At 63.1% G+C, this 50,184-nt stretch carries 50 protein-coding genes; 24 read left to right on the top strand and 26 right to left on the bottom strand.

The window, feature by feature from the left end:
• Nucleotides 1-178: 178 nt before the first annotated feature.
• Nucleotides 179-1,066, bottom strand: coding sequence for a LysR substrate-binding domain-containing protein (locus tag NKI97_RS28995; RefSeq protein ID WP_023677271.1), 888 nt, complete (start codon nucleotides 1,064-1,066; stop codon nucleotides 179-181).
• 75 nt (nucleotides 1,067-1,141) lie between these two features.
• Between NKI97_RS28995 and NKI97_RS28990 the strand changes: the two genes are divergently transcribed.
• Together NKI97_RS28990 and NKI97_RS28985 are read left to right on the top strand one after the other, a co-directional pair.
• A complete protein-coding gene (locus tag NKI97_RS28990; RefSeq protein WP_352837877.1) occupies nucleotides 1,142-2,731 on the top strand; it encodes a zinc-binding metallopeptidase family protein in 1,590 nt (529 codons plus the stop codon).
• 33 nt (nucleotides 2,732-2,764) lie between these two features.
• Nucleotides 2,765-3,697 (top strand): dimethylarginine dimethylaminohydrolase family protein, encoded by a 933-nt coding sequence (locus tag NKI97_RS28985; protein ID WP_352837872.1) that lies wholly within the window; start codon nucleotides 2,765-2,767, stop codon nucleotides 3,695-3,697.
• A gap of 78 nt (nucleotides 3,698-3,775) precedes the next feature.
• On the opposite strand, the gene NKI97_RS28980 is transcribed toward NKI97_RS28985, so the two are convergent.
• Entirely contained in the window at nucleotides 3,776-4,783 is a 1,008-nt protein-coding gene (locus NKI97_RS28980; protein ID WP_352837870.1) for an ornithine cyclodeaminase family protein, read from the bottom strand.
• A 160-nt stretch (nucleotides 4,784-4,943) separates the two neighbouring features.
• On the opposite strand from NKI97_RS28980, the gene NKI97_RS28975 reads away from it, so the two are divergent.
• Complete coding sequence (locus NKI97_RS28975; RefSeq protein WP_352837868.1) at nucleotides 4,944-5,405, top strand: Lrp/AsnC family transcriptional regulator; 462 nt, start codon at nucleotides 4,944-4,946, stop codon at nucleotides 5,403-5,405.
• A 69-nt stretch (nucleotides 5,406-5,474) separates the two neighbouring features.
• Here the strand turns inward: NKI97_RS28975 and NKI97_RS28970 are convergent, their stop codons facing one another.
• Nucleotides 5,475-5,858, bottom strand: coding sequence for a YybH family protein (locus tag NKI97_RS28970; RefSeq protein ID WP_352451475.1), 384 nt, complete (start codon nucleotides 5,856-5,858; stop codon nucleotides 5,475-5,477).
• 160 nt (nucleotides 5,859-6,018) lie between these two features.
• Nucleotides 6,019-6,768 (bottom strand): SDR family NAD(P)-dependent oxidoreductase, encoded by a 750-nt coding sequence (locus NKI97_RS28965; RefSeq protein ID WP_352451474.1) that lies wholly within the window; start codon nucleotides 6,766-6,768, stop codon nucleotides 6,019-6,021.
• Between the two features lie 97 nt (nucleotides 6,769-6,865).
• Between NKI97_RS28965 and NKI97_RS28960 the strand changes: the two genes are divergently transcribed.
• Nucleotides 6,866-7,759, top strand: coding sequence for a LysR family transcriptional regulator (locus tag NKI97_RS28960; protein ID WP_352451473.1), 894 nt, complete (start codon nucleotides 6,866-6,868; stop codon nucleotides 7,757-7,759).
• A 92-nt stretch (nucleotides 7,760-7,851) separates the two neighbouring features.
• On the opposite strand, the gene NKI97_RS28955 is transcribed toward NKI97_RS28960, so the two are convergent.
• Nucleotides 7,852-8,280, bottom strand: a complete 429-nt coding sequence (locus NKI97_RS28955) for a VOC family protein (protein ID WP_352679044.1) — start codon at nucleotides 8,278-8,280, stop codon at nucleotides 7,852-7,854.
• Between the two features lie 216 nt (nucleotides 8,281-8,496).
• On the opposite strand from NKI97_RS28955, the gene NKI97_RS28950 reads away from it, so the two are divergent.
• A complete protein-coding gene (locus NKI97_RS28950; RefSeq protein ID WP_352451471.1) occupies nucleotides 8,497-9,699 on the top strand; it encodes an MFS transporter in 1,203 nt (400 codons plus the stop codon).
• A 97-nt stretch (nucleotides 9,700-9,796) separates the two neighbouring features.
• On the opposite strand, the gene NKI97_RS28945 is transcribed toward NKI97_RS28950, so the two are convergent.
• Nucleotides 9,797-10,699 (bottom strand): sigma-70 family RNA polymerase sigma factor, encoded by a 903-nt coding sequence (locus NKI97_RS28945; RefSeq protein WP_352837866.1) that lies wholly within the window; start codon nucleotides 10,697-10,699, stop codon nucleotides 9,797-9,799.
• Nucleotides 10,700-10,900: 201 nt separating this feature from the next.
• Between NKI97_RS28945 and NKI97_RS28940 the strand changes: the two genes are divergently transcribed.
• The 7 genes from NKI97_RS28940 (at nucleotide 10,901) to NKI97_RS28910 (ending at nucleotide 19,971) form a co-directional block, all read left to right on the top strand.
• Nucleotides 10,901-12,307 (top strand): MFS transporter, encoded by a 1,407-nt coding sequence (locus NKI97_RS28940; protein WP_352837864.1) that lies wholly within the window; start codon nucleotides 10,901-10,903, stop codon nucleotides 12,305-12,307.
• A gap of 432 nt (nucleotides 12,308-12,739) precedes the next feature.
• Nucleotides 12,740-13,936 (top strand): acyltransferase family protein, encoded by a 1,197-nt coding sequence (locus NKI97_RS28935; RefSeq protein ID WP_352837862.1) that lies wholly within the window; start codon nucleotides 12,740-12,742, stop codon nucleotides 13,934-13,936.
• Nucleotides 13,937-13,938: 2 nt separating this feature from the next.
• A complete protein-coding gene (locus NKI97_RS28930; protein ID WP_352837860.1) occupies nucleotides 13,939-15,045 on the top strand; it encodes a glycosyltransferase family 2 protein in 1,107 nt (368 codons plus the stop codon).
• A gap of 6 nt (nucleotides 15,046-15,051) precedes the next feature.
• On the top strand, nucleotides 15,052-16,080 hold the full coding sequence (locus NKI97_RS28925; RefSeq protein WP_502901433.1) for a glycosyltransferase family 2 protein: 1,029 nt from the start codon (nucleotides 15,052-15,054) through the stop codon (nucleotides 16,078-16,080).
• 9 nt (nucleotides 16,081-16,089) lie between these two features.
• Complete coding sequence (locus tag NKI97_RS28920; protein WP_502907131.1) at nucleotides 16,090-17,874, top strand: ABC transporter ATP-binding protein; 1,785 nt, start codon at nucleotides 16,090-16,092, stop codon at nucleotides 17,872-17,874.
• 1,062 nt (nucleotides 17,875-18,936) lie between these two features.
• Nucleotides 18,937-19,155: a hypothetical protein gene (locus NKI97_RS28915; protein ID WP_292659780.1), complete on the top strand. Its 219-nt coding sequence runs from the start codon at nucleotides 18,937-18,939 to the stop codon at nucleotides 19,153-19,155.
• Nucleotides 19,156-19,266: 111 nt separating this feature from the next.
• Nucleotides 19,267-19,971 (top strand): SOS response-associated peptidase, encoded by a 705-nt coding sequence (locus NKI97_RS28910; protein WP_352837858.1) that lies wholly within the window; start codon nucleotides 19,267-19,269, stop codon nucleotides 19,969-19,971.
• Here NKI97_RS28910 and NKI97_RS28905 read toward each other — a convergent pair.
• The 11 genes from NKI97_RS28905 to NKI97_RS28855 form a co-directional block, all read right to left on the bottom strand.
• Nucleotides 19,968-20,228 carry a hypothetical protein gene (locus tag NKI97_RS28905; protein ID WP_352541208.1) on the bottom strand — a complete coding sequence of 87 codons (261 nt, stop codon included), beginning with the start codon at nucleotides 20,226-20,228 and terminating at the stop codon, nucleotides 19,968-19,970. The genes NKI97_RS28910 and NKI97_RS28905 overlap by 4 nt on opposite strands.
• Before the next feature lie 3 nt (nucleotides 20,229-20,231).
• A complete protein-coding gene (locus tag NKI97_RS28900) occupies nucleotides 20,232-20,492 on the bottom strand; it encodes a hypothetical protein (protein WP_352587141.1) in 261 nt (86 codons plus the stop codon).
• A 214-nt stretch (nucleotides 20,493-20,706) separates the two neighbouring features.
• The gene (locus tag NKI97_RS28895; protein WP_023677295.1) at nucleotides 20,707-20,856 is read right to left on the bottom strand and encodes a hypothetical protein; all 150 of its coding nucleotides are present in this window, start codon (nucleotides 20,854-20,856) and stop codon (nucleotides 20,707-20,709) included.
• A gap of 3 nt (nucleotides 20,857-20,859) precedes the next feature.
• On the bottom strand, nucleotides 20,860-21,189 hold the full coding sequence (locus NKI97_RS28890; protein ID WP_023677296.1) for a DUF2934 domain-containing protein: 330 nt from the start codon (nucleotides 21,187-21,189) through the stop codon (nucleotides 20,860-20,862).
• 129 nt (nucleotides 21,190-21,318) lie between these two features.
• The gene (locus NKI97_RS28885; protein WP_352837856.1) at nucleotides 21,319-21,954 is read right to left on the bottom strand and encodes a BA14K family protein; all 636 of its coding nucleotides are present in this window, start codon (nucleotides 21,952-21,954) and stop codon (nucleotides 21,319-21,321) included.
• Nucleotides 21,955-22,043: 89 nt separating this feature from the next.
• Nucleotides 22,044-22,805, bottom strand: coding sequence for an ABC transporter ATP-binding protein (locus NKI97_RS28880; RefSeq protein WP_352472198.1), 762 nt, complete (start codon nucleotides 22,803-22,805; stop codon nucleotides 22,044-22,046).
• Nucleotides 22,806-22,842: 37 nt separating this feature from the next.
• Nucleotides 22,843-23,841, bottom strand: coding sequence for an ABC transporter substrate-binding protein (locus NKI97_RS28875; protein WP_352837854.1), 999 nt, complete (start codon nucleotides 23,839-23,841; stop codon nucleotides 22,843-22,845).
• Nucleotides 23,842-23,899: 58 nt separating this feature from the next.
• A complete protein-coding gene (locus NKI97_RS28870) occupies nucleotides 23,900-24,748 on the bottom strand; it encodes an ABC transporter permease (protein WP_352472196.1) in 849 nt (282 codons plus the stop codon).
• Between the two features lie 40 nt (nucleotides 24,749-24,788).
• Entirely contained in the window at nucleotides 24,789-26,153 is a 1,365-nt protein-coding gene (locus tag NKI97_RS28865; protein WP_352587123.1) for an LLM class flavin-dependent oxidoreductase, read from the bottom strand.
• Between the two features lie 52 nt (nucleotides 26,154-26,205).
• A complete protein-coding gene (msuE, locus tag NKI97_RS28860; RefSeq protein ID WP_352685266.1) occupies nucleotides 26,206-26,763 on the bottom strand; it encodes an FMN reductase in 558 nt (185 codons plus the stop codon).
• A 732-nt stretch (nucleotides 26,764-27,495) separates the two neighbouring features.
• Nucleotides 27,496-28,788: an Nramp family divalent metal transporter gene (locus NKI97_RS28855; RefSeq protein WP_352685267.1), complete on the bottom strand. Its 1,293-nt coding sequence runs from the start codon at nucleotides 28,786-28,788 to the stop codon at nucleotides 27,496-27,498.
• 236 nt (nucleotides 28,789-29,024) lie between these two features.
• Here NKI97_RS28855 and NKI97_RS28850 point away from each other — a divergent pair, with 236 nt between their 5' ends.
• Nucleotides 29,025-29,330: a hypothetical protein gene (locus tag NKI97_RS28850; RefSeq protein WP_023677305.1), complete on the top strand. Its 306-nt coding sequence runs from the start codon at nucleotides 29,025-29,027 to the stop codon at nucleotides 29,328-29,330.
• A 105-nt stretch (nucleotides 29,331-29,435) separates the two neighbouring features.
• Here NKI97_RS28850 and NKI97_RS28845 read toward each other — a convergent pair whose 3' ends face one another.
• Nucleotides 29,436-30,290 carry an aldo/keto reductase gene (locus NKI97_RS28845; protein WP_352451452.1) on the bottom strand — a complete coding sequence of 285 codons (855 nt, stop codon included), beginning with the start codon at nucleotides 30,288-30,290 and terminating at the stop codon, nucleotides 29,436-29,438.
• A gap of 229 nt (nucleotides 30,291-30,519) precedes the next feature.
• Between NKI97_RS28845 and NKI97_RS28840 the strand changes: the two genes are divergently transcribed.
• From NKI97_RS28840 to NKI97_RS28825, 4 genes are all read left to right on the top strand, one after another.
• Nucleotides 30,520-31,152 carry an ankyrin repeat domain-containing protein gene (locus NKI97_RS28840; protein WP_352837851.1) on the top strand — a complete coding sequence of 211 codons (633 nt, stop codon included), beginning with the start codon at nucleotides 30,520-30,522 and terminating at the stop codon, nucleotides 31,150-31,152.
• Between the two features lie 145 nt (nucleotides 31,153-31,297).
• Nucleotides 31,298-31,687 carry an ArsR/SmtB family transcription factor gene (locus NKI97_RS28835; protein ID WP_352451502.1) on the top strand — a complete coding sequence of 130 codons (390 nt, stop codon included), beginning with the start codon at nucleotides 31,298-31,300 and terminating at the stop codon, nucleotides 31,685-31,687.
• Nucleotides 31,684-32,217, top strand: coding sequence for an SRPBCC family protein (locus NKI97_RS28830; protein WP_352451450.1), 534 nt, complete (start codon nucleotides 31,684-31,686; stop codon nucleotides 32,215-32,217). The genes NKI97_RS28835 and NKI97_RS28830 overlap by 4 nt, the downstream gene beginning before the upstream one ends.
• A gap of 101 nt (nucleotides 32,218-32,318) precedes the next feature.
• Nucleotides 32,319-32,894 (top strand): dihydrofolate reductase family protein, encoded by a 576-nt coding sequence (locus tag NKI97_RS28825; protein WP_352451449.1) that lies wholly within the window; start codon nucleotides 32,319-32,321, stop codon nucleotides 32,892-32,894.
• 64 nt (nucleotides 32,895-32,958) lie between these two features.
• Here the strand turns inward: NKI97_RS28825 and NKI97_RS28820 are convergent, their stop codons facing one another.
• The 6 genes from NKI97_RS28820 to NKI97_RS28795 all read right to left on the bottom strand — a co-directional run bounded on the left by NKI97_RS28820 (nucleotide 32,959) and on the right by NKI97_RS28795 (nucleotide 38,716).
• A complete protein-coding gene (locus tag NKI97_RS28820; RefSeq protein WP_352451448.1) occupies nucleotides 32,959-33,759 on the bottom strand; it encodes a class I SAM-dependent methyltransferase in 801 nt (266 codons plus the stop codon).
• A 152-nt stretch (nucleotides 33,760-33,911) separates the two neighbouring features.
• Nucleotides 33,912-34,820 carry a DUF930 domain-containing protein gene (locus NKI97_RS28815; protein ID WP_352451447.1) on the bottom strand — a complete coding sequence of 303 codons (909 nt, stop codon included), beginning with the start codon at nucleotides 34,818-34,820 and terminating at the stop codon, nucleotides 33,912-33,914.
• A 183-nt stretch (nucleotides 34,821-35,003) separates the two neighbouring features.
• Nucleotides 35,004-35,753, bottom strand: a complete 750-nt coding sequence (locus NKI97_RS28810; RefSeq protein ID WP_352451446.1) for a glucose 1-dehydrogenase — start codon at nucleotides 35,751-35,753, stop codon at nucleotides 35,004-35,006.
• Nucleotides 35,754-35,800: 47 nt separating this feature from the next.
• Nucleotides 35,801-36,805 (bottom strand): sugar-binding protein, encoded by a 1,005-nt coding sequence (locus NKI97_RS28805; RefSeq protein ID WP_023677316.1) that lies wholly within the window; start codon nucleotides 36,803-36,805, stop codon nucleotides 35,801-35,803.
• A 53-nt stretch (nucleotides 36,806-36,858) separates the two neighbouring features.
• Nucleotides 36,859-37,920: an ABC transporter permease gene (locus tag NKI97_RS28800; RefSeq protein ID WP_352451445.1), complete on the bottom strand. Its 1,062-nt coding sequence runs from the start codon at nucleotides 37,918-37,920 to the stop codon at nucleotides 36,859-36,861.
• Nucleotides 37,921-37,975: 55 nt separating this feature from the next.
• Nucleotides 37,976-38,716 carry an ATP-binding cassette domain-containing protein gene (locus NKI97_RS28795; protein ID WP_352451444.1) on the bottom strand — a complete coding sequence of 247 codons (741 nt, stop codon included), beginning with the start codon at nucleotides 38,714-38,716 and terminating at the stop codon, nucleotides 37,976-37,978.
• A 452-nt stretch (nucleotides 38,717-39,168) separates the two neighbouring features.
• Here NKI97_RS28795 and NKI97_RS28790 point away from each other — a divergent pair, with 452 nt between their 5' ends.
• From NKI97_RS28790 to NKI97_RS28780, 3 genes are all read left to right on the top strand, one after another.
• A complete protein-coding gene (locus NKI97_RS28790; protein ID WP_352743714.1) occupies nucleotides 39,169-40,602 on the top strand; it encodes a coiled-coil domain-containing protein in 1,434 nt (477 codons plus the stop codon).
• 132 nt (nucleotides 40,603-40,734) lie between these two features.
• The gene (locus tag NKI97_RS28785) at nucleotides 40,735-42,297 is read left to right on the top strand and encodes a serine hydrolase (RefSeq protein WP_352743716.1); all 1,563 of its coding nucleotides are present in this window, start codon (nucleotides 40,735-40,737) and stop codon (nucleotides 42,295-42,297) included.
• Nucleotides 42,298-42,479: 182 nt separating this feature from the next.
• Nucleotides 42,480-42,917 (top strand): hypothetical protein, encoded by a 438-nt coding sequence (locus tag NKI97_RS28780; RefSeq protein ID WP_352451441.1) that lies wholly within the window; start codon nucleotides 42,480-42,482, stop codon nucleotides 42,915-42,917.
• A 119-nt stretch (nucleotides 42,918-43,036) separates the two neighbouring features.
• Here NKI97_RS28780 and NKI97_RS28775 read toward each other — a convergent pair whose 3' ends face one another.
• Nucleotides 43,037-43,978, bottom strand: a complete 942-nt coding sequence (locus tag NKI97_RS28775; RefSeq protein ID WP_352451440.1) for a hypothetical protein — start codon at nucleotides 43,976-43,978, stop codon at nucleotides 43,037-43,039.
• 292 nt (nucleotides 43,979-44,270) lie between these two features.
• On the opposite strand from NKI97_RS28775, the gene NKI97_RS28770 reads away from it, so the two are divergent.
• Entirely contained in the window at nucleotides 44,271-44,711 is a 441-nt protein-coding gene (locus tag NKI97_RS28770) for a lipid-binding SYLF domain-containing protein (RefSeq protein ID WP_352451439.1), read from the top strand.
• A gap of 18 nt (nucleotides 44,712-44,729) precedes the next feature.
• On the opposite strand, the gene NKI97_RS28765 is transcribed toward NKI97_RS28770, so the two are convergent.
• Complete coding sequence (locus NKI97_RS28765; RefSeq protein WP_352489997.1) at nucleotides 44,730-45,362, bottom strand: TetR/AcrR family transcriptional regulator; 633 nt, start codon at nucleotides 45,360-45,362, stop codon at nucleotides 44,730-44,732.
• 714 nt (nucleotides 45,363-46,076) lie between these two features.
• Between NKI97_RS28765 and NKI97_RS28760 the strand changes: the two genes are divergently transcribed.
• From NKI97_RS28760 to NKI97_RS28750, 3 genes are read left to right on the top strand one after another with little or no spacing between them, the layout of a single operon-like run.
• Nucleotides 46,077-46,562, top strand: a complete 486-nt coding sequence (locus NKI97_RS28760; protein WP_352451438.1) for a (2Fe-2S)-binding protein — start codon at nucleotides 46,077-46,079, stop codon at nucleotides 46,560-46,562.
• Nucleotides 46,559-47,542 carry an FAD binding domain-containing protein gene (locus tag NKI97_RS28755; protein ID WP_352837848.1) on the top strand — a complete coding sequence of 328 codons (984 nt, stop codon included), beginning with the start codon at nucleotides 46,559-46,561 and terminating at the stop codon, nucleotides 47,540-47,542. The genes NKI97_RS28760 and NKI97_RS28755 overlap by 4 nt, the downstream gene beginning before the upstream one ends.
• On the top strand, nucleotides 47,539-49,860 hold the full coding sequence (locus tag NKI97_RS28750) for a xanthine dehydrogenase family protein molybdopterin-binding subunit (RefSeq protein ID WP_352837847.1): 2,322 nt from the start codon (nucleotides 47,539-47,541) through the stop codon (nucleotides 49,858-49,860). The genes NKI97_RS28755 and NKI97_RS28750 overlap by 4 nt, the downstream gene beginning before the upstream one ends.
• Nucleotides 49,861-50,184: the final 324 nt, after the last annotated feature.

The following is a 50,184-nucleotide window of genomic DNA, read 5'->3' as shown; positions in this document are numbered from 1 at the left end:
GCAAGGACAATGCCCCCGCCAACACGGCCCTTCTCAATCGCCTCGCCAGAAACATCCTTCAGGCCGCCGATGCTGCCAAAGTTCCTATCAGCCATCGCATCAAGAAATGCGCCTGGAACGACGACTATCTCATCAATGCCATCACTCATATGCGATAGCCCTGCCCTTGAGGGGGAGATTAACGCTGGTTCTCCGACAGCTTCGACCTCAGCCACCGCCCAAACGCCTCCAGCACCGGATGCGCCGCCTTGGCGTGCTCGGAAACCAGAAAATACGAGCGCGGTGAATTGATCGCTATGTCGAAGGGGCGGACCAGCCGGCCTTCGCTCAGTGCCCGGCCGCTGGTCAGCTCGTCGCCCATGGCGATGCCCTGGCCGGCGATCGCCGCCGAAAAGACCAGGTTCATGTCGGAAAAGAAGATGCCGCCTTCCGGGTCGGGGTTCTCGACCTTGGACAGCGCCAGCCAGCGCGCCCAGTCCTCGGTGTCGCCGAGATGCAGGAGATTGGCGCGCAGCACGTCTGCCGGCTTGGAGAAGCCGCCGATCTTGTTGAGCAGCGTCGGGCTGCACAGCGGCGTAAAGGAGATCCCGCACAACAGCTCGACCGCGCGGTTCGGCCAATTGCCGACGCCGAAGGCGATGAAGGCATCGGCCTCGGCATTGCTGACATCATCGAGACGCCGCGGCGTCAGGATGCGCAGCGCGACATCGGGGTACATCTGCCGGAACTCGCCGATATGGGTGCACAGGAACAGCGAGGCGAAACCCGGCGTACAACTGACGCTGAACGAGCCGCCGATGCCGGTGCCGGCATGGCGTGTCACCGCGTCGCCCAGCACCGTCAGCGCCTTGCGCACGTCGCTGGCATAGCGCTGGCCGCGCGGCGTCAGCGCCACGCCCTTGCCGATGCGCTCGAGCAGGTCGAAGCCGAGATCGCGTTCGAGCAGGCGAAGCTGATGGCTGACTGCGCTGCGGGTCAGATGCAGTTCGTCGGCGGCGCGCCAGACGCTGCCGTGGCGGGCAAAACTGTCGAGGGCGCGCAGCGCCTGCGTCGAGGGAATTCTCAAGAGGTGAACCGAATTTGCATGAGCCGGGAAAACATATCACTTTTTGGCGGGGCGCTTCACTGCTTTCTTTCCGCCATGGAGAAACCGGTGACCTCCGCGCAAGCGACCGCACTTGCCTTTCTGGACGACATCCAGCCGTCGCTATCGGCGTGGACGCGGGCGATCTTCGATTTCGGCGAGACCGCCTGGCGCGAATACCAGTCGGCCGCCTGGTATGTCGAGCATCTGAAGCACGAAGGCTTTTCCGTCGAGGAAGGTTCTAGCGGCATGCCGACCGCCTTCTGCGCCCACTGGACCAATGGCGCGGGGCCGACCATCGGCCTGTATGCCGAGTATGATGCAGTGCCCGGCAATTGCCAGGATGCGGCGACGGTGAAGCGACCGCGCCCGGGGCTGGGCGAACAGGCCGGCGGCCACACCGATCCGCATTCCGGCCTCGGCATTGCCAACCTCGGCGGGCTGCTGGCGACCAAGGCGGCGATGCAGCGCCACGGCATATCAGGCACGCTGCGCTTCACCGGCGAGCCGGCGGAGAAGGTGAGGGGATCGAAGCCGATCCATGCCGCGAAGGGCTATTACGATGGGCTGGCGGGCATGATCTCCTTCCATCCATTTTACATGCTGCCGCTGTGCAACACGGCGCGCTGGGACACACATTGCGGTGCGGCCTATGCGATGATCTACCGCTTTGTGTGCGACGAACCCGAAAATTGGGTTCGCGCAAGCGATGCAGCACCCATCCCGCAGGCGCATTCGGCGGTCAGGGCGCCCGGCGCCAACGACGCGCTGATGATGATGTATATGGCGTCCAAGGCGCTGCGCGATTCCATGCTGCCGCATCAGGGCGGCTGGTCGATCAGCGAGGCGATCCTGACGGCGGGCCAGGCGACCGCCGACAATCTGCCGGCCGGGCTGGCCGAGATCCAGTACATGATCCGTGTGCCGACGCTGGCGATGGCCGAGCAGGTCACCGCCGTGCTCGACCGCAATGCGGAAGCCGCAGCCAGGATGAGCGGCTGCCGCCATGAGCGGCACTGGGTGTCGAAGTCGCGGCCGGGGCTGGCCAATCACGTCATGGCCGGCATTGCCTTCGACGCGCTGGCGGCGGTCGGGCCGCCGCGCTGGGACGAGACGGCCAAGGCGATCGCCCGCGAAGTCCAGGTCAATGCCGGGGGCGAGGCGACCGAGGAACCATTCATCGACGAATTGGACCGGCTGATTGCACCACAGGCGGCCGAGGCGCTCCTGCGCCGCGACCTGCCGCCTTGGCAGCTCAATTCCACCTCTGACGATTACACCGACATGTCGTGGCATACACCGACGGCACGATTCTACGTCGCCCGGCCGGCGCTGCGATCCGAGAACGGCCACGCGTTTCCGTCTTGGGCGATGAATGCGCTGGGCGGCATTTCTGTCACCATCGACCCGATGGTCATCTGCGCCGCAAAGACGGTCGCGCTGGCAGCACTTCGCCTGTTGGAAGACGAGGCTGCGCGCGACGCGGCGATGGATGAATTCGTCACCCGCACCGGCGGCGGCATCGGCGGCTCGAACTGGATCGCGCCGCTCTGCGACTACGATCCGCCAATCGGATTTCGCTGGCCGGAATACATCACCACCCCGCGCGGACGGGATTGGTGGATACCAGGCAACCAAGCCGCATGATCAACCAAGCCGCCCTTCACGAGGAGAAACCCCATGACCGTCCATGACCGCATCGTCGCCGAGCCGTTTTCGCTGCAGCGCCGCAACCCGGCCGGCGGAACCAAGCCGCTGACCGCCTGGGGCTTCGCCAACGAGACCGACGTGCTGACCGACGTGCTGCTCGGCTCGCCGAATTTCCTGCGCCATCTCTCGACCAGCTCGCTGTCGCGCAAGCATCTGCGCGAAGCGCCATGCAACGTCCAGATCGCGCAGGCGCAGCACAAGGACCTGGTCGCCGCCTATGAGCATTTCGGTGTCAACATCCACTGGCACGAGCCGACGCCGGAACTGCCGATGCAGGTCTACTCGCGGGATTCCAGCGTCATGACGCCGTATGGCGCCATCATCACCGCCATGTCGCAATGGTGGCGGCGTGGCGAGAACTACGCGGCGATCCGCACCTATGAGAAGCTCGGCATCCCGATCTATGATATGGTCACCGCCGGCACGTTCGAGGGCGGCGACTTCAACGTCATCGAGGACGGCGCGGTGCTGATCGGCTGCGGCGGCGCCCGCACGCAGGAGGAGGGCGCGCGCCAGGTCCAGGCTTGGTTCGACAAGGAGGGCTGGGAGACCCGCATCGCCTTCATCGACGAGTATTACGTCCATATCGACCTGATGGTGGTGCCGATCGCTGAAAAACTGACCGCCGTCTGCCTTGCCTGTACGGAGCCCGGCATCGTCGACTGGCTGAAGGGCAAGGGCCACGAGATCATCGACGTGCCGTTCCAGGACACGATGGCGCTCGGCTGCAACTTCATGTCGCTGGGCAAGGACAGGGTAATCGCCCCGACCTCGAGCCAGACGCTGATCGGCCAGCTCAAGGCGCGCGGCTTCGAGGTGGCGGCCATCGACATGAGCGAGATCTCGAAGACCGGCGGCGGCATTCACTGCATGGCGCAGGCACTGAAGCGCGAGCCGGCCTGAGGGGCCGGCCTAGCCCGGCCGCTTGCGCGAAAGCGCCATTGTCAGCACCGTCGATCCCGCCTGGCGCGCGGGGCGCGCCTACAGCACGATGAGCTTTCCCTTGCGCAAACGCCGGGCGCAACGATAGACGAGGTCGGCAGCGACCATGTCTTCCATCGCAATGCCCATCGCCTTGTAGGCGGTGATCTGTTGATCCGAAACGCGGCCCGGCGCGCGGTCGAGCAGCATGGCGCCAAGCTCGGTGCCGAAATCCGGGTCGAAGCCGGCAAGCTCGCAAGATCCGACCGGGGTCGGTTTGAACGCATCCCTGGTTTCGACAAAAAGACTGGATCTGCCGATGAGCTCGATCGGCATTTCACCGCCGGGCGGCGCCACCCCGACCGAGGAGACATGCGTGCCCGGGTGGACCCAGCCTGCGTCGATCACCGGCTGGTAGGAGTGGGTCGCCAGGCACACCACGTCGGAACTGCGCACTGCTGCCTCGAGGTCGGCGACCGCCACCACCGACGGATGCAGCCGGGCAAGCGCTGCCGCATCGTCGAAACTCTTTGAAGCGATACGGATTTCGGCAAAGTCGCGCACCAGCGGCAACAGATGCAGGTGCTGGTTGGCCTGCACGCCGGCGCCCACCACGGTCGCTATCCTGGCATCCCGGCGCGCAAGCGCGCGCACCGACAGCACGGCGGAGCCGGAGGTTCGCACTGCGGTTATGAAGGTGCCGTCCATGATGCAGACCGGCAGGCCGGACAGCGGATCGAACAGGCTGATGGTGGCAAGGTGGCTGGGCAGGTTCTTGGCCAGGTTGCCTTCGAAGACGTTGACGATCTTGACGGTCAGGTTCATGCCCTCCATCCAGGCCGGCATGGCGAGGCTGTAGCCGGCCCCGGGGATGTCGAGTTGTGGTCGGGGTGGATTGACGACCTTGCCTTGTGACAGCGCCTTGAAGCCGTCTTCCAGAACATCGAGAAGCTGGCTGAGGTCGACGCACGCCATCACGTCGGCTTCGCTCAGCACCAGGATCTCGGTCGCTCCCTTGCTGATTTCCGCCGCACTCTTGCCGGCTGGGCTGAACGCTTCCTTGGTCATCCTGCACTCCTTTTGTTTCTCGAAATCGGCTCACCACATTTGCTTTGAGTGGGTGAGAGAAGCGCAGGCTATTGCGGGGGTTTATGCGGTGAAATACGTTGATTTCGACATCTTTGCGTGAAATCAGCACATAAATCCCTGAGATAGCGTGGATTGTGAAATGGACGACTTCGACCAGATAGACCGCAGCCTGCTCCGGCTGCTGCAGGAGGACGGGCGCCGGACGACGCTTGATCTGGCCGGGCGTGTCGGGCTGTCGCCGACCGGAACCAGCCAGCGGGTGAAGCGCCTGTTCCGCGACGGGTTCATCACCGCGGTCAGGGCCGTGCTCGATCCGCGCAAGGTCGGCCGGGGAACGCTGGTGTTCATCGAGGTCCGGCTTGACCACACGGCGCCGCATGTCTTTGACCGCTTCGCCGAAGCCGTGGCGAAAGCTCCGGAGGTTCTGGAGTGCCATATGGTGGTTGGCGGTTTCGATTATCTGGTCAAGGCGCGGATCGCCGACATGGCGGTGTTCCAGGATTTCCTGCAGCGGGTCATCCTGCCACTGCCTGGCGTGCGCGAAACGCACACGTTCGCCTCCATCGCCGATGTCAAGCCGAACGCCCTTTTGCCGGTGTGATCAGTGGAGGAGGATCAGAGCGACCTGCATCGCATCTTCGCCCAGGTGCAGAGATGCCGGAGACCGGCTCTAGCCTTGCACGGTCAGCAGGTTTGCGTCGCGCGCGAGCCGCCACTCACCATCCGCCTCCTTGCGCAGGAGCGTCAGCGCATATCCCGATCGATGGACCGGCTCGCCATTCGGCGGGGTCGCGGTCATATTGATGCGGCTGCGGATGAAGGCCCAATTGCCGAGAAGCTGTAGTTCCACGATATCGCTCGTGCCGTCGATATGAACGCCGGCCGTCTCCCGCGCGGCTGCCGCGAAGATCTCCTTGTCGAAGGGTTCCCGGCCGGGAACCATGAAGATCGCGTCGTCCGTCATCAAGCTGAGGACGGTCGCGATGTCTCCACGCTTGCTCGCATCCATCCACGTCTCGACCAGCTTTCGGATTGCCCTTTCGTCGTCCGTCATCCGTTATCTCCCTGGCTTCTCGCCGTCATCGATGGCGCACGGCGCTCCTCCCTCGCTGCTACATAGGGCTTGGATCGCACCCGTCATCGATTGCAGTGTTTTATCGACGTCGCGCTGCGTGGGGCATGGTCCGTGAAACGGCGGTCCGCGCCCTCTATGCCTATCGCCAGCCACCGGAGGCGGTGATGCGCTCGCCGGTCAGCCAGGACGCTTCGTCGGACGCGAGGAACACCGCGACGCGGGCGACGTCGTCGGGCAGGCCGAAGCGACCGAGCGGCGTCATGGCTATAATCTGCTTCTCGAATTCGCTGCCGACGATGCCGATGCGCGCGAGGCCCTCGGTATCGATGCCGCCGGGCGCGATGGCGTTGACGCGGATGTTGCGTTCGCCGAGCTCCCGCGACATCGACAGCGTGATCGTGTCCACCGCACCTTTGGTCGCGGCGTAGACGAGCGAGTTCGGTTGCGGATTGCGGCTGGCGACCGAGCTTATGTTGATGATGCTGCCGCCGCCCGCGCCAAAATGCTTCACTGCTGCTTGCGTGGTCAGAATGATGCCCAACACATTGGTGTCGAACTCGCGGTGAAACTCGGCCTCGGTAACCGCTTCCAGCGGCTCGAATGCGAAGACTCCGGCATTGTTGACCAGTATGTCGAGCCCGCCAAACTCCAATTTCGCCTCCTCGAACAGGCGGCGCACATCAGCCGCTTGCGACACGTCGCCCTGGACGGCGACGGCACGGCCGCCACGGTCCTCTATCTCGGCGACGACGCGGTCGGCGCCTTCCCGTGACGAGGCGTAGTTGACGACCACTGCGGCGCCGGCCGTGGCAAGACTCTTGGCGATGGCGGCACCGATACCCTTGGAGGCGCCGGTGACGATGGCGACCTTGCCGTTCAGCTTGCTCATCAAATCTCTCCTTTGTTGACGATGAGCGGTATTTAATCATGATCGAAACGCGTATTATGGTGCCCACAATCCGTTCTTTCGTGCCTGGAATTCCGGAATGACCACCATCCTCGAAAAGACCGCCGGTCTCGTCGCCTTCGTCCGCACAGTCGATGCCGGCTCGTTCCATGCCGCCAGCCGGCTGGTCGGCTCCAGCCCGTCGGCAGTATCGAAAAGCGTGGCGCGGCTCGAGCGTCGGCTCGGCGTCAGGCTGATCCAGCGCTCGACGCGCCGGCTCGGGCTCACCAGCGAAGGCCTCGCCTACTACGAGCGCGTGGCGCCGCTGCTCAGGGCGCTGGACGATGCCGAAGACATCGTCCAGATGGCCGATACGGCGCGCGGCCTGCTGCGCGTTACAGCGCCGGTCGAGCTTGGGCGTGGCCTGATCGCGCCATGGGCGCAAGCGTTCCTTGCGCAGCACGGCGCAGTCAAACTGGAGCTCAGCGTCACCGACCGTCACGCCGATCTGATCCGCGAAGGCTATGACGTTGCGGTGCGCATGGGGCCGCTCTCAGACACCGGGCTCGTCGCGCGCAAGATCGCCAATCTGCCGATCATGCTGGTGGCCTCACCGGCCTATGTCGAGCGGCGCGGCCGTCCGGCATCGGTCGAGGATTTACGGGACCATGAATTCGTCCGCCACCAGATGGCTGGCCGGCCTTATCCGGTCACGTTTGCCGACGGTACGATGATCGTGCCGGATGGGCGGCTCGATACCGATGACGGCGGCGCCATCCGCAATGCCGCACTTGCCGGCGCCGGCATCGCGCATCTGATGCGGTTTGCCGTGCAGGACGATCTCGACACGGGTCGCCTGGTCCGCATCCTGCCCGAGGTGGCGATGCCGACCATGCCGGTGCACATAGTCCATGCGTACGGGCGACAGCTGCCGGTCCGGGCGCGGCTGTTCGTCGATTTCCTTGCAGGCCAAATGGCTGCGCTGACGCGATAGGGCAGACGCATGGTCTATGACGCAAACACCCAGCTTTTGGCAGAGACCAACCGTGCCGGCCGTTTGCGCAAGCGAACCACCCTTACCCGAAGCTAGAACGTGATCTTCACTGAATCGGCGCTGCGGTTGGCCGCGCCGTGGTGGACGGCCTCGATGTTGTTGCCGTCGGGGTCGAGCAGGAAGGCGGCGTAATAGCCGGGATGGTAGGATCGTTCGCCGGGCGCGCCATTGTCGGTGCCGCCGCCGTCGAGGCCGGCCCTGTAGAATGCGTCGACCATGGCGCGGTCATTTGCCTGGAAGGCCAGGTGATGGCGGCCGGTCAGCTTTCCCAGGGCCGCCGGGCTGTCGGGGCTGGAAATGAACAGCTCGTCGGCCCAGAAATAATCATTGCCGGCGCCACCGATCGGTATGCCGAGCACGTTGAGAACCGCCTCGTAGAAACGACGGCTGGCCGCAATATCCCTGACCACCAGCTGGAGGTGGTCGATGAGACGGCCGCGATGAAGTTCCTGATTTGCCATGCTTGACAGCTCCTGATCGCCGGTTGGAAATCTAGCTTCGAATGGTGCGCGGTCAATCCAGAAAGCCGTGGAATGGCGCCATCGCGCTGACTGGATAAAAAATGCAACCGGATTGTCGGATTCAAGACATGTCCGACGTCCTTCGGACGCAAGCGGCTCGGCGAAGCTCGAAAAAGTCGTGCTGTACCAACGCTTCCGGCATGGGAGAAAAGTGAAATGAGCCTTCCCTATCGTTGGGTTATCGTCGCGGCTGGCGCGCTGATGACCTGTGTCGCCCTCGGGGCGATGTTCTCGCTGGCGATCTTTCTCGAACCGATGGCGCTCGACACACAATGGTCGCGCGCCGGCATATCGAGTGCGATGACGCTGAACTTCCTGGTAATGGGCCTCGGCGGCTTCGCCTGGGGCGCCATTTACGACCGCTTTGGCGCCCGCATCGTCGTCATGACCGGCGCCGTGCTGCTTGGCCTGGCGCTGGTCCTGGCCAGCCGCACCGGTTCGCTGCTCGTTTTCCAGTTGGCCTATGGCGTGCTCGTCGGCCTCGCGGCAAGCGCCTTCTTCGCGCCGATGATCGCGCTCACCTCCGCCTGGTTCGACACGAACCGCAGCCTCGCCGTCTCGCTGGTCTCGGCCGGCATGGGCGTGGCGCCGATGACCATCTCGCCCTTCGCCCGCTGGCTGATTTCGGCCTACGACTGGCGCACCGCGATGTTCGACATCGGCATAACCGCGTGGGTGCTGCTACTGCCGGCCGCGCTTCTGGTGCGCCAGCCGCCCAAGCCAGCTGCCGACGGCGCTGCCCCAAGCGTTGCGGCCGAGGGTGCCGGCATGACGGTTCCGCAGGCGCTGCGCTCGCCGCAATTCATCGTGTTGGGACTGACCTTCTTTGCCTGCTGCGCGGCGCATTCCGGGCCGATCTTCCACATGGTGAGCTATGCGATGCTGTGCGGCATAGCGCCGATGGCGGCGGTCAGCATCTACAGTATCGAGGGCCTGGCAGGGCTGGGTGGCCGGCTGCTTTACGGCGTGCTTGCCGATCGGCTGGGCGTCAAGCCGGTGCTGATCACCGGGCTGGCCATACAGGCCGTGGTCATCGCAGCCTATCTTGCGGTCAGCGAGCTTGGTCAATTCTACACGCTCGCCGTCATCTTCGGCGCCACCTATGGCGGCGTCATGCCGCTCTATGCGGTGCTGGCGCGCGAATATTTCGGCCAGCGCATCCTCGGTACGGTGTTCGGTGCCGTAACCATGCTGTCCAGCCTCGGCATGGCTTTCGGCCCGCTCGCCGGCGGTATGGTGTTCGATGCCTATGCCAGCTATTCTTGGCTGTTCATCGGCTCGGCCCTTGTCGGGCTTGGCGCGATGGCGATTGCGATCGCCTTCCCGCCGCTGCCGCGCAGGGAGTTGCAACCGGCTTAAAGCAGGATCGGCGGAAAAGGGCGGCCGCTTGGATGGCAAGCGGCCGCGATCCAAAAATAGCTGGCAGTGTTTGTTCGGCATTATGAAACGCGAATTGCTACGCCCGCAGAGGCACCACCTCGGCGCCGTCAAGCGTGTAGCGCGCATAGCGGAAATCGCGAATTCTCGCCAATCTGTCGCCGGCCCATTCCAGCAGGATAAAGTATTTTAGCCCTCCGGCCGAGTCGTCCGGATCAATCACAAGAATGGCTGGGTGCCGATCCACCAGGCCTGGAAGCAGCCGCCAATCGTGGATACCCGCGTAATTATGGAAGTACCGGCCCACTTTCGTGCGGCCACTCGCCCGGAGCCGGTTGACGAGGTCAAGCCGGACGTCCTCGGCCAGCATGTCGCGGATCGCATCGAAGTCGCGGGCGTTGAACCGCTCCACGTAGGCTGCCAGACGCGCCCGCTCGGGCTCGGCCAACACCGGCACAGGCCGATCGTCAGGCTCGCCGGAGACTTCGCGCAGGCGCAAACGGCCGCGATGCAGTGCGGCTTTCACCGCCGGAACGCTGCTGTCGATAATGTTGCCGATCTCTTCGATCGTATAGCCGAGCACATCCATGAGGATGACGCTGCTGCGCTGCGCCGCGGGCAGGCGCATGAAGGTCTGCAGGCTTGCGGCTGCAGTGTGCCGACCCTCGGCCGATATGCTGGGGTCAGGTATCGTGTCGATATCCTCGACGGCATGCGCGGCATCCACCCTGGCGCGACGGCGCAGGTGGTCGAGCGCTGCATTGTGCGCGATGCGAAACAGCCAGCCCTCGACATTGGCTATCGGCCCGGTCCCGGGGAACGCCTCAAGGGCCTTGACCGTAGCTTCCTGGACGACATCCTCGGCATCGATCACCGAACCGGTCATGCGGGCACAATAGCGGTGCAGTTTCGGCCGCAATTCGCCGAGCAGCCGATCAAATGGCTCCCGTCCTTCTGGGGTGCCGGTTGCGGATCCGGTCATCGCACAAGGATCAATTTCATGCGTATCTCCCAGGCAGGCGCCCGTCATCGGGCGCAGCGTCTTATAGACGCTCGACGATGGCAAAAGGATTCGGTCGAAAAAACTTTCTCTTGCTGGAATCCTTTGATGGTTCCTACGCGTCTCTGGATCACGGGCCCGTAACCTGGCGGGCCCTTTGTTCAAGCCGGAGGCGCCATAGTCATGAGCAAGCAAAGTGCGGGATCAACGAAGGTCTGGGTTCTCGCCCTCACGTCGATAGGCTCCTTGATGGTCGTTCTCGATGCGATGGTTGTGGCGACGGCATTGAGCACGATGCGGGTCGAGCTCGATGCCTCGCTGGAGACGCTGCAATGGACGATGAACGCCTATAATTTGAGTTTTGCCGTCCTGCTCATGACCGGGGCTGCGCTCGGTGACCGGTTCGGCCGCCGCCGTACGCTCGTTGCCGGGTTGGCGCTGTTCGTCGCAGCGTCGGTTGCCTGCGCGCTCGCTGGCAATGCCGGATTGCTGATTGCGGCCCGTGCGGTCCAGGGCGCAGGTGCCGCAATGGTCATGCCGCTGGCAATGGCGCTGCTGAGCGTCGCTTTTCCTCCGGAGGAACGAGGCAAGGCGCTGGGTATCTTCAGCAGCATCACCGGCCTGGCCCTGATCATCGGCCCGATGGCGGGCGGTGCGATTTCCGAAGGCCTCTCCTGGCACTGGATCTTCTGGCTCAATGTCCCGGTCGGCATCGTTCTCATCCCGCTGGTGCTGCGTCGGATTCCGGAGAGTCACGGGCCGGGCACGGTTATCGATGTCCTCGGCGTCGTGCTGGTAACTGCGGCGGCATTCGGAGTGGTCTGGGGCCTCATGCGCGGCAACATCGTGGGCTGGAGCAGCTCTGAAGTGCTGACGGCGCTGACGGCCGGGCTGCTTTTCGCCATCGTGTTCGTCCTTTGGCAGCTGCGTACCCGTGAGCCCATGCTGCCTTTGCGGTTCTTTCGGGCGCACGCGTTCTCCTCGGGCGTAGGGGCGAACTTCCTGCTTTGCGCCGCCATGTACGGCCTCGTATTCCTGTTGCCGCAGTTTCTGCAGTTTGCCCAGAGCCGTGGGCCGTTCGGCGCCGGCATGGGATTGCTGCCCTGGACCGCGACGCTTTTCGTGGTCGCACCGATCTCCGGCAGCCTGATCAACCGCGTCGGCGAGCGCTGGCTTGTGGTGGCCGGACTGATTGTGCAAGCGGCTGGAATGGCCTGGCTGGCGCAGATCGCCGCACCTGATCTGCCCTATATCCAGCTAGTCGCCCCACTGATCATTACCGGTGCCGGCGTGTCGATGGCCATGCCTGCCGCGCAGAACGCGGTTCTCAATGCGGTCGCCCGGCCGGAGGTCGGCAAGGCTGCCGGCACGTTCAACACATTCCGCTTTCTCGGTGGCGTATCCGGGATCGCGATCGCCGGTGCGGTGTTCGCCGGCACTGGAAGCTTCTCGTCCACCGACGCGTTCAGCGATGGCTTCACCTCGGCAATCGACGTCTCCGCTCTGCTCTCGCTCGCCGGTGCGCTCGTCGGAATGGGGCTCCCGGAGCGTCGCACAGTGGCGCTCGCGAATGCCAACAAGGAGGCGTAACTCGGGAGTGGGAAGCTCGCGCTTGCTCCCACTGTTGTCGCGCTAACAGCAGCCGCGCCAGCGCAGAAAAAAGGTCGCGGAGCGTCGGTCGCCGGCCGGTCCTGTGGGGTTAATCTGTGTCCAGACCCCGATTTTGCGTCCGTGATGGCGGCGAACATGCTGCACCGCAGCACCCTGCCGCCGATATCGGCGGGCCAAGGCAGCGCGAGAAAATCGTCAAAAGTGGACAATTCAGGCTGCTTTCTGCTGTTCTTTAGCCTTTATTAGCTGCGCCTCACGTTCCTGTTTCAAATGTGTCAACTTTTTGTGTTGCGTTGCACAATGGTGGCCCTATTCTGCCTGAGGGGGGCGCTTCCGATTGGAATGCGCCGTGAACGACGCCGCTATATTGACCGATTGGCAGTTTCGCCGTCCCGCCGGCGTATGCCGCTAATGGGAAATGCGCGCGACACCCAATTGGACGCGCTGAGGGCCATCGCCGTGACGATGGTGCTGTACTCCCATTTCTTCGCGGCCGGTGGGTCTTCGTTCTGGGGCCATATCGGCGTGCGCCTGTTCTTCGTGCTGAGCGGCTTTCTGATCACCCGCCTGCTGCTCGAAGCCCGCTCGGCCGCCGAATTCGAAACCGGACCGGCGCTGAAATCCTTCTATATCAGGCGGGCGCTGCGAATATTCCCGCCCTATTTCGCCGTGCTGGGTTTCGTCTGGCTGGTGGACCTGGAGCAGTCCAGAGGATCGCTGGCCTGGCATGCCCTCTATCTGTCGAATTTCTGGTACGCGGCGCAGAATGAATGGACGCCCTGGCTGCTCTGCCATTTCTGGAGCCTGAGCATCGAGGAGCAGTTCTACATCGCCTGGCCGCTGATCGTCCTGCTGGCGCCGCGCCGGCGCCTCGAAGCGATCTGCGTCGGCGTTATCGTGCTGTCGCTGGCCTATCGCTTTTACTGGCCGATCGCTGGAACGCCTAGCCTGGCGCGCGACCTGCTGCCGCCGGCGTCGATGGATGCATTGGCGTCAGGCGCGCTGCTTGCCGCTTACCGGTCAAGAGTTGCTGGCTTGCCGCAATGGCTTCGAGGTAGCTGGCCGGGGCTCGCCGCGGCGTTTTTCGTTCTGCAGTGGTTTGCGCCGGCGCCGGCAAATCCGGTGCAGGAATGGGGCCTCTGGCTGCTGTTGCAGATCCTGCCTGTCGCCCCTCTGGTGGTCATCGTTGCAAGCTGTTCGACGGGCATTGGCGGTCGCGTCGGAAAACTTCTCGAACTGCCGCCGCTGCTTGGCCTTGGCCGCATAAGCTACGGCGTCTATCTCTACCATCCCATAGTGCTGGCTCTGGTTGTCAAGTCGCAGCCCTGGATCCCGCTCAACGTCTCGGAGCAAGGGCCGGGGCGGTTCCTGGTCGCGGGAACTGCGACGCTCATGCTGGCTTCGGTTTCGTGGCTGCTTTTCGAAAAGCCGCTCAACAGCCTCAAGCGCCACTTCCCCTATGTTGCTGGAAAAGGCCGCGGCGCCATCTCGGCAGGCATGGACGTGGGCAATGCCGGATGGATCGCGGCCGGAGCATATCCGGGCAGGCCGCTTGATGGTGGCACGTCACCCTTGCCGCGCAAGCTGCACCGAACCGATCGGAGCTGATCATGGCTGCTGCTCCCTTGGTTTCCGTTCTGCTGCCGATCTACAATGCGGGACCTTATCTCGCCGCTGCGCTGGGCAGCGTCCTGCGCCAGGATTACGAGCGTCTGGAGGTCATCGCCATCGATGACGGCTCGACCGACAACTCGCTGCAGATCCTGCAGAAATACCGCCAGGCCGACAATCGCATCTCGATCATCTCACGCGAAAACCGTGGCCTGATCGCAACTTTGAACGAAGGCCTGGCCGTGGCGCGCGGCGATCTGGTCGCCAGGATGGACGCCGACGACATCGCCTATCCCCAGCGCCTGTCGCGGCAGGTCGCGCTGTTCAACCAGCAGCCTGACCTGGCTCTATGCGGCGCGGGTTTCGATACCTTGCTCGGCAACCGCATCGTCAGGGGTTCGCCCGATCCGATATTCCAGGACAATATCCTGCGAATACTGTCGATGTTCTTCACGATCTTCATGCATTCCACGGTCGTCTACAACAGGAAGGTCATAGAAGAAGATGTTCTATATTACGATACCAGATACAAGCATGCCGAGGATTTCGACCTGTTCAGGCGGCTGACCGACCGCTACCCGGCGGCCATGATCCCCGAAAGCCTGATCGCCTATCGTATCCATGACGACAGCGTGACCAACAGGCACAAGCGCGAAATGCGCAGGACCCATTTGAAGATCGTCGCCGAGAACCTCGAGCGCGAAGGGCTCGCACAAGAGACGCAGGGCCTCCGCGACATCGGTGAGGTCCTGTCGATGGACACGGTTCGCCGTGCCGCCGAATGGATCCTTGCGCTGGAAGAAAGGATTTCCGCACTGCCGGCCGAGACGAGGCCGAGCTACCAGGCCGGCACGCTGAACCTGTTCTATTTCCTCTACCAGCTGATATCGGGGGAAAGGCAGCCGCTGCTGATGCACGAATTCCTGACGCGGACGGCGAAATGGAAACTCATCCGGCGGCGCGAGCAGTACGTGTTTCGCACCGGTGCCTTCGCGCCGCGCTTCAGTCTCGCCTCGATGTCGGTCACCAGGCAGGTGGATGCCTTGTCGCGGTATCTGCAGTCCGTGCCGGCCGCGGCGGTTTTGCCTTCGAACCAGTTGAGCTAGCAGCGCATGTTCGTCAAATCCCATCAGCTCCAGCAGCGCGGCCGCTCGACGGTGCCGGCGGCCATGTCGCCCCGGCCGCAGCACGGGCCGGCACCGGAGGTCAGCTTCATTGTCTGCACACGCGACCGCGTCAACGTGCTCGAGCCTTGCATAAAGTCGATCCAGGCCGCGTGCCGCGCCTACGCCGCCTTCTCTGCCGAACTGGTGGTTGTCGACAATGGCTCGACCGACTGCACAGCAGAGCGGCTGGCCGGCATAGCCGAACTTTCTGACATTCCGTTCACGGCCATTCGCGAGCCGCGACCCGGATTGGCGGCCGCGCGCAACGCCGGGCTGGAGCGCGCGCGGGGCCGCGTGCTGGTCTTCGTCGACGATGATTGCGCTGTCCACAAGGATTATTTGCGCGATCTGCAGCGGCACTATGCGGCCGGCGAACGGGTCATCCGCGGTGGGCGGGTCGAGATCGGCGACCCCCGCGACCTGCCGTTCACCATAAAGCGGTCGCCGGTGCGCGCGCGGCTTACCCCAGACGTCCATCCCGGCGGCTTCGTGCTTGGCTGCAACATGACGATGCACCGCGATGTTGCCACCCGCATCGGCCGTTTCGACGAACGGTTCGGCGCCGGCGGCCCGCTGCGCTCCGCAGAGGATACGGACTATCTAGTGCGGGCGGTGCTACTTGGGATCCCGGTCGAATACGTGCCCGACATGACCATCTATCACCATCACGGCCGGCGCGACCGCAAGGCCATCGAGAAGCTGCACCGCGACTACAGCATGGGCAATGGCGGGCTTTGCCTGAAACATATCCGCCACGCGCCGTGGCTGCTTCGCCATTGCTACTGGTCGATGAGGGCGGCCTTGCGCGAACTGGTGAAAGGCCCTCTGTTCGACCGTGAACTCAAGCTGTCGCACTGGCCGATCGTCGGCATGAATTTGCTCGGCGCGGCCAAGTTCGCGGTGCTTTTGCTGGCGAAATCGCCGCAGCCGGCGCAAATGCGACAGGAGCAACAGGCAAATGCCGAGGCAAGGTGATCGGCCATCATGCGACTGATGCCGCCCAGCCTGCCGATGCTGCGCCGCGCGCTGGGGAGAAAGCAGTTGCGCCTGCTTCCGGCCGTGGTGGTGCTCGGGCTGCTCAGCGCCGCGCTTGAAGGGTTTGGCATCGGCCTGATCATCCCGTTGCTGAACATAATCATGGGGCAAGGGCAGACCGGCATGGCTGGCTTCTCCGCCGTCTTCCAGCATGTCGGATCGAGCTTGAGCGAGCGCGACCGGCTGATCGTCATTTCGGTCGCCATCCTCGGCTCGATCGTGCTGAAGAACCTGTTCGCCTACGCCAATACGCTGCTGACCACCTTCATCTATGGCAAGGCCAGTCATTCGATCCGCAGCGCGCTGTCGGAGCGGCTGCTGCGGGTGGGCTACCCGTTCTTTCTGCAGCAAAGCCCCGGACGGCTGCTCAACATCATCTCCAACGAATCCTGGCGGGCCTCGGATGCCATCCAGATCACGTTGGGGGCAATCGTCAATGCATCGGCCGCAATCATCCTATTGGCCTTCCTGCTGCTTCTGTCGTGGCAAATGACGCTGCTGGTCACGCTGGGGCTGGCCCTCGTCCAGGTCGCGCACGCCATGCTGTCGGCCAATCTGAAGGCGCCGAGCCGCAGCGTCGCCTCCCGCAACAGCCAGCTCGCATCGCAGATGCTGCATCTGGTGCATGCCGGGCGGCTGATCCGCATTTTTGGCCAGGAGCAACGCGAGAAGGCGGCATTCGACCAGGCATCGGATGCGGTGCGCCGGGCGGCGTTCGTGCTTTTGACGCGTCAGGGAGCTTTGCCGCCGCTGACCGAGGTTCTGCACGCCATGCTGTTCCTGGCGGTGGTGATCGGCGCCTGGTTCGCCAATGTTTCCTTCCCGCTGATCGTCGCCTTCGTCATCCTGCTCTACAGGCTGCAGCCCTATATGCGGTCGCTGCAAATGGCCTGGAGCCAGCTGCAAGGCCTGAGCGGATCGCTTGAAGAGGTGACGTGGATGCTGGACCCATCCGGCAAGCCCGCGCCGCCGCAAGGCAGCGCAGCGTTCCCTGGGCTCAGCCAAGGCATCAAGTTCGAGGACGTCACCTTTACCTATTCTGGTTCGGAACAGCGCGCGGTGGTGCTGCATGCGGCGAGCTTCGACCTCCGCAGCGGCCGCTCGACCGCGCTGATCGGCCGGTCGGGCGCCGGTAAGACGACGATCGTCAATCTTTTGTGCCGCTTCGTCGAACCGGATAGCGGCAGGATTCTCGTTGATGGATCGCCTCTGGACCATATTGACCCCGGCCAATGGCGAAAACATATCGCGCTTGCCAGCCAGGAGCTGGAGCTGGTCGACGGCACGATTTTCGAGAACATAATCTATGGCCAGGACACCGCCTCGGCCAACGACGCCGAGCGCGCCGCAAGGCTGGCCGAAGCGCATGACTTCATCGAGCAACTGCCGCAGGGTTATTGGACGGTCGTCGGCTATCGTGGCGTCAATCTCTCGGCGGGACAGCGGCAGCGGATCGCGCTGGCCAGGGCCCTGGTGCGCGATCCCGACATCCTCATCCTCGACGAAGCCACCAATGCGGTGGACGGCCTGTCGGAAGCGGCAATCGTCGAGACGCTCAAGTCGCGCGCCGGCCGCCGCACCACCATTGTCATCAGCCATCATCGCAGCACCATCTCGTTCTGCGACGACGTCGTGATCCTGAGCCACGGCCGCGTGAAAAAGCAGGCGCCGTTCGCCGCACTTGCGACGCTCAGCATGGACGAGCTTTACCAGCACGAGGCGCTGGAAGGCTGAGGGCGACCCCGCTGCGTGCGCGCTGGGAGGTCGTCTCGGATGTCAATTCAGGTCAAGCATCTCAGGGGCGAGGAAGACCTCCGCCATACGTCTCTACGGGATTTCTGGGATGATGAGTGATCCCGAGCTTACCCGCTTTCCATCTGGAGCGTACAGAACCAAGGGTCCGCCTGCCAAATCCAGCAATGGCAGGCGGACCCTAATCAGCGCATGAAGGGACTGATTCTGCGCCGATGTCTCCTCGAGGAGGTGACGCCATCAACTGAAGACGGGCGCAGTTGTTCCCGACGCCGGCCCTACACAAGACCATTGCGCAGGCAGGTCAGACTTAGGTCCCTGTAAACGCGCATCGCTGGCTGGAGTGAACATCGGATCGGTTCGGTGGTAGCGAAACTCCGGCCGGAGATAGATGCAGCCATTGGGTTCCGGGGCATGACCGGCTCGGCGCTGATCATGGGCGGCGATCGATCCCCGCACGACTGATGCCGAGGGAATACGCATCCACCGGCGCCAGTGAAGTTGTCCAAGCGGTACGCAGCGGTCGTCAAGCTGTTGCTAATATGCAGCACAGGCAGCGCTCTATGAACGGCGTCGCTTGGAACCGCTACCTCCGATCAACCGTTAGTGTCACAATGACAAACCAAAAAGTGAGGCTGATGATGGACCCGCTGCAAAACAACACGTTGGAGATCTGGTGTCTTGCGGCCGTTCCGCTGTCACTACTCCTTACGGTGTTATTAGCCGGATTTATCCTTTAGCCGGACCCAACGAGGCCGGCTGCGGACCGGGGCCTGGAAGATGAAAATGCCGGCTATTTAGGCACGCTAGGCGTCGCGGACACCCCGTAGCACCAGGCCGTGGCAGCCTTTCCAACATTGCCATCATAATCGGCACTTTCGACCGGTCCGGTCCGCGGCGATTGCTCGCAGGCCCGTTGCGAGGGCGAGCATGCGAGCTCGTACGTTTTTTACACAATCTCTGATTGGTGGACTCGCCCGCCGCCATCGACGTTAATTTTGCGTTAGCGACAGGAGGGGGGAGATCGCTAAAGGGAGGAAGAAAATGAAAGAAAACTACGATCTGACGATCGACTACGACGACGAACCTTACGACAACAAGCCTTACGATCTAGCCACATTCGCAAGGAAGCACGGGCTCAACATTCGAGCCGCCGAGCTTCTTCTTTTCGCCAAAGGCCCGTCTCGAGCGGCCTGCGATGCCGCGGCGAGGGCTTTTCTCGCGGCAGTCGCCGCACAAGCTATGAGACAATCGGCGCGGTAAGTCTCACAAACCATTGCTGGCACGGCCTGCCGTGTCAGCAACCCGACGCACAGCGCTGGAAATTCCAGGCCGTTTCCAACAAGATGCCTGAGCATCCGGGAACGGCCTGAAATGTGCAATCTCTACAACATCACGACCAGCCAGGAGGCCATCCGTCAGTGGACCCGCGCCTTGCGCGACATCCTCGGCAATCTCGAACCCTCCATCGACATCTATCCCAACCAGCCCGGCCCGGTGGTGCGCAATGCGCCGGACGGCGAACGCGAATTGGCCAATCTGCTGTGGGGCATGCCGACGCCACTGGAGCGGGTGAAGGGCAAGGCCGACTATGGCACCACCAATATCCGCAATCCGCAATACGGCCATTGGCAGCAATATCTCGGCATTGAGAACCGCTGCGTGGTGCCCGTCACCAGCTTTGCCGAGCCCAGCCCGACGCCCGGCGACAAGGACCCCGAGACCGGCATTCAGCGCAACTACTGGTTTGCACTCGGCGAGGACCGCCCGCTATTCTTCTTTGCCGGCCTGTGGACGCGCTGGCATGGCCTTCGCAAGGTCAAGGACGGCCCCGCCGATCACCAGGTCTATGGCTTCATGACGACCCAGCCCAACACGCTGATCGCGCCGATCCACGAAAAGGCAATGCCGGTGATCCTGACCACGCCGGAAGAAACCGAGACCTGGCTGACGGCGCCATGGTCCGAGGCAAGGCACCTGCAGCGCACGGCGCCCGATGACGCGCTGGTGATCGTCGAAAAACCGGCGACACAGATCAAGTTTCCGCAGCAGGCGCCGGCGCAAGGCTCGTTGTTTTAGCGCTTGAATTTCTGCAGCACCCAGATGTAGCCTTTGGGCGGATGATCCTGGTCGATGAACTGCGTCTTCACCGTCGTGTCCTTGCGGCTGCATCGCCTGCACCTGAACCTGATCGCTTCCAGCGGCTTGTTCCAGCCCACCACCTGGGCCACGTCATTCGCCCTGAAGCGTCCGACATGGTAGCAATGGCCGCACTCCACGATGAGCAGCATGTTGGCCTTGGCGGCACGCCCGACGCTGTCCATCGGCCCGGCCATGGCTCATTTCCGGGTCGAGTAATCCTCGGGCAGCGGAAGCAGGCCAAGCTCCGCCATCCGGTAATCGGGCTCCTTCTCCGCGACGCTGGCCAGCACCTCGTGCAATTTCTCGACAAGCCCGCAAAGCTGCCAGAACAGCTCGCCATGCGCCTTCAGATGCAGCTGCGACGACAGCACCGTCCGGCGCAGGCTCAAAGTGTCCCTGATGATCGCCTCCGCATCCCTCGCCGACAGCCTGTCAAACCGGCTTTTTCGTCTGCCCATCGCGGCTCTCCTCGATTTGTGAGCAACCGCCCCGCCTGCTGACAAATAGGAAGGCATTCCTCGCAGAGTCAATTCGCTCTTGACATTTTTGTTCCCGTTTTGTTCAATTTCGACAGGAGCGCTGGAGGCACCGCCAAGGACCACATCGTGACGCTGGACAGCCGCCAGGAGGCTGCCCTCCGGCGCGGCTGCCTGGGAAGCGACAGCACGCCCCTCAATGCCTCTTGAAATACTGCACCTCGCGTTCGTGCTTCTCGGCGGCCTCGCGGGTATCGAAGGTGCCGAGATTGCGGCGCTTGCCGGTCTTTTCGTCCTTCTTGCGCGAATAGAGGCGGTATTTTCCGTCCTTGAGTTTTCTGATCATCTGTCACTCCCCGAGCCGCTGCTTCCCCTTAAGGTTGCGCGCGGCTTGTTCGATAGCCGCCCTGTCGTTTCCCAGCCTGTCGATCAGCTCCTGCGCCTGTTCGCCCGATATGCCGGTGCGCACCGCCAGGGCCTCCACCGTCAAAACGTCGGAGCTCGCGACCTCGCGGGTTTCCGGCAGGGCATCGCCTGCCGTCAGTGGCAGGGCTGCCTCCCTGTCGATCTCGGCCTCGGCCTGGTGCCAGTGCCGCTCGGGATCGCCATGGATCCCGCCTTCGCGTTCCCAGATCTGGTATGCGCGCTCACGAATCTTGTCTTCCCGGTCGTCGCCCATGTTGATTTCTCCTTTGGGTATCGGATGAACGCCGCGCCAACCCGAACGATCCAAGAAATCTGCGTGATCGTTGGGTGGGGTCGCACAAGGCGCCATGCACTGCGGCCGCCAGCCACCCCCCCGGCCTGCCTACTCGCACTGCCTGCGCGGCCCGCCGGAATATGGCTGATAGCTGTTGTCCTCCGGTCGATATGACCGGTAGCGGCCGAAGCAGTATTGCACGTGATCGGATGAGAGCTCGGCGTCGCCGGGTTCATCCGATGGCGCGAAGCCCTCCACCGACGACGTATCGCTCGCCTCGAAATAGCTGCCGTCATCGGCGGCGCCGAGATAGGGTGAGATGCAGGGGCGCTGTTGTCCGCTGTAGGACGTGTAGCGGTTGTCGTCTGGCCTGTAGGAGCGGTAGCGGCTTGCGCACCATTCGACATGGGCGGCGGGCAGCGTCTGCTGCTCTTCTACCGCCGGTTTGATGGAGCCGGTGGCGGTGGTGTCGGGTGTCGAAGCTGCGGCCGTGTCGGAGGGTTTCGAGGTGCGATCAACTTCCGAGGTGCGAACGGGGACCGGGCGGGCGGGGAGGCGCTCCAGGCGCTGCGAAGCCGGGTTCACCGGGCGCGGGTCCCTGGTCCACAGTTCGGCGACGCTGGAGACGGGGGCGGCCGGCCGTACCGGCTTGGCTATCAGAAGCCAGGTGGCGAAGGCCAGGCCGCTGGCGAATACGGCGAGCGTCAGGACAAAGCCGCCAAAGATTGCGAACAAGGCTTTCATGCCGCGCTCCTTCGCCTCCCGGTTAAGGAAATGCGGGGGCGGGGAATCCGGTTCCAGGGAAAGCGCGGGGCGGGGGTCTTAGGCGGCTTTCAGTGCAGGCCGAATTCGCGCAGCAGTTCTTCGCGGTAGCGTACGAAGCGGCTTTCGCTGCGCTCGCGCGGGCGGGGCAGGTCGATGTCGATCAGGCGCGCCGCGCCGCCTTTCTCCTTGGGCAGGATCAGCACCCGGTCGGCAAGGTAGATCGCTTCCTCGAGGTCGTGCGTCACCATCACCATGGTGACGTTCTCCTCGCTCCAGATGCGCGCCAGTTCCTCCTGCATGCCGATCTTGGTCATGGCGTCGAGCGCGCCCAGCGGCTCGTCGAGCAGCAGGATTTCGGGCTGCACGGTCAGCGCGCGGGCGATGCCGACGCGCTGCGCCATGCCGCCCGACAGCTGCCGGGGAAACGCATCGCTGAATTCGGCGAGGCCGACGAGCGCGATATAGAAGCGCGCCCGTTCCTCGGCCTCGGCCTTCGGCACGCCGCGCACTTCGAGGCCGAAGGCGACATTGCCGAGGACGGTCAGCCAGGGCAGCAGGCGCGGTTCCTGGAAAATCACCGCGCGCTCGGCACCGACGCCGTGCACCGGCTTGCCGTCGATGGCGACGCCGCCGCTGTCGGCGGCCTCCAGCCCGGCTAGGATGCGCAGCAGCGTGGTCTTGCCCGATCCGCTGGCGCCGACGATGACAAGGCATTCACCCGAGCGGATGTCGAGGTTGAGGGTCCTCAACACGGCGAGCGAGCGCCCACTGATGCTGAACGATTTGGACAGGTCGCGTATGCTGACCTGACCGCCGCTTGTGCTGCTCATCGCGCGCGTCTCCCAACTGGTTGGTCGGTTGCTTTTGTCAGTTGGTCTTGGCTTCGCCCGGCCGGTAGAGGATGTCCGCTGCCTTCAGCTTACCCTTTGGCAGGCGGCCGTCGCGCTCGAGCACGCTGACCCAGAAGTCGATGTCGCGGTCCGTCGCCTTGGCGCCCTGGCGCAGGCCGAAGCCGGTCCAATAACGCGCCAGCTCGCCGTTTTCGCCGCGCTTGTCGAGGATGTTTGCCAGCACCTTGCGCGCTTCGTCGGGGTTCTGCAGCGACCAGTCGGAGGCGCGCGCCGATTGTTCGACGAAATTGCGGGCGGCGTCGGGATGCGCGGCGATGAAGTCGCGCCTGAGCACGACGAAGCCGCCGGCCAGCTCGCCCAGCACGTCGGTGTCGTTGAACACGCCACGCACACCGCCATTGTCGACCAGCGCCCCGGCAAATGTCGCCTGCCAATAGCCCAGCGCCGCGATGTCGACCTGGCGGGAGCGCAAGGTCTGCTCGAGCTGCGGTCCGGGCACGACGACGAGATTGGCGGCATCCGGCGGCAGGCCGACGCTGTGCAGCGCCTCGCGCACGGTGTAGTCGAGATGGGCGCCGAGCGTGTTGACGGCGATGGTCTTGCCGGCGATGTCGGCGATCGATTTGATCGGGCTGTCGTCCAGCACGTAGAAGACGCTGCGCACCTTGCTGTTGATGCCGTTGCTCGGATAGGCGGCGACGAAGTCGTTGCCGCCGGAGATCGAATTGATCACGGCGGCGGTTGCGGCCGAGCCGATATCGACGCTGCCGGAGGCCAGCGCAAACAATGATTCCGGGCCGCCGCCGGAATAGCCGACATTCTCGACCTCGATACCGAGGCCTTTGAAATAGCCGAGCTCGGCGGCCAACTCATGCGGAGAGATGCTGCCACGGCTGGCGAGTGAGCGGAACTTGACGGGTGCCGCTTCGGCAAAGGCGAAGCGCGGCAGGCCGGCGGTGAGAAGGCCGGCGGCGAAGGGCGCGCCGGCAAGCAGGGAACGGCGGGAGATTTTCATGGTCCGGGTCTTTCCTGATTTGAGTTCTGGCCTGGTTGAGATTGGTAAGGGCGAGTGGTCAGTCGACGGCATTGCTCCAGCGGCAGAGCCGGCGCTGCAGGCTGACCAGCGCCTGGTTTGCAATCAGGCCGAGGCCGGCGAGGATGACGATTGCCGCAAACATCAGCGGGATCTGGAAATTGTATTGCGCGTTCATCACCTGGAAGCCGATGCCCTTGTTGGCGCCGATCATTTCGGAAGCGATCAACAGCAGCAGCGCCGTGGTGGCGCTGAGCCTAAGCCCAACGAAGATCGACGGCACGGCGCCGGGCAGCACGACGCGACGGAAGACGGTGAGCTGCCTGGCGCCATAGACGCGGGCCATCTCCAGCAGTTTCGGATCGACCTGCTTGACGCCGCCGATGGTGTTGAGCAGCAACGGGAACAGCGTCGCCCAGAAGATGACGAACACCTTGGAGGCTTCGCCGAGCCCAAGCAACAGGATGAAGACGGGATAGAGCGCCAGCGCCGAGGTCTGGCGGAAGACCTGCAGGATGGGATCGAGCGCGGTCTCGACCGTGCGCACCTGACCCATGAACAGGCCAAGCGGGATGGCGACCAGCACTGCGGCCGCGAAAGCGAGACCGGCGCGCTGCAGGCTGATGGCGATGTCGCCGAGCAGAGTGCCGCCGACCAGCCCCTTCCAAAGTGCTGCGACAATCATGTCGATCGGCGGCAGCACGGCCGCGTTGACCCAGCCCGCGCTGCTCGACACTTGCCAGATTGCGAGGAAAGCGATGAGGACGCCGTAGCGCGACAGGAAGCGGATGCCCGCCCGGCCACCGAGGCGCAGGAAGTCCGTGCCGAGGCTTGTCGTGCTGTCAGGCGTGCCGAGGCTGGCGGCCTGTTCGATGTGCTGCAAGGTCATCGTGTTGCCTCCTGCTTGGAAAATATCGGGCTTCTCGGGATTATTCGGCGGCCAGCACCGCCGAGCGGGCGGCGGTCCAGGGGTTTTCCGGCCGCCTGAGGCCGAGGTTCTCGCGCAGTGTCCTGCCTTCATAGGCGGTGCGGAACAGGCCGCGGCGCTGCAGTTCGGGGATCACGAGCTCGACGAAGTCGTCGAGCCCGCCGGGCAGCCAGGGCGGCAGGATGTTGAAGCCGTCGGCGGCTTCGTTGCCGAACCATTCCTCCAGCTGATCGGCGACCTGCGTGGCGCTGCCGATGACGGTATAATGGCCGCGGGCCGTTGCCACCCATTGGTAGAGCTGTCGGATGGTGAAGTTGTGCTCGTCGGCAATCTGGCGGATCAGCGCCTGGCGGCTCTTCATGCCTTCGGTCTCCTTGCTCGGCGGCAGCGGTCCATCGAGCGGATAGCCGGTGATGTCGAGCGTCTGGCCGGCCAGCCCGTTGAGCAGGGCGACGCCGTCTTCGGGCAGGATGAGATCGTTCAGTTGCTGGTACTTGGCGCGCGCTTCTTCTTCGGTGCGGCCGACGAAGGGTGCCACGCCCGGCATGATCAGCACCTGCTCGGGATCGCGGCCGACGGCCGTCACGCGCGCCTTGATATCGCGATAGAATTCCTGCGCCGACGCCAGGTTCTGATGGGCGGTGAAGATGACTTCCGCCGAGTGGGCGGCGAGCTTGCGACCGTCTTCCGATTGCCCCGCCTGCACCACGACCGGATGCCCCTGCACCGGGCGCGGCACGTTGAGCGGCCCTTTCACGCTGAAATGCGCGCCCTTGTGGTCGATGTCGTGGAGCTTGTCCTTGTCGTAGAAGCGCCCCGATTTCTTGTCGCGGATGAAGGCATCGTCCTCCCAGCTGTCCCACAGCGCCTTGACCGTCTCGACGTGCTCATGCGCGCGGGCATAGCGCTCGGCGTGGGCAGGCTGCGTCTCGCGATTGAAGTTGCGCGCGGTTTCGTCGCCGGCCGAGGTGACGACGTTCCAGCCGGCGCGGCCGTTCGACAGATGATCGAGCGAGGCGAATTTGCGGGCGAGCGTGTAGGGCTCCTCGTAGGTGGTCGAGGCGGTAGCGATGAAGCCGAGATGCGTGGTGAGCGGCGCCAGCGCTGCAAACAGCGTCACTGGCTCGAAGCCGGCGATCTTGGCATTGCCGCCTTCACGCGCGCCGAGGCCGACCGTCAGATTGTCGGCGAGGAAATAGGCGTCGAACAGGCCGCGCTCGGCGGTCAGGGCGAGCTGCTTGTGGAACTCGAAATTGGTGGCGCCGTCGGCCGGCGCCTCGGGGTGGCGCCAGGCGGCGATATGCTGTCCGCCGCCGGGCAGGAAAGCGCCCAGTTTGATTTGCCTGGATTTGGTGGATCTGGTCATCGCGGCGTGCTCCTGGACGGATCGGAAAGGGGATCTCGGGTCAGTGGTGCGTTCAGGCGGCAAGGCCGACGCCGTAGGGCACCCCGGTTACACGGCATGCCTCGGCGACCGCCTGCCGAGCGCGGGCGTGGATGGCTTCCGACATCAGCACGCCATTGGCAAAATCCTTGTCGGAGGCGTAGATCGCGGTCGGCACGGTCAGCGCCTCGAAGAAGCCGAACAGCGGCCGCAACTGGTGCTCGACGATCAGCGAATGGCGCTCGCCGCCGCCGGTCGCGGCGAGGATGACGGGCTTGCCCCTCAGCGATGACGGATCGAGCAGGTCGAAGAAGTGCTTAAAAAGCCCGGTATAGCTGCCTTTGAAAGTCGGCGAGCCGGCCACCAGGATGTCGGCGCCCAGCAGCCGTTCGACGATGTTGCGCGCCGCCGGGTCGAGGTCGCCGAGGCGCCTTGCCTGCGGCAGGGACGCGCCGAGATCCTCGATGTCGAAGACGGCCGAGGCCGCGCCGATGCTTTCGGCGGCCTGCCCGACAATGTGGCTGACGAACGCCTTGGTCTTCGAGGGCCGGGTCAAATTGCCCGACAGCCCCACCACGAGCTTTTTCGACATTCCTGGCTCCCTCTCAAGCGCTCTATTTTAGGATCTTGGGTCTAGCGATCTATGTTAAATCTAGAGAGTTTGTAGAATTAAGAGAGTGAGAAAATTTCAAAAGTAGCGCATTGGACGAACGGAGTTTGCGGCACATCGCCTGCAATTGGTTTATTCAATGCGCCGCAGCGCGCTGAAAACCCGCCACAGCGCCTTCAGCCGCGATGGCGCAGCGCGTCGGACAGAGCGCATGAAGCCGGCCGGATATATAAGGCAAGTCGCCCTCGGACGCTCCCGGCGCGACGTCGAGGAACTATGTCCCGATACCACAATCCTCGACGGCCTAGCGGTCCTCGGGGAGGATGCAAGCGAGGCACAGGCCACGGCGCTGGAGTGGCTCCGCAGCATGCAGTGAGTCAGGTCAATTTGATTCAAATCCGGCTGTGGATATTTGCTTTTGGCTAAATCGAGGCGGTCATCTTGCCGGCGGGCGGGCAACAGGGAGATGCCTATGACAAGCGACTTTGCCGCCGCACACCTGCACCTTGAACGAGCCTGCCACTATTTGAGCGGCGAGGACGAGACGAGCCGCACGGCTCGTGCGGCTCTGGATCTCCTGATCGATGCAATTGTCGCAGCGCAATACAAGCGGCCGGTGGGAGATGTTGTGGAGTTTCCAAGGCCGGCAAAGCTGGGGCAATCCGCAAGCGGGAACGGGTAGTCCAACTGGCGGCGTCCCTTGTCCTGCCGGATTTACATGAACCAGGTGGCCACCAGGCCGATCGTCGCCGAGAAGATGGCGGCGGTCGTTGCCCAACCGAGTATGTTGGTGCTGCGGCTGTTCACCTGCTCCCCCATGATCCTGCGGCTGTTCGTCATCAGCATGATGAGCAGCAGCAAGGGCGGTGTCGAGAAGCCCTGAACGATGCCGGACCAGACCAGCGCCTTCATCGGATTGAAGCCGAGAAAGTTCAGGCCAGCGGCGATCGCCGTAAAAAATCCGATGGCGAGGTAAAATTTGGGCGCCTCTCGAGCCCGGGCGTGCAGGCTGTTTTTCCAGCCGATGGCTTGTGCCACGTCATAGGCAGCGCCGGTGGTCATGACAGGAACCGCTAGGAAACCGACGCCGATCACACCTGCGGCGAACAGAACGCTTGCGGCCTGGCCGGCGAGCGGCCGCAGCGCCTCCGCGGCTTGCGCGGCCGTGTCGATATCGTGATGCCCCGCCTTGTAGAGCGTCGCCCCCGTCGACAGGATGATGAAATACATGATGAGATTTGAAAACATCATGCCGATGAGGATGTCCCGGCGCGAGCGGCGGAGTTCGCTGTCGGTAGCGCCCTTCCTTTGGCTGAGCGTTGTGCGCCCCTGGGCAATCTCCTCCTCCACCTCCTCATTGGACTGCCACGTATAGAGATAGGCGGACAGCGTCGTGCCGATGATGGCGACCAGGATCGACAGGAACTCGCGATTGAATTCGATCCTGGGGAGCAACGTCCCGCGCAGCACCGCCGCGGCGTCCGGCTTGGCCAGAATGGCGGCACCGACATAGGCGAGCAGCGCCAGCGCCAGCCAGCGAAAGATGTTGCGGATCAAAGTATAGGAGCCGAAAACCTGGAGGGCGAAGATGAGGGCGGCGACGAACAGCACGATCAGCGGAATGGGAAGCGGCACGAATATGTTGATCGCCGCCGCCATTCCACCAAGATCCGCCGCTGCCTCGATGGTGTTGCCGACGAGCACACCCAACAGCACCGACCAGAGCAGCCACCGCGGGTAGAAGTCCTTGATGACGTGGAACAATCCGCGCCCCGACACCTGGCCGAGCTTCGACGACAGGTAGACGACCGCGTACATCATCGGCAACGTCACCGGAGCCGTCCAGAGCAGGTCGGGTCCGAAACGGGCGCCGGCACTGGCATAGGTGCCTATAGCGGAACAATCGTCGTCGGCCGCCCCTGTTATCAGGCCGAGGCCGAGCGCTCGTCCTATGCCGCCCTTGCCCTCCTTCGGTGGGATGGAATGATCGGAACCGGCCTGCCTCATTGCGACCGGACCGGGTTGCGAACGAAAGACGCGGCCTGCCATGCAATAATGGTAAGGATCGGTCGCGGCGCTGGTCTCATTTTGCTTCCTTCAACAACTTGCCCAAACCCGGCGTGCCATGACTTGTTCCGCGACGACCGGACAGGGGTTTTGTCTCAGGCAAAAAAGTTCGGGTTGACCGCTTCCGAACGCGAAGCGACTATCCGTTCGAGGCGAAGATCGCAGGAGGAAATGCAATGGACGAGCCCGGTCAGTGGCGCCACATGTCGAGCGCGCCAAGGGACGGCAGCAGAATCCTTGTCACGGTTCGGCCGTCCGAACAGGGTCCGGCCGAGGTCGACATGGCTTACTGGGCCCGCGCCGATCAGTTCGGCAGCGAAGGCTGGCGCGCCTCCGACTCGTCTCCAGGACGCATCGTCGAATATGCCGAACCCGAACTGAAGTGCTGGATGCCGCTGCCGTCGGCCAATCTCAGCAAGGGATCGATGCCGAGCCCCTGGGAGGGCGAAGATGTGCCGCTGGTGGATGGCTCGGGGATATGAGCTAGCGGGAAGGGTCGTTTTGATCGCTGCCGGGACAGCGCCCCCCTCTGTCCTGCCGGACATCTCCCCCACAAGGGGGGAGATTGGCAGCTTCACTGTCGGCCCTCAGAACAGGAATGCGGCTGTAGCGGGGTTCGGGCCGGTGCGGCCGTCGGGCGAATCCATGCCCCGGATAAGCTCGAGGTCCTTCGCTTCCAACTCGAAATCGAAGACATCGAAATTGGCGGCGATGCGGTCCTGGTGGATCGACTTTGGAATGACGATCAGCCCTTCCTGAAGGTGCCACCTGACGATCGTCTGCGCCACCGACTTGCCGTGTTTCCTGGCGATGCTTTCAAGCGTCGGATCGCTCAACAGCCGGCCGCTGCCCAGTGGGCTCCAGCTCTCGATGCGGATGTTGTGCCTGTCGTGGAATTCACGTTTGTCACGCTGCTGGAAGCGGGGGTGGAGCTCGATCTGGTTGACGGTCGGCGTGACGCCGGTCTCGCCGATGATCCGTTCGAGGTGGTCCTGGTTGAAGTTCGAAACGCCGATCGACTTGATCCGGCCTGATTGCCTGAGTTCGATCAGCGTCTTCCAGGCCTCGACATATCTGTCCTGGCTGGGCACCGGCCAGTGGATCAGGAACAGGTCGATCTGTTCGATGCCGAGCTTGCTCATCGTCTCGTCGAAGGCGCGCAAGGCGGCGTCGCGCTGATGCGCGCCGTTGCGCAGTTTCGAGGTGATGAACAACTCGCTTCTCGGCACGCCGGCCGAGCGGATCGCCTGCCCGACACCTTCCTCGTTCTGATAGCCTTCGGCGGTGTCGATCAGCCTGTAGCCGGCCTCGATTCCCCAGCGCACCACCTTGGCGGTGATGGCTGGATCGACCTGCCACACGCCGAGGCCGATTTGCGGAATGGCGGAGCCGTCGTTCAATCTGATTTGTTCAGGTCTATTCAGGGTAATCTGTTCAGGCATGTTCAGGTCCTTCTGCATCGTTCCGCCCGGCGCAGGCTCTATCTAGTCTGAATGGCCGCCAAAGCCAGTCGATATCAGGAGAATGTGAGGAGACGGACGTGAAGCGCTGATCCTCCGCTTCGGGCCGACAGCTCTCTGTGACCCACGGACTCCAGGGAACTCTATACAGGACGACCCCACTATCGCGGATTCTGTGGTATTCTGTGGACTATCCGAGGAGGCGACTGCGTTGACCAACAGCTTGGAAGCCGAAGGGGCAAGAGACTGGTCGCCCCTGCTGGTCGCGGCAGAACAAGGCGATGCGGAGGCGGTTCGATCGGAATTGGCGGCTGGCGCCGACATCAATCAGTCGGACGACGGCGGCTGGTCTGCACTTCACCTTTCAGCCCTCAATGGCCGCACAGCTGTGGTGGAGGCGCTGATCGAAGACCCGGAAATCGACGTGAATGCCAGAAACAAGTGGAAGAGCACGCCCTTGAGCCTTGCGTCGGCCAAGGGACATTACGCGTGTATCGCAGTCCTCGTGAGACACCCCCAAATAGAGATCAACGCGCGAGCTGACTACTACGGCAGAACGGCTCTTATCGAGGCGGCGAAGAACGGGCATCTCGAAGTCGTCAAGTTGCTCGTGGAGAATGGCGCGGAAGTAAATCTGACCGACAAGACAGGGAGAAACAACGCGCTCATCGAGGCTATCAAGGGGCGGCACTACGAGATCGCGGAATACCTGCTGGATTCTGGGAAAGTGAGCTTTATCAACAAAGAGATGAGGCTAAACGCCCTGATCTGGGCTGGCAGCTGCCACAACCCTCAGCTTATCGAAAAGCTGGAAGCCGCGATCCACAGTTTCGACGGCAAATAAGGGCCTCGCCCTTACTGTCGCGGGGCGCGTCCGTATCTCCCGTCACGTCGACACGTTCGACGGCGCAAACGGCCCCGCGGCGCTTCACATAAATTATTCAACCAAACGGTTGACTATCTCAATGCATGCGTCTATATTCAACTACATGGTTGAATTAGAGACACCCCAGATGGACGCGGTTTTTCACGCCCTTGGCGACGCCACCCGGCGGCACATGCTTCGCGATCTCGCCGATGGCGAGAAAACGGTAAGCCAGCTGGCGGAACCCTTCGCGATGTCGCTCGCGGCGGCCTCCAAGCACATCAAGGCGCTGGAGAACGCAGGGCTTATTCGTCGAGAGGTGAGGGGCCGCACGCATCTGTGCCGACTAGCCCCTGGACCGCTGGCCAGCGCCCATCAGTGGCTCAGCTTCTACGAGCGCTTCTGGACCGGTCGTCTCGATGTTCTCGAACGCCTTCTTCGCGAAGAGGACGCACGCAAAGCCCAGGATAAGTCCAGGAAATCGCCCAACCCGAAAGAAGGAGACGAGCAATGAGCCAGATGAGAACCATCGACGCCTATGGCGAGCTGAGCGAGCCCGCCACGTTCACCATCCAGCGCCTCTTGCCCGGCCCCATCGAGCGCGTCTGGGCCTATCTCACCGAGAGTGACTTGCGCCGGCAATGGATGGCCGCGGGCCAGATGGAAATGAAGGCCGGCAGCTCGTTCGAATTGGTCTGGCGTAACGACGAGCTGACGGACCCGCCTGGCCAGCGCCCCGCGGGCTTTCCCGAAGAGCATCGGATGGAGGGCCGGATCACCGAACTCGATCCGCCGCGCAAGCTTTCCATCACATGGGGAAACACCGGCGGCGTCTCCTTCTTGCTGGAGGCGAAGGGTAACGATGTGCTGCTCACCGTCGTTCATCGCCGCCTGCCGGAACGTGCAATCCAGCTCAACATCACGGCCGGCTGGCACATACACCTCGACCTGCTGGCCGCCCGCCTGGCGGGCAAGACGCCGACCTCGTTCTGGGACGGCTGGAGCCGCCTGCGGGAAGAATACGACCGCCGCCTGCCGGCCTGATGTAACTCGCGGCGGCCATCCCTGAGGTCGCCGCCAGCAACACGAAGCAACGCTGAAACGATGAAACGTGCTTGCATCCGGCAAGCCTGATGGAGGAAGTCATGCGCAAATTGATCGCTGGAATGAAAATTTCCGTCGACGGCAAGATGGAGGGGCCCGAGGGTTATGCCGATTGGGTCGACGCGTGGTCGGACGAATACGGCCTGACGCCGCAAATCGACGCTTGCCTGCTTGGCAGCGTCATGTATGCCGGCTACGAGCGCTACTGGAGCGCCATCCAGAACGAGCCCGACAAGCCGCTGCCGATGACCGGCAAGTTACCGAAGCCGGCCGAGCTCGAATGGGCCAGCTTCGCCGCGCAGACGCCGCATTATGTGCTGTCGAACACAATGACTTCGGCGGCCTGGCCAAAGACGCGCTTCGTGCGGAATTTCGAGGATATCGCTGCGCTGAAACAGCAGCCCGGCAAGGACATCTACCTTATGGGCGGCGCCCGAATTACCGCGAGCCTTATCGATGCCGGGCTGGTCGATGAACTCAGGCTGATCGTCTATCCGCTGCTCGCCGGTGACGGAAAGGCGCTGTTTGGGACGGCGAAAAATCGTCGTGGGCTCGAACTGCGCAAGGTCGAACAGCTTTCGGACGGCCGCGTCGGGCTGGTCTACGGGATCGGCTAAAGCGCGTCGCGTTCGATCGGCCTCATGCGATGCGCTTTTTGCGCGGCATGCATTAGCGCCAACGTCAGGCAACGACGCCGCGGCAGGCCCAGGCGACATTGGCAAAGGACCTCGGGCCGTCGGGCCGGCCGGCCTCGTAAGCGTCGCGCATGGCGGCGTCGGTGCGCGCCCGCTCTTCCGGGTCGAGCGCGGCCACATATTTGCCGAGCGGCCCTTCGCCGGCGGCAATCGGCGCCCAGTAATCATCGAAATTTTGGTAGTTCATGCGGATCATCAACTCGGTTTCCGTAACGTCGCGGAGACCCTGTTCGACAAAGGTCCGTTTCATTTCACCCGGCTGCATCATCGGCTGCGTGCAATAGCGGGCACGCAGCTGGCGTCCGCCTTCACTGAGCACCGCCACCGTGTCGATCATCATGCGCATCCCCGGCATGCCGCCGAGATGGTCCCATACCGTCGCCGCGACGACGCCGCCCGGCCGCACGACGCGGCGCATCTCGGCGACTGCCTTGCCGGCTTCGGGCACGAAATGGAGCACGAGCAGGGCCAGGGCACGGTCGAACGCGCCATCCTCAAAGGGCAGGGCGCAGGCATCCGCCTGACGGATTTTTATCCGCGGATCGGTGTTGCGCCGGATTGCCTCCTCGACGAAAACGGCCGAAAAGTCGATCGCCGCGACCTCGCCGAGGTCAGCGGCCTTGACGAGCGCGAAGGTCAGGCTGCCGGTACCGCAACCGACGTCGAGGATGTTTTCGCCGTCGGCAAGCCCCACGAAGTCGATGAACAGCGGCGCGAGTCTTTGGCTCCAGCGGCCCATGAGCTGCTCATAGCCGGCAGCATGATGAACGTTGAAACTTGAAGTCATCGAAGCCTCCTCCCAAAGCCGTATGCTAGACTTCGGCGGCCGCTGACGAAAGCCACTTTTCGCGCGTGTTGGTTCGGCAGCCCGGAGCGCGCGAAGACATCGCCGGCCGGATTTGATGGCGCCGGCCAGCCAGCCTCCGTGGCCTCGACCACCTATTCGGCGGGTAGCCCGCGGCGCTTCCATTCGCTGCGCGGCACCGGATCTCCGACACGGAAGGCGAAGGAAATGACTTTCGTCGCGTCCGGATCGACCTCGCAACGATAGCTCAAATCGTACCACTGCCCGTTGGCACGGAAGGCGGTCCTGGGAACTTGCATGATAGTGCCTTCCTTCAGCCTGAATGAACGCAAGAGGTCGGGAAAATAGGGGGGCGAGGCGCGGCGCAACTGTTCGCGCAATTCCGTGAGGCAGAGCTGACCGATCCGCACGGGGCGGGGTATATTGCCCATTGCGCTTGTCGCTATCGGATCACCGGTTGCTGCTTCCGAGAACAACGTCTTGGCTTGCTGAAGCTTCAAGGGTTTTTGCTCCTTGACGTTCGCTGGCTTGGGCTTAGGCGGCGCGGATGCGCCAGGCGACGGAGCCTGGTCTTTCCCCTCGACCGCTGTCACGGCAGGTGGCTGTGCAAGATCCTGGTTACTGGGAACTTGCGGCGCTAGCGATTGTTCCGAACCATCCTCCGCACTGTTGCCGTCCAGAGACTTGCGAGGACCGGCGTCCTTCTCACCGAATTGGAAGACAGGTCTCTGCGCGGTGACCTCACGGCTCGTCGGCGTCTCGACCTTGGCTTCCGGCTGCTTTTCCGGCTTGGGCGGTTCAGCGGGGGAAGGAGGTTTGGTTTTTTCCGGCGGTTTAGGCGGCGGCACGATATCCACTGCGATGGCCTGCTCCTTCTGCGGCTGCGGGGGCGACAGCGGCAGTGCGGACAAAAGAAGCGCGGCGGCGAGCAAATGCACGACCGCGGAGGCAGGCAAGGCCCACCCGAATACCCGGCGCTGATCCCGTATGTCGTCTCTCATCGTGACCGGTGTGTGGAATGAAATATTGGCGGCATCAAGCATCGATGCCGCCGGACGTCGAAATAACCCGTTGCGAATCGAAAGTCGGCGGCTGCAATACGGCGCGTCATCCAATCGTCTGGCGTCGGCGTCCGTGCAGGGGACCGGGCCAGCAGCGGATGCAGCAAGTCGTCATTTCAGGCGGCTAGCAGGCACGCCCTGCCGGCACGGTGTCACCGGTTGAAATCACAGGGAAACCGATAGCCCGCCGTCAACCGCGAGCACGTGCCCGTTGACGTAAGCGGCAGCGTCGGAGGCGAGAAACACCACGGCTCCGCCGAGCTCCTCAGGCTGGGCCCAGCGGCCCGCGGGGGTTCGTGCCTCGACCCATTTGGTGAAGGCCTCGTCGCGCATAAGTGCGGTGTTGAGCTCGGTGGCGAAATAGCCGGGGGCGATCGCGTTGACGGTGATGCCGTGACGGCCCAGCTCAGCGGCAGTGGAGCGTGTCAGCCCGTGCAGCCCCGCCTTTGCCGCCACATAGGCGTGAATGGTGGGACGGCCAAGGATCGCTGCGACCGATCCGGTGTTTATTATGCGCCCGAACTTGTTTGGCAGCATCAGGCGCACCGCGTCGCGCATCATGCGGAAGCAAGCCGACAGATTGACGGCAACCACATGGTTGAAATCCTCGTCCTGCCATTCGACCAGCGGTTTCCGATGCTGGATGCCGGCGTTGTTGACCAGAATATCGAGGCGGCCGTGGCGTTCGACGATTCCTTCGAGCGACGCCCTTGAGATCGCCGCGTCGGTGACATCGAACGGCAGGGCTTCTGCACCGATCCTTTCGGCGGCCGCGGAAAGGGCGGCCATGTCGCGCGCATTGACGATCACCGTCGCGCCGTTTTCCGCAAGTGCCTTGGCCATGGCAAAACCAAGACCACGCGAGGCACCCGTGACCAATGCGACACGGCCCTTGAGCGAGAACAATTCCGGCATTGAGATCCCCTATGAAAAGGGCGGGAGTTTCCTCCCGCCCAAAAGCACTATTTGGCGACGCAAGTGTCGGCTGTCTCCGGAGTGCAGACATCGAGGCCTGTGTAGGTCGGGTCGGCCGGCGGAGCCTTGCCCTCCTTCATTTCCTTCAGCGCCATCATCGTCTTGTAGCCCATCTCGAACGGCCGCTGGCCGACCTGGCCAAGGGAGAAACCTTCCTTCATCTGGTCGATCTGTACCGGAAGCGTGTCGGCAACGACAAGGGCCAGGGCTTTCGAGGCGATCTTGTCCTTGTACGGTGCGACCGCGGCGCGGTTGGCATCGGGAATGAACTGCGGGAAGCCACCGGTCGGGACGAATGCGTCGAGGTTCGGGTTTTTCGCCATGATATCCTCGAACTGTTGCACCGAAAGCGGGAAATCATCGTTGGTGTAGAGCGGACAGCCTTCGATTTCAGTCCAGCCGTTCTGGCCCGTCAGCCGATCCCCGGGCGAGGCCGCCGATTTGGTGCCCGAAAGTGTATCGCGAATGCCCTGCATGCGCTCGTTGTGGTTGGCCGCCGCGGCGCCGCCGGACTGGATGCAGATCGTGCCGCCTTTGGGCTTGATCTGCATGACAAGCTTGGCGAGGTTCTCGCCGATCTCATAATTGTGCGTGCCGATATAGGCGACGCGAAGATCTTTGTTCTCGGGCAGGAGGTCGGAATCCCAGGTGAGGACCGGGATGCCGGCTTCCTTGGCGGCCTGCAGCGCAACCGCCATCGCCGCGGCGTTCGATGGCGACACGGCGATGCCGTCCACCTTCTTGGCCACGAGGTCCTGCACGATCTGCACCTGCTCGTCGCCACCACCATGCTCGCCGGGGCCGATATACATGCACTCCACGGCGCCATTGGATTCGGCCTCGGCTTTCTTGCAGCCGTCGCGTGCCTGGTCGAAGAAAGGATTGTTCATGTTCTTCGGCACCAGGGCGAAGGTGTATTTCGCCTGGGCGCCGGAAACGGCGAGCACCATTGCGCCAAGCGCGACGGCGGCCGTGAGCAGATGTTTTTTCATGTGACGTTCTCCTCCTTGGTGTGATGTCCCGCAAGCCTCCCGCCGACGGGTTTCTAGCGGCGTTTTTTGGGCATCAAGACTGCCAGCGACGCGGCGAGAATCGATTTGCCGCCGGTTTGCATGCCCAAAAGAACCGCAAGAACGATGAAGGCGCCGACGAAGGCACCTTGCCAATTTGAATCGATGCCGGCCATCAGCAGCGCATTCCTGATCACCTCGAGGAAGGCCGAACCGATGATCGCACCGAAGGCCGTGCCGGCGCCGCCCATGAGGCTGGCGCCGCCAATGACTGTCGCGGCGATAACGCGCAGCTCGTAGCCCTGGCCCATGGCATTGATGGCCGAGCCGTTATAGCCGAGGAGCAGGAGCGAGGCGAGCGCGGCGGTGAAAGCCGAGAAGACATAGGCCTGGAATTTAATCCAGTTGACCGGAACGCCGGTGAGCCGTGCCGCCTCCTCATTGCCGCCGATGGCGAAGAGATGCCGGGCCCAGGCTGTGAAGTTGAATACGAAGCCGAGAATCAGGGCCAAGATCACCATGGTCCAGAATTGTGACGACAGTTCTGGTATCCAATGCGGTGCCCAGTCGTTCGGACCATGCCGCGGCCATTTCCACTGACCGATTGCCTTCACGATCGGAGCATCGGGCCCGAACTGGTAGAGCATCTGGTTGGCCGAGAATACGACCGCCAGCGAGCGCGCGACGGACAGCATACCGAGGGTGACCACAAAGGACGGCATCCCGACATAGGCGACAAAGAATCCGTTGACCGCGCCACAGGCCAGACCGGAGAAAAGGCCCATGGCGAAGGCGACGTACCAGGGATAATGCCAGGTGAGGAACAGGCCGGCGACGATGACCACGAGACCCATGACGGAGCCGACCGACAGATCGATACCGCCGGTGATGATGACGATCGTCATGCCAAGTGCCATGATGCCGAAAGGTGCGAAATTGCGCGTCACATTGGCGACGTTTTCAGACGTGCCGAAGCTCGGCTCCATCGCAGTCATCAACATGACGAGCGCGATGAGCGCGATCATCACCCAGAAGGGCTGACTTGAAATCACACGTTGGAGAACTGTTTTTTCCTTGGTCGGGACGAAATCCGACATTACCGGCCGGCCATGTTCTTCGACTGAGCCCTGAACGCCAACTGACTCCTGAACACTATTCGCCACGGATGGCCCCCGTTATCAGTCCAGTGATTTCCTCGGGCGATGTTTTGTCGGCTGGCTTGTCCGCAACTTTCGAGCCCCGCCTGAGGACGATAATGCGATCTGCCACGGCGAACACGTCAGGCATTCGGTGACTGATCAGCATGACGCCGACTCCTTGTGCTTTGAGGCGTCGGATCAGTTCGAGTACTTCCGCCACCTGGCGCACGGAGATGGCGGCCGTTGGTTCGTCCATCAGCACCAGCTTGGCATTTGAAAGCCGGGTCCGCGCGATGGCGACCGCCTGGCGCTGCCCACCCGACATCTTCCTGACGAGGTCGCGCGGCCGGGTTTCCGATTTGAGTTCCTTGAACAGCGCTGCCGAGCGATCGATCATCGCCTGCTTGTCAAGAATCCTGATCGGCCAGAAGCCTTTCTTGATCTCGCGCCCCAGAAAGACGTTCTGCGCGGCCGTCAGATTATCGGCGAGCGCCAGGTCCTGATAAACAACTTCGATCCCCTTGGCGCGGGCCTGCACGGGCTGGTGGAAGTGGCACACCTCGCCCTCGACTACAATTTCGCCGTCGCTCGGAGGAAAATTCCCGGCCACAGTCTTGACTATCGTCGACTTGCCGGCGCCGTTGTCCCCCATCAGACCAACGACTTCGCCTCGCTCCACCTGGAAGCTGACGTCAGTCAGGGCCTGGATAGCCCCGAAATTCTTGGAGACGTGGCAAACCTCAAGCACCGGCATCGCGGTCCTCCCGGGACAACATTTATCGGTCTTGTCCCTGGTCAATGCACAGCAGCTAATCAGCGAAACGTATTCAACACAATCATTTATTAGGTCAGGCCTTCCTGCCGTAACGCGCCTCGTCCAAGTGTGACTTGTAGCTGCTGCAGAGCACCGAGGCGCTCGGCCGATCCTTACAACAGCCACCAGGCGATCCTCATGCTTGCGCCGCTTCATATCCGTTTCGGGTGAAAATGAGTGGGCATTTTTCGAGCGGTGCCAACGCCTCGGGTATGGAGCGCGGCAGAACACGGCTTTGCGTCATTCAAACACACGAGGACAGTGGCCAAGCCTGTCCCTAGCGTGCGTCGGCCAGAGCGCACGTCAGGAGATGAGCCCGCATTCGGGGGAGGCGAGGGTCAAGTGTTGAAAATCCGCTCCTTAACGGCGCTGCACGAGAGGGATATTCGGTCATGAATTTCAAAGGTTTGATCAAGCGTGCCGAGACTGTGGAGAGAGCGTTCAAGGAGCTCGAAACCGATTTGGCGGATGCGTTTAGCGAATGTCTCAATGTGGACGATCAGTCGCCGCTGAACGACGTCACTGTGCCGGATGAAACTGTATCGGATGAGAATCTCCCGGCAACGGATGACAACTCGCAGCTCGAGGCCAATGCGGACGCCTTCGAGACCGCACGACGGCTGTCCCCCCATACGCAAACCCGGCTGGCTGCCTTAAGTGCGGTCGATGGGCTCTTTCACGACGCGCAGGAGTATCTGGGGGAGATCAATGCGAAACTGTCGGAGATCGCGACCTCGCATCATCTGACGGGCGAATTTCTAAAACTGCTCCACGGCGACATTCTTCGCGCCAACGAATTGGAGCTGGCAAATACCGGCCTGACCGCGCAGCAAAGAGTGCTGTCCGAACAGCTCCACGATGCAACCAGAAAGCAGCGCGAGCGCGACAGCGCTATCGAGGCCCTGCAGCAGCACGAGGCGAGCCTGGTCGAGGACAAGGAAGCACTTCGCGGCGCGCTGGCTGCGGCAAGGCTGGAACTCGTCGTGGCAGGCAATGCGAGCGCAAAACGCGAGGCCGAGTTCGGCGAGCTTGTCAAAACGCTCTCGGCCAGAGCGGTCGAGGCCAACAGACGCTCGCGCGAGAACGAGATGCTGCGGGAGAAGCATGTCAGTCTGTCGATCGATCTCGACAAGGCGCTGAAACGGGAGGCCGAGGCGCGGCACAGGCTGGACGAACTCTCGACCGTCCATGCCAATGACGCCGCGCAGGTTTCCGAACTGCTGGCCGCGCTTGGCAAGAGCGAGAAAGAGGAAATGCGGCTGCAGAAATCGCTCGATATGGCGCAGACGAAGCTGTCGGAAATAACGGAAGCGGCCCGCCTCAGGGACGGTGACAGGGAAGCCGAGCTTGCACGCAGTGTCGCGGAGATGACCGGCTTGCGTTCTGAAATCGAGGACCTTCGATCGCGGCTGGAAGCCGCCTCCAACCACAACAGCGAAGCCGTCACCGAGATCGCCAGGCTCAAGGCTCAAGCGAGCGACGCGGTGGCCGAAAAGCAAATTGTCGAGCAAAAATTGTCCGCTCTCACGAAGGAGAGCGAACACGACAAGATGAACCTTTCCGCGGTCAGCGCGAATTTTTCGCAGCTTTCCCTGCAGCAGGCATCCGAACAGATACAGTTCGACGTCCAGCGGCAGGAATGCGAGGATCTGCGAGCCGAAGTCGCGTCGCTTCAAGCCCGGGTCAAGGAACTGTTGCCCTATGAGCGGCTCCACAAGGCCACCAACGCCAGACCGCGTGAAGACGGCGTGGTCGAGATCACCGCCGCGGTGGCGGAGAAGGCCCGCGCCAGCAGGCGGCGCCTTCGCCTGCGCGCTGCTTCGTAGCTCAGGCGCGGCTGTCTGAATTTCGACTGGTGTGAAGCGGATATCCGTCAAAGGATCGCGGGTCGAGCGTGAGGCTGGCCTTCGCTGCGTCGGCCTGCAATAGTGCACGCCGGTGAAGCGGAGGGGCTGAGCATGCGGCTGTTCACAAACCGGAATCACCTCCGGTGGAGGATGTTGGCCTTCATCGCCCTCATTACGCTTTCGCCGAAAGCGGCGTCGGCCGATACCATCCCACCCGACAGGATCGCCGCGGCCATTGCGAAGCTCGAATTGCTGGCCGAAGGCGTCGTCGCGGATGGTAGCGTGCCCGGTCTGGCCATCGGCGTCGTGCACGGCGACGAGGTGATCTTCCTCAAGGGGTTCGGGCATCGCGAAGCCGGAAAACCGGAGATCGTCGATGCTGACACGGTCTTCCAGATTGCCTCGCTCTCCAAGCCGGTCTCCGCCACCGTCGTGGCGGCGCTGGTCAGCGACGGGATCGCTTCGTGGGATTCCAAGATCGCCGACCTCGATCCGGCTTTCCGGCTCGCTCAGCCCTATCCGACCAGCGAACTCACGGTCCGCGACCTGTTTGCGCACCGCGGCGGGCTTCCCGGCACCGCCGGCGACGACCTCGAGGACATCGGCTATGACCGCGCGGAGATCCTGCGCCGGCTGCGGTTCGTGTCGCCGTCATCGAGCTTTCGTGCGGGTTATTCCTACAGCAATTTCGGACTGACCGAGGGTGCCGTCGCGGCCGCGAAGCCGACGGGTAAATCATGGGAAAAGGTCGCCGAAGAGAAGCTCTATCGTCCGCTTGGAATGGCCTCGACCAGCTCCCGTCATTCGGACTTCATCAAGCACGCCAACCGCGCCGAGCTTCACGCCAAAATCGATGGCGCCTGGACCGCGAAAGTCCAGCGCTATCCGGATGCGCAGGCGCCAGCAGGCGGCGTCAGTTCCACCGCACGCGACCTCTCGCAATGGATGCGCCTTGTGCTCGGCAACGGGGTCTATGCCGGCAAGAGACTCATTGCCGCCGATGCGCTGGACCAGACACATATTCCCTTGACGGCTCGCGGCAAGAATCCCGTCTCCGGAGGCGAGGCCTTCTACGGCCTCGGCTGGAATATCGAATTCGGCCGGCACGGGCTGATCTGGGGTCACGCGGGCGCCTTCAGCGCCGGCGCACGCAGCCTGGTGATGCTCTTCCCCGAGGAGAAGCTTGGCATCGTCGTCGTCGCCAACGCCTTTCCGACAGGCGTGCCGGAGGGGCTGTCCGACAGCTTCGCCGATCTCGTTTTCGACGGAACGCTGGGGAAGGATAAGGTAAAGGCATGGAATAATATCTATGCGAGCATGTTCGGCCCGGTGATTGCGGCGGCCAAGGCTACCTATGCCGCGTCACCCTCTCCAGCAAGTCCGGCCGAGCCGGCCAGTGCCTATGAAGGCCGTTACTTCAACGACTTCTTCGGCGAAGCTATTGTGTCGGGCGAAGGAGACACTCTTGTCCTCAAGGTCGGGCCCGCCGGCGCGCGGTCCTATTCGCTGAAGCATTTCGACCGCGACCTCTTCGTGACCTTCCCCGATGCCGAGATGCCGGACAGGCCCTCGGCCGTCAGCTTTGCCCTCGGCCCCGACGGCAAGGCGTCGGCCATGACCGTTGATTTTCTCAACGACAATCATCTCGGTACGCTGCAGCGCGTGGGGGACTAGGGGTCAGCACCCAACCAATCCGAACGACCGAGTTCGACCCCATTGCGGACATCCAGTAATTCCGGCAAACGTCAGCCGGAACTGTCGTGCGCGAAGGTTGTGAAAGTTCCATGATGTTGAGGGTATGTGCTCTCTATGCCGTCATAGCTCTGTCCCTCTCTGGTTGCGCGGGACTCGGCTCGTTGAAATACCAAGGCGTGGTGGAAGGAAGACCCCCGACCAGTCTTGGCAAGCAGCTTCCATACGGAGAGTATTTCAAGGTGCAGGTGTCATCTACCATCGACATCACACAATATTTGGAAAGGTCGAGCAGAGAGCACGTCTATCTGCTCGCACGGCTATGCCCTGCCTCCGGCCAAAAGGACTCGAAAGTCATCGCATTCGGGCCGTTTGAAACTCGTCAGCGCCAACAATACGACATCTATCTCGTGGCACGACATCCTGAATCCGGCATCCGATACAGCGACACCTTCCTTGCAGAGTTCGGCGCCTACGACCTCAAGAGGGACAAGCGCGACGTCTGCATCAAATTTTCCGCTCCAGGGTATCCTGCCGCCGTACAATCCGAGGAGTTGCGAGTTCCTGCCGAGGTGTTCAGTCGCAATGCGAATGCCGAGTAGGTCCGCTTTCCATCCATCTCGGCCATTTGGCGGCAGCCAGTTGATCGAGTTTTGCTCCCAGGCCGCCGGACTCAAATTGAACCGTGCCGCCGGCGCGTTCTCAACTCACGACGCCGCGCTCAACTCAAAGACGCCGGGCCGAACTGGAGCAATTTGAAGCAATCGCCGCTTCCCGACTTCAACTGCGTCAGGAAGGGTTTCGACCGGTCGAGCCATTCCTGGTGCGATCTGGCATCGGCTTCGATTTCATTGGCCGGTGCAAGCTTGACGAAGCCGCGCCCGTTGCTGAAAAGCCAGCACGCGCGGCCGAGAAACCGCCTGCTGCGCTGGCGCAGGAGGTCGGCATCATAAAAGACGTCGAGCACCTCCTGCTTGATCTTCCGCTCCTTTTCGGGATTGGCGATCGCAACCTCGATCGGCCCGCCGCCGATCGCATCCTGCAGGTCCTTGTAATCCAGGGCGATCTGGGTAGTGGCATATTTGATATCGCTCTCGTCCCGGACGATGTTGAACCATAGCGTTGGGTTGAGCTCGTTGACGACGAACGATGCTTCGAAATCGCGTGACAGATTCAGGATATCGAACCCCTGAACATCGACGTCGCGCTCGACCAGAAGGATCTGCGAAACCTGCTTGGCGAGCGCCGTTCCGTGGGCGCTGACGGCGGCATTGTTTCCGCCGAGTTCCGGACTGACATAGGCGCCGCCATCATCCAGCAGCGCATCGAATTCGCCGAGGGCCTCCACGACAGCGCTGCCGCGGGCAACACGCGCCGCCAGTTTGGCGAGAACCTGCTGGAGCTCCGTTTCGCGTTTGCGCTGGTCCTGATAATTCTGCTGAAAAAAGAAGATGAACAGGGACACGCCAATCCCGATCAGGATCACGCCCAGCTGCGAAAAGATATTGCGATAATATTCCAGCAGCTTTTCACGATGGCGTACGTCGTCACGCACACTGTGCGCCACGCGAAGATTGACGATCAGCGAAACGACCAGGAGCCCGGCACCGACCAGGATCAGACCGCCGATCAGCAGGTAGCCATGCCGTGAGTTGAAGTCCATTCCTTTGCCGCGCTCCCCGAAACCCCAGACGGGCGCAGACTAATACCATTCCGCTTCAATACACATACGTTTCCTAGGAACGCCGGCGACAGATCCCCGCTGGTCGGCCACTGTTTCTTACAGCCAGGACTATGCTCGCCATCCGCCCTCGTTTCGTGGCGGTCTTCTCGCGGCCGGAATTCAGGCCGCGTGCTTGGAACCAATGAAGGGCGAGACTGTTCAGCTATGACTTTGATACGACGCCGACGTGCCCGGCCGGCTGGGCATGCGGCGATCTTGAGGAGTTCTCATCATGAAGATTTCGTCCAGATTTCGTTCAGTCGCAGTTGCCGTCATTGCTGCGGCGGCAGTTAGCTTTGCCAGCGTCGCGCATGCCGACAGCGGTACGATCCGCTTCGCCGTCTACAAGGCGGCCTTTTTCATCGGCGGCTCCGGAGGCGAGGGCACACTGACCTTCCATGGTCGCCGATATCCCATCTCGGTCGGCGGCATCTCGGGCGGCCTCGCCTTCGGCGCCTCCAAGACCTATTTCAAAGGTACCGTGCGCCACATACGCCGCGCCCGGGATGTGACGGGGGTGTACGGTGCAGCGGGCGGTGGCGGCGCGCTCGGCAAAGGAGCCCAGGTGATCGTCATGACCAATGACAAGGGTGCCCAACTCGAACTCACAGGCAGGCAGGTAGGCCTGCAAGTCAATGCCGATCTCAGCGGTATGAGCATCTCGCTGAAGTAAGGACAGTCACTGCATTCGTCATTCCTTGGATGGGCCGGATTTGGCCGCTCCAAACCGCAGCCCATCCATCAGCAGCGACACCAATCGGCGCGAGCGGTCGCGCCAGTCCTTGGTGTCCGGGGCCGAATAGATGCCGCCCAGCGCATGCAGCACGTCGGAGGCATCGACATCGCCGCGGATCGAGCCGTCGGCGACCGCGGCATCGATCAGCCGCCGCAAGGCGAGCGTCACCCTGCCGGAAACGTCGGAGAACAGGGTTGAGTTGGTCGTGAGCAGGATGCGCAGGCTTGTCGACAGCCCGCGCTTGGTGGCGATGTAGTCGACGAAGCGCTGCATCCATTGTTCGAGCGCCATGTCGGGCGCATGATCGCGGGCGAGTTCTTCGGCCGCCTGGCACAGTCCTTCCACCTCGCGCCGATAAACCACCTCGACCAGGTGCTCGCGGGTTGGGAAATGCCGGTAGAGCGTGCCGATGCCGACGCCGGCCTGGCGCGCAATCTCCTCCAGCGAGGCATCGACGCCTTGCGCGGCAAAGGCTTTTGCCGCGACCTCGACCAGAGCATCGCGGTTGCGCTGCGCGTCGGCGCGCAGCGGCTTTGCAACGGCGGCTTCGGTTTTGTCTCCAGAAATGACGGGCGGCTCCGCGGCCAATTTTTTCTCCAGTGCTGATCCGAAGCATACCCGGATAGGCAGGCCCCATTTCAAGAACGCAGACGCTTCCACCTTCGTTACGTCTCCGACAAATATAATCGCAAGTAAATATAATCACAGGATCGAGTCTGGGCCGGCGTTCCGGCAGGCGAGGCATCTTGCCCGCCTCCGGTGCACGGCCCGTGGATGACGTCCGGTGGATGACGACGGAGGATATTTCCTCGCGGCCGGCACTCGTCATCTGTTCGGCCGATGCCGTGGGGCAAAAATGAGCCCATGTTGAGCACGATCCCCTCAGGATCATTGGACTGTCCTGCCCCTACAGACAGTTCAGAGAGCACCACCGGCTTGGGCCGGTGGTGCTTTTTTGTCTCCAGACATGACGGCCGGCTGCCCTGCCAATTTCCTCCAATTTTGATCATTTTCGATCCGGGGCTTGAACAGGGCGGAGCAGGCCCTTAGGTAACAAACGGAGGCGCCTCCGATTGTGGAGCGCCTTTCTCATGTAATCACGGGATCGGGTATGTCACGTCTTTCGACCTCCCAAGCCGCAGCCCCGGAGCTCGCGCCAAGTCGAACCGACCCCCTCTGCCCTGCCGGGCACTTTCCCCAAGGGGAAGATAGCCTTCACCTAGCCATAAGCTGACCTTGCCGCTCGCCGGCCGGGCACCAGATCATCCCCTCCCGCGTCAAGCAACTGGAGCCAGACGCCCCATGACAAGCAAAACCCGAACTCCAATCCAACTTCGAATCAACGGACATCGACATGAGCTGGAGGTCGAACCGCGCGTTACCCTGCTCGACGCCTTGCGCGACCATCTCGGGCTGACCGGCACCAAGAAGGGCTGCGACCAGGGCCAGTGCGGCGCCTGCACCGTTCATATCGACGGCCAGCGCGTGCTGGCCTGCCTGACGCTTGCCACTCAGGCTGAAAGCAGGGACATCACCACCATCGAAGGGCTTGCCGGGGAGGATGGCACGCTGCATGCGGTGCAGGCTGCCTTCCTCGAACAGGATGCCTTCCAGTGCGGCTATTGCACGCCGGGCCAGATCATGTCGGCGGTCGCCTGCATTCGCGAAGGCCATGCCGGCTCGGATGAGGAGATCCGCGAATACATGGCCGGCAATCTCTGCCGCTGCGGCGCCTATCCGCATATCGTCGCCGCCGTGCGCCAGGCGGCCATGGAGGCCGCGTCATGAGGGACTTTTCGTATCTCCGCGCCGGCTCCGTCGATGCAGCCCGTGAGGCAGCAGCACTTCCCGGCGCCATGCTTCTGGCCGGCGGCACGACGCTTGTCGATCTCGCGAAATGCGGCGTTGCCGAACCCGAGACCGTGGTCGACATCACCCATCTCAAAGGACTGGACACGATTGCCGTTGATGACCGGGGCGCCACGATCGGCGCGCTGGCCAGGATGAGCCGCGTCGCCGACCATGCCGATATCAAGAGCCGGTTCCCCGCAGTCTCGGAAGCATTGTGGCAGGCGGCATCGGCGCAGCTGCGCAACATGGCGACGATCGGCGGCAATCTGATGCAGCGTACACGCTGCCCCTATTTCCGCGATCCGGCAAATTTCCCCGCTTGCAACAAGCGCTCGCCCGGCAGCGGCTGCTCGGCGATTGGCGGCGTCACCCGCGGCCATGCCGTGCTCGGCACCAGCGAGGCCTGCGTCGCCACCTATCCCGGCGACCTGGCGGTTGCACTCGTCGCCTTCGACGCGATCGTCCATCTCGGCGACCGTCAGATCGCCGTCGATGATTTTTTCCTGTTGCCGGGCAGCACGCCCGAAAGGGAACATGCGATCGAGCCCGGCGAGATGATCACCGCGATCGGCATTCCCGCTTCGGCGGCCGCCCGCCGCTCGACCTATCTCAAGGTCCGCGACCGCCAGTCCTATGAATTCGCCGCGGCAAGTGCCGCGGTCGGCATCGAATTCGAGGCCGACGGAAGGACGATCCGCGATCTGCGCGTCGCGCTTGGCGGTGTCGCCACCAAGCCATGGCGCGCCCTTGCCGTCGAAGAGGCGCTGAAAGGCAAAGTGCTCGAGCCGGAGGTCGTCAGGCAAGCCAGCCTGCTCGCCGTCGAGGGCACCGTCGACCATGGCGCCAACCACTACAAGATCGAACTGGCGCCGCGCGTCGTCGCCCGCGCCATCCTCAAAATGGGAGAAACGGCATGACCGTTCACGAGTTGAGAACAAGACCCGGCGATGCCAAACGCGGCGACGCTTCGGACGGTGCCGTCCTCGCCGACCAGGTCGGCGGCCGGCTGTCGCGCGTCGACGGCCCGGCCAAGATCACCGGTGCCGCCAAATACGCCGTCGAGCAGCAGCTCGAGGGGCTTACCCATGCGGTGCTGGTCGAGAGCACCATTGCCGCCGGCCGGGTGCGTTCGATCGACACGGCCGCGGCCAAGGCGTCGCCCGGCGTGCTGCTGGTGCTGACGCCCGACAATATCCTGCCGCTGAGAACCGCAACGGACTGGCTGGGCACGCCGCCGCCGGACGTCGCCTATTGCCCGCTGGCGCGCGACATCACCTTCAGCGGCCAGCATGTCGCGGCGGTGGTGGCCGAGAGTTTCGAGCAGGCGGTCGCCGCCGCGGCGCTGGTCAAGATCGCCTATGACGAGGCGCCGGCGATCGTCGACCTCAGCGATCCAAAGGCCGGCGACGGCATCCCGGTCGATGCGATGACCAAGGAATGGGGCGAGGCGGAGACAGCGTTCGCCTCGGCTCCGGTCAGGATCTGCAACGCCTACAACACGCCGCGCGAATACCAGGCGCCGATGGAGCCGCATGGCCTGATCGCAAAGTGGCAGGGCGACCAGCTGACGGTCTGGGAGCCGAGCCAATGGCTCGACGGCATGGCGCGGAGCTATGCCGAATGGTTCGGCGTGCCGTTCGAGAATGTACGACTGGTCTCGCCCTATATTGGCGGCGGCTTCGGCTCCAAGGCGTTTGCCTATGGCTACGGCGCTGTAGCGGCAGTCGCGGCGAAAATGCTGGGACGGCCGGTGAAGCTGGCGGTCACCAGGCCGCAGACCTTCACCGCCTATGGCGGACGGGCGGCGACGCGCCAGACCGTGGCGCTCGGCGCCAACGCGGAGGGCCAGATCCAGTCGATCGTGCATCGCGGCGTCAACGAGACCTCGGTCGACGGCATGTGGGTCGAGCCGCTCGGCTCGGTCACCTCGGTCATGTACGCGACGCCGAATTTCTCGTCGCGGCAGAACGTCGTGCGGGTCAACACGGTGGTGCCGGGGGCATTGCGCGCGCCGGGCGAGAACCCGAGCGCCTTCGGCATCGAAAGCGCCATCGACGAGCTCGCCTATGAGGTCGGTATCGATCCGCTGGAAATCCGGCTCAGGAACTATGCCGAGCAGGACCCGCATGCGAAGAAGCCGTGGTCGACACGGCAGCTGCGTGAGGCCTTTGCGGCCGGCGCCGAAGCCTTTGGCTGGTCGAAGCGGAACCCCCGGCCGCGTTCGATGCGCGACGGCAACCAGCTGATCGGCTGGGGTGTCGCGGCAGGTACCTATCCGGTGCGGCGCGCCTATGGCGAGGCGGTCGTGCGTATTCTCGCCGACGGCTCGGTCGAGGTCGAAAGCTCATCGATCGACATGGGGCAGGGCACCTACACGATCCTGGCGCAGACCGCCGCCGAGGTGGTGGGCGTGCCGGCGGAAAACGTCGTCGTCAAACTTGGCGATTCCCGCTATGCCCGTGCCGGCGTCACCGGCGGTTCGCGGCTGGCCGGGGTGATGACCGGCGCCGTCCACAAGGCGGCGAGTGCCGCGCTCGACCAACTGATCGGGCTCGCCATCAGCGATCCGGCTTCGCCGTTCCATGCGCTGCAGGCCAACACGCTCGTCGTCGCCAATGGCCGCATCGCCTCGCCGCGCGGCAACGGCCCTGAAGTTTCCATCGCCGAACTGCTCAGAAGCGTCGGGCGCGAGCATATCGAGGCGAAGGGCGACACCATGCCGGCCAATTCGACGGTCGAGGACCGCTACAAGAACTACACCACCATAGCCATGGCGCTGCCGCACACCGAGGGCGACTATTCCCGCCACAGCTGGTGCGCGCATTTCATCGAAGTCCGTGTCGACGAGGACTTTGGCACGGTTCGCGTCTCCCGCGTGGTGTCGGCGCTGGATTCGGGCCGGCTCTACAATCCCAAGCTCGCCGAAAGCCAATGGAAGGGCGGCATCATCATGGGCATCGGCCAGGCGCTGCTCGAGGAGGGCATCGTCGACCGCCGGCATGGGCGCATCGTCAACGACAATTTCGCCGACTATCTCATCGCCACCAATGCCGACATTCCCGACATCGAGGTGATCTCGGTCGGTATTCCCGATCCGCATTCCTCGGCGCTTGGCGGCAAGGGGGTCGGCGAGCTGGGCATTGTCGGCGTGGCGCCGGCGATCGCCAACGCGGTATTCCACGCCACCGGGAAAAGGGTGCGGGACCTGCCGATCACGCTGGAGAAGCTGATTTAGGCGGAGGTTGGGACTGTCGGCGCGTTGGCGATTGGCGATTGGCGAAAGCCGAGGTGACGACCGATCTCCCCGCCAGAGGCAGGGCAATCGCATTTGGATTCTTACGAAGATGGACCCCCACCCTAACCCTCCCCACAAGGGGGAGGGAACGCTGCCGCCCGCCCTTACTTCCCCTTTTGGCGCCGAAAGGCAGGCAATTTGCCGAGGTCAGCGCCAACGAAAGTCTCCCTCCCCCTTGTGGGTGTTTGGACTGGGGACATCGCGAACAGATGTGCGAGGACATCGCGAACAGTTTTGCATGCTATCGCGCCAGGACATTGAGGT

Origin of the sequence: Mesorhizobium sp. M0296, assembly GCF_040321675.1 — a bacterium.
Taxonomy (GTDB): domain Bacteria; phylum Pseudomonadota; class Alphaproteobacteria; order Rhizobiales; family Rhizobiaceae; genus Mesorhizobium.
The sequence above is the reverse complement of the archived record's forward strand: the minus strand, read 5'-3'. Positions and strand labels throughout refer to the sequence as shown.

Excerpts from the sequence above, each read along its gene's own strand:
- NKI97_RS28990 (WP_352837877.1), top strand. The coding sequence starts at position 1,142 with ATGGAGAAACCGGTGACCTCCGCGCAAGCGACCGCACTTGCCTTTCTG.
- NKI97_RS28985 (WP_352837872.1), top strand. The coding sequence starts at position 2,765 with ATGACCGTCCATGACCGCATCGTCGCCGAGCCGTTTTCGCTGCAGCGC.
- NKI97_RS28980 (WP_352837870.1), bottom strand. The coding sequence starts at position 4,783 with ATGACCAAGGAAGCGTTCAGCCCAGCCGGCAAGAGTGCGGCGGAAATC.
- NKI97_RS28975 (WP_352837868.1), top strand. The coding sequence starts at position 4,944 with ATGGACGACTTCGACCAGATAGACCGCAGCCTGCTCCGGCTGCTGCAG.
- NKI97_RS28970 (WP_352451475.1), bottom strand. The coding sequence starts at position 5,858 with ATGACGGACGACGAAAGGGCAATCCGAAAGCTGGTCGAGACGTGGATG.
- NKI97_RS28965 (WP_352451474.1), bottom strand. The coding sequence starts at position 6,768 with ATGAGCAAGCTGAACGGCAAGGTCGCCATCGTCACCGGCGCCTCCAAG.
- NKI97_RS28960 (WP_352451473.1), top strand. The coding sequence starts at position 6,866 with ATGACCACCATCCTCGAAAAGACCGCCGGTCTCGTCGCCTTCGTCCGC.
- NKI97_RS28955 (WP_352679044.1), bottom strand. The coding sequence starts at position 8,280 with ATGGCAAATCAGGAACTTCATCGCGGCCGTCTCATCGACCACCTCCAG.
- NKI97_RS28950 (WP_352451471.1), top strand. The coding sequence starts at position 8,497 with ATGAGCCTTCCCTATCGTTGGGTTATCGTCGCGGCTGGCGCGCTGATG.
- NKI97_RS28945 (WP_352837866.1), bottom strand. The coding sequence starts at position 10,699 with ATGACCGGATCCGCAACCGGCACCCCAGAAGGACGGGAGCCATTTGAT.
- NKI97_RS28940 (WP_352837864.1), top strand. The coding sequence starts at position 10,901 with ATGAGCAAGCAAAGTGCGGGATCAACGAAGGTCTGGGTTCTCGCCCTC.
- NKI97_RS28935 (WP_352837862.1), top strand. The coding sequence starts at position 12,740 with ATGGGAAATGCGCGCGACACCCAATTGGACGCGCTGAGGGCCATCGCC.
- NKI97_RS28930 (WP_352837860.1), top strand. The coding sequence starts at position 13,939 with ATGGCTGCTGCTCCCTTGGTTTCCGTTCTGCTGCCGATCTACAATGCG.
- NKI97_RS28925 (WP_502901433.1), top strand. The coding sequence starts at position 15,052 with ATGTTCGTCAAATCCCATCAGCTCCAGCAGCGCGGCCGCTCGACGGTG.
- NKI97_RS28920 (WP_502907131.1), top strand. The coding sequence starts at position 16,090 with ATGCGACTGATGCCGCCCAGCCTGCCGATGCTGCGCCGCGCGCTGGGG.
- NKI97_RS28915 (WP_292659780.1), top strand. The coding sequence starts at position 18,937 with ATGAAAGAAAACTACGATCTGACGATCGACTACGACGACGAACCTTAC.
- NKI97_RS28910 (WP_352837858.1), top strand. The coding sequence starts at position 19,267 with ATGTGCAATCTCTACAACATCACGACCAGCCAGGAGGCCATCCGTCAG.
- NKI97_RS28905 (WP_352541208.1), bottom strand. The coding sequence starts at position 20,228 with ATGGCCGGGCCGATGGACAGCGTCGGGCGTGCCGCCAAGGCCAACATG.
- NKI97_RS28900 (WP_352587141.1), bottom strand. The coding sequence starts at position 20,492 with ATGGGCAGACGAAAAAGCCGGTTTGACAGGCTGTCGGCGAGGGATGCG.
- NKI97_RS28895 (WP_023677295.1), bottom strand. The coding sequence starts at position 20,856 with ATGATCAGAAAACTCAAGGACGGAAAATACCGCCTCTATTCGCGCAAG.
- NKI97_RS28890 (WP_023677296.1), bottom strand. The coding sequence starts at position 21,189 with ATGGGCGACGACCGGGAAGACAAGATTCGTGAGCGCGCATACCAGATC.
- NKI97_RS28885 (WP_352837856.1), bottom strand. The coding sequence starts at position 21,954 with ATGAAAGCCTTGTTCGCAATCTTTGGCGGCTTTGTCCTGACGCTCGCC.
- NKI97_RS28880 (WP_352472198.1), bottom strand. The coding sequence starts at position 22,805 with ATGAGCAGCACAAGCGGCGGTCAGGTCAGCATACGCGACCTGTCCAAA.
- NKI97_RS28875 (WP_352837854.1), bottom strand. The coding sequence starts at position 23,841 with ATGAAAATCTCCCGCCGTTCCCTGCTTGCCGGCGCGCCCTTCGCCGCC.
- NKI97_RS28870 (WP_352472196.1), bottom strand. The coding sequence starts at position 24,748 with ATGACCTTGCAGCACATCGAACAGGCCGCCAGCCTCGGCACGCCTGAC.
- NKI97_RS28865 (WP_352587123.1), bottom strand. The coding sequence starts at position 26,153 with ATGACCAGATCCACCAAATCCAGGCAAATCAAACTGGGCGCTTTCCTG.
- msuE (WP_352685266.1), bottom strand. The coding sequence starts at position 26,763 with ATGTCGAAAAAGCTCGTGGTGGGGCTGTCGGGCAATTTGACCCGGCCC.
- NKI97_RS28855 (WP_352685267.1), bottom strand. The coding sequence starts at position 28,788 with ATGAGGCAGGCCGGTTCCGATCATTCCATCCCACCGAAGGAGGGCAAG.
- NKI97_RS28850 (WP_023677305.1), top strand. The coding sequence starts at position 29,025 with ATGGACGAGCCCGGTCAGTGGCGCCACATGTCGAGCGCGCCAAGGGAC.
- NKI97_RS28845 (WP_352451452.1), bottom strand. The coding sequence starts at position 30,290 with ATGCCTGAACAGATTACCCTGAATAGACCTGAACAAATCAGATTGAAC.
- NKI97_RS28835 (WP_352451502.1), top strand. The coding sequence starts at position 31,298 with ATGGTTGAATTAGAGACACCCCAGATGGACGCGGTTTTTCACGCCCTT.
- NKI97_RS28830 (WP_352451450.1), top strand. The coding sequence starts at position 31,684 with ATGAGCCAGATGAGAACCATCGACGCCTATGGCGAGCTGAGCGAGCCC.
- NKI97_RS28825 (WP_352451449.1), top strand. The coding sequence starts at position 32,319 with ATGCGCAAATTGATCGCTGGAATGAAAATTTCCGTCGACGGCAAGATG.
- NKI97_RS28820 (WP_352451448.1), bottom strand. The coding sequence starts at position 33,759 with ATGACTTCAAGTTTCAACGTTCATCATGCTGCCGGCTATGAGCAGCTC.
- NKI97_RS28815 (WP_352451447.1), bottom strand. The coding sequence starts at position 34,820 with ATGCTTGATGCCGCCAATATTTCATTCCACACACCGGTCACGATGAGA.
- NKI97_RS28810 (WP_352451446.1), bottom strand. The coding sequence starts at position 35,753 with ATGCCGGAATTGTTCTCGCTCAAGGGCCGTGTCGCATTGGTCACGGGT.
- NKI97_RS28805 (WP_023677316.1), bottom strand. The coding sequence starts at position 36,805 with ATGAAAAAACATCTGCTCACGGCCGCCGTCGCGCTTGGCGCAATGGTG.
- NKI97_RS28800 (WP_352451445.1), bottom strand. The coding sequence starts at position 37,920 with ATGTCGGATTTCGTCCCGACCAAGGAAAAAACAGTTCTCCAACGTGTG.
- NKI97_RS28795 (WP_352451444.1), bottom strand. The coding sequence starts at position 38,716 with ATGCCGGTGCTTGAGGTTTGCCACGTCTCCAAGAATTTCGGGGCTATC.
- NKI97_RS28790 (WP_352743714.1), top strand. The coding sequence starts at position 39,169 with ATGAATTTCAAAGGTTTGATCAAGCGTGCCGAGACTGTGGAGAGAGCG.
- NKI97_RS28785 (WP_352743716.1), top strand. The coding sequence starts at position 40,735 with ATGCGGCTGTTCACAAACCGGAATCACCTCCGGTGGAGGATGTTGGCC.
- NKI97_RS28775 (WP_352451440.1), bottom strand. The coding sequence starts at position 43,978 with ATGGACTTCAACTCACGGCATGGCTACCTGCTGATCGGCGGTCTGATC.
- NKI97_RS28770 (WP_352451439.1), top strand. The coding sequence starts at position 44,271 with ATGAAGATTTCGTCCAGATTTCGTTCAGTCGCAGTTGCCGTCATTGCT.
- NKI97_RS28760 (WP_352451438.1), top strand. The coding sequence starts at position 46,077 with ATGACAAGCAAAACCCGAACTCCAATCCAACTTCGAATCAACGGACAT.
- NKI97_RS28755 (WP_352837848.1), top strand. The coding sequence starts at position 46,559 with ATGAGGGACTTTTCGTATCTCCGCGCCGGCTCCGTCGATGCAGCCCGT.
- NKI97_RS28750 (WP_352837847.1), top strand. The coding sequence starts at position 47,539 with ATGACCGTTCACGAGTTGAGAACAAGACCCGGCGATGCCAAACGCGGC.